We start from the raw sequence: 43,503 nt of genomic DNA on the forward strand, positions 1-43,503 counted from the left end.
CGGCGGCCTGGGCATCAAGGTCGGCAAGTACCAGGAGGAACGCGGCAACCTCGTCGGCGCCCTGATCGTCCACGAAGAGGATGAAGTCCTGGTGGTCATGGAAGGCGGCAAGGTGGTCCGCTCCCACGTCGCCGGCGTCCCCGCTAAGGGCCGCGACACGATGGGGGTCATCTTCGCCAAGCCGGACAAGGCCGACCGGATCATCGCCGTCGCCCGGAACACCGAGCGCACCCTCGGCGAGGACGAGCACGCCGAGCCGGTGGCCGGAACGGAGCTGGCCGCCGGATCCGCCCGGGACGGCGAGGATTCTGCACACCTGCCGGTGGATGAAGTACCGTTGACTTCAGCACCGCAGCAGCCGGCTGGGGAGCCGGCGCAGGCGCCGGATAACGGAGGTAACCAGTGAGCACACCCAACACGCCGCGATCGGGCACACGCCCGCAGCCGGCCGCGGCACCGCGCGCCGGGGTGCCCCGCACGGCAGCGGCCCCGGCCAAACCGGCCCAGCGCCCGACGGCCGGCAGCACATCCGGCGCCCGCACCGGCAACGGCCAGCGCCCGCCGGCGGCCCAGCGTCCGGCGGCCTCCCGCCCCAGCGGGAACGCCGGACTGGTCAGGCCCGCGCCGAAGGCCAAGGCCCGCCGCGCACGGCTGCTGGTCAGCAAGGTGGACCCCTGGTCCGTGCTGAAGATGGCCTTCCTGCTCTCCGTGGCCCTGGGGATCGTCACCGTGGTGGCCTCGATCGTGCTGTGGACCACGCTGGACATCACCGGCATCTTCAACCGGGTCAATGACCTGCTCTCCGAGATTGCCGGTTCCGAGGGCGCCGGCTTCGACCTGCGCAGCTACATGTCCCTGGGCCAGGTGGCTTCCTTCGCCACCATCATCTCCGTGGTCAACGTGGTGCTGCTGACGGCGCTGTCCATGCTCTCCGCCGTGCTGTACAACATCTCGGCCACCCTGGTCGGCGGCATCGGCGTGACCCTGACCGACGACTAAAAGCGCCCCGGCCGGCGCCGAGGGTTGATGGAAGGCCCCTCCTTCCGGGTGGAAGGAGGGGCCTTCCGCATCCGCTGCGGACCTGGCGCCGGCCCTTCCGGCAGGCCCGGGAGGCCCGATTTTGAAATGGGCGCCCGGGTGCTGTAGAGTCTTATCTCGGCCCGAACAGGGCAGAGGGCGTATAGCTCAGGCGGTTAGAGCGCTTCGCTGATAACGAAGAGGTCCCAGGTTCAAGTCCTGGTACGCCCACGGAATTCCTGCCGGACTTCCGCACCGTCCTAGGAGGACACCGTGAAGAAGCTGATCTTTCTGGCAGCTGCGATGGCCGGGGCGGCCATCGTCAAAAAGTGGCAGGAATCCGAAGCGGAGAAATCCGCCTGGAGCAAGGAGACCGACAAGGTCGACTAGCTCCGGCTATCCCCGGGGGCATGGCGCAATTGGTAGCGCACCTGCTTTGCAAGCAGGGGGTTAGGGGTTCGAGTCCCCTTGCCTCCACCGGAACAGAGGGTCCGGTCCAGACATGGACCGGACCGTCTGCTTTTAACCCGCCTAGCCTGGACGCAGGCCCTGCCTGCTGCCGCGTTCCGGTCCTCAGGCCGGCGGCAGCGGATAGAACCATTCCCGGTCCGTACCGTCCGGGTCGCGCCAAGTCACGGTTACGGTGGCATCCGTGGTGGAGCGCTCCGGGGCGGCGGTAAAGGACAGCGACTCCCCCGGCGCCACCGTGCGCGGCTTTGCCGGCGTGGTCCCCGGCAGGCTCGCCGGCAGCCGGATGAAGACGTCCTGCGCGGCCGCCGTGCCCGTGTTGGTCAGCTCGTAAGCGCCCGCCCGCGGGACCAGCTGCCAGGCCGCCGCCCCTGGCGGACGGAACAGTACTGCCTGCCGGGAGCCGGCGGCGCTGTCCGCGAGGCGTTCCAGGGCCGAAATGACGCGCTGGGCGTTGTAGTCGCTGACCCGGCCAGCGGCTTCGGCCCGCTGGGCGCTGGCCGCCGCGTTCCGGCCCTGCCGGCGGCTTTCGGCAATGCTCAGGACCGCGCTGACAATGATGCCGGCCGCCGCTACGTAGACGCCCAGGATCTCCGCCTCCATTCCGGACCCCCGTTCCGTTCCGCCCGTGACCGATGCTACCGCCGGGCAGGGACCGCGGCCACCGGGCCGTCCGGGGTCCCCGTTCCGGGCTGGCGGGGCGGGGAGCCGGCGAACGTTAGCTAGCGCCCAGCCGCCTCCCGCCCCTCGCTTCGCCCGCTGCGGGGCCCTCGGCGTCTAGGCTGGGTGGGTGATTGTCCTGCTCGCCACTGCCGGAGTGATCGGCATTTCCGCCTCCGGCCCGATCATGGCGGTCACCGCCGCCCCCGCCCTGGCCATTGCCTTCTGGCGCAATTTCCTCGGCGGCCTGGCCATGGGGGTGCCGGCGCTGGTCTCCCGGGGCGGCGAACTGCGCCGCCTGACGGCACCGGACCTGGCCTGGACCGCCGTGGCCGCCGCGGCGCTGGCCCTGCATTTCGCCTGCTTCATTACCGCGCTGCAGCTGACCTCCGTGGCCGCGGCGACCGCCCTGGTCTGCCTGCAGTCGGCCTGGATCGCGGTGGCGAACCGGCTGCGCGGGATCCGGACCGCTCGTGTCGTACTCGCAGGACTGGGCGTGGCCCTGGGCGGTGTGGTGCTGATCTCCGGCTTCGACCTGCAGCTCTCCCCCGCCGCCTTGGCCGGGGACATCCTGGCGCTGCTGGGCGGCGCCCTGGCAGCCCTGTACACCCTGGCCGGCGGGCGGGTACGCCGGAACCTGTCCACCCAGAGCTATACCGGCCTGTGCTACGGGATGTGTGCCCTCCTGCTGCTGGTGCTCTGCCTGGTCTTCGGACAGCCGCTGGCCGGCTTTCCCGGCGAAGCCTGGCTCGGCATCCTGGGGGTGACGCTGGCGGCCCAGCTCGTGGGGCATACCGCCTTCAACCACCTGCTGGCGGTCATCAGCCCGATGGTGGTCTCGATGATCATCCTGCTGGAAATCCCGGGGGCCGCGCTGCTGGCGGCCCTGTTCCTGGGCGAAAGCCTGCCGTGGGGAACATACCTGGGCCTGGCCCTGATCCTGGCCGGGCTCGCCGTCGTCATCCTGTTCCAGAACCGCCGCCGCAACGGCGGCCCGCCGGAAGCCGAGCTGGGCGCGGACTGACCGGCAGTCAGATGCCGCCGCGCCTGACCACCTGCCGGGTGCGCACCTGGTGCACCTTCCGCAGCACCTTGGCCGGATAGTAGACACCCATAAAGATCAGCATCGGCACGCGCAGCACGCGCCGGTGGATCTTGTGGTTCTTGTAGGTCCGCTCGAAGCGGGTGACGTAGTACCGGTAGTCCTTCGGCGAGTCCTCCAGCCGGCGCGCGGACATGCCGCTGATCATGCCGGGAATGTAGAGGATCTTCAGGCCATGGTCGGCCAGGTGCACGGAGACATCGATGTCCTCGTGCATCTCGTCCGCTTCGTCACGGCAGACCTCGGTGCGGATGGTTTCCCAGGCGTCCTTGCGGATGGCCATGTTGGAACCGAACAGGAAGTGGTACTGCTTCTTGGCCAGCTTCAGTACGAAACGGCGCATGCGGTCGTCGGCCCGCAGGCCGAAGCGGCGCAGGGGCATGTCATAGTAGAGCACCGGACCGGTGGCGGCCATGACCTCCGGATCCGCGAAGCCGCGCTGGACCTGCTCCACCCAGTCCGGCTCCAGCAGGGAATCGGCATCGATCCGGCCGAGCACGTCCCCGCTGGCGTGGTCCAGGCCGTGGTTGCGGGTGGGGATCAGGCCCTGTTCCTTGTCCTGGGAGAGCAGGATGAGCGGCACGTCCGGGTACTCTTCCTGCATGAGGCGGACCAGCTCGGCAGTCCGGTCCTTGGACATGTTGTCCACCACGATGATTTCCTTGGCCGGCACGGACTGGTACAGGGCGGCGAGGATGCACTGCCGGATGACCGGTTCTTCGTTGTAGGCAGGGATGACAATGGAGACGCTGGGCAAGGCTGGTGGCACGGCTTCAATCTAACAGCTGGGCCGGGCGGCGCCGTCAGCGGGGCAGGACGGTTAAGTTAACGGAGCGAGGGGCCCGCTTCCGCGGGCCCCTCGGCCGGATGCTGACAGACGCGCCCTGTCCTTAGCCTGCGTCGTCGGCCTTGCGCGAGTTCTTCCGGGTCGCTGGCTTCTCCGTCTCCGTATCTTCGACGGCGGGCCCGCCCACTGCCGCCTCGGTCCCGGCCGCGTCCGCCGTGGCCGAGGTCCCGGTGGTGTCCCCGGCCAGGTGCTTGCCCGTGCCGGTGCCGCCGGCCGCTTCGGGGACGGGGGTGGTAGTGGCGGCTTCAGCGGCTGCCACCCCAGCGGCCTCTGCCTCCGGGGTTGCCCCGACCACCGGAACAGCGCCCGTGGGCGCGGTGGTGGATTCCGGGGCCGCCGGCTGCTGGACCGGGGTCTTCCACGGGTCTTCGACCGGACGCGAGGCACGCCAGGCGGCCACCCCGGCGGCCACCGCGGCACCGACGACGCCGGCGATCAGCCAGCCCTTGCCCTTGCCGGACTTTTGGGCTTCCTGCTGCTGGGCCAGGGCCGCTTCGGCCACGGCCTTGCGGGCCTTGCGGCCGGCATGCTTGGAGGCTTCTGCCGCCTCGGCGGCTGCCTGCGCCGCAGCCTTGCGGGCCTTGCGGCCGGCATGCTTGGAGGCTTCTGCCGCCCCGGCGGCTGCCTGCGCGGCGGCTTCGGCAGCCGCGGCCCGCTCCAGGCTGCGGGAGACGTTCTCGGCAGTGGCACCCAGCTTGCTGGAGAAGGTCGGGATGTATTCGCCGACCAGCTTTTCCTTGGCGGTGTACAGGGCCGGCGTGGCGCGGTCCAGGGTGCCTTGGAGCCGCGGGGTGGCTTCGTCCACAAGATGGGCGATCTTCGGCGCCATCTTTTCCAGCTCCAGCTGGATCTTCGGGGTGACGGTGGAGACGCCCAGGGACAGTTCGTGGGCCGCCTTCCGGATGGCCTCCTGGATGCGCGGAGAGGCCGCGCCGACGCCCTTCTCGATCTTCGGAGCCGCCCAGTGCCGGGCCGCTTCCACCTTGGGTCCGGCCCAGTCCACCACAGAATCGACCTTCGGTACTGTCCAGCCCCTGCCAGTAGTCAGCGTGTCCTCCAGTTCGCGGGTCAGACGTTCGTTTTTCTTCACAACTACCTCCCGTGGATGGCAACAGTCCAGCCTTAGCCTACTTTGCAGGCTAGGCCGCTGCTACGGGGGCACAGGAATATCCGCGATTTTCACTGAGCGCGGAACCGCAGCCTGCTGGCGTTTTCGTCGCAGCTGCGTGGAACAATGGGTGCCATGACTGCAATTCCCACCGCCAAAGCAACCATCCACACCAACCAGGGCGACATCGTCGTCAACCTGTTCGGCAACCATGCCCCCAAGACCGTGAAGAACTTCGTGGGGCTGGCCACCGGCGAGATCACCTGGAAGCACCCCGGAACCGGCGAAGAGACCAACGCGCCGCTCTACAACGGCGTCATTTTCCACCGCATCATCAAGGACTTCATGATCCAGGGCGGCGATCCGCTCGGCCAGGGTACCGGCGGGCCGGGCTACCAGTTCGACGACGAGATCAACCCGGACCTGGATTTCAACGAGCCGTACAAGCTGGCCATGGCCAATGCCGGAACCCGCGGCGGACGCGGCACCAACGGCTCGCAGTTCTTCATCACCACGGTGCCCACCACCTGGCTGCAGGGCAAGCACACCATCTTCGGCGAGGTGGCCGACGAAGCCTCCCGCGCCGTCGTCGACAAGCTCAATTCCGTCGCCACGGACATGCGGGACAAGCCGCTCGAGGACGTGGTCATCCAGAGCATCAGCGTCGAGCAGCTCTAGCAACCATCCGAATCCCCGCCCGGATATCCGGGCGGGGATCTGTCTATCCACAGGAGGACCCGATGTCGTTCGGCGCGCCGGCAGAGCCCCCGCACACCGAGGTTCCCGTATGCCCGCGGCACCCGGACCGCGTCTCCTACGTCCGCTGCCAGCGCTGCGGCAGGCCGGCCTGCCCGGAATGCCAGCGCAGCGCCGCCGTCGGCATGCAGTGCGTGGACTGCGTCAACGAACTGGCCCGCAACGTGAAGGTGCCGCGGACGGTGTTCGGCGGCGTCGCCGTCGGCCAGCCCGTGGTGACCGTCGGCATCATCGTCGCCTGCGTGGTGGTGTACGTCCTGCAGTGGGTGGTTCCGGCCGTCGCTGACTACATGGTCTACGCCCCCGCGTTCACCGCGCAGCTGCCCGGGATCCCCTTCGAGCCGTGGCGGATGATCACCGCCGGCTTCCTGCATTCGCAGGGTTTCCTGCTGCACATCGTGTTCAACATGTACGCGCTGTGGATCTTCGGCCAGACGCTCGAGCCGCTGCTGGGCAGGGCACGGTTCATTGCCTTGTACCTGCTGGCCGTCTGGGGAGGATCGGTGGCCGTGCTGCTGCTGGGCCAGTGGAACCAGGGGGTGGTCGGCGCCTCCGGCGGGGTGTTCGGGCTGTTCGCGACCCTGTTCATCATCCAGCTGCAGCGCAAGCAGGACGTGCGCGGCATCCTGGTCCTGATCGCCATCAACGCGCTGATCAGCCTGATGCCCGGAGTGTCCTGGCAGGCCCATCTGGGCGGGCTCGTGGTGGGCGCGCTGGCGGCGGCGGCCATTGTCTATGCGCCGCGCGGCCGGTCCCAGCGGACGCTGCAGTGGGCGGGGCTGGGCGGCATCGCGGTGCTGCTGGCCGTGCTGACCTGGATCGGCGCCACGCTGGTGACCGTCACGGCCTAGCTTGCGCACGGCCGGTTGCGTCCAGGCCCGGGGCCGGCTGCAACGGCGCCGGAACCATCGCTGCCGGCCTGCCTCTCCCCAGCCAGCGTCCGCTTGCCCCGGGCGCTGTCCCCTGCCGGCCCCGCCGCGGAACGGTCCGCCGCAGGGCCGCGCCAAACCACGCATGTCGTTATTTAAGCGTTTCATCAAAGGCCCGACGGGCCTTTTTCACATTAAACCGGCCGTTGTCCACAGCCCTTATGCACAGTGTGGGTAACCTGCGAAGAAGTCACTTTCCCTGCTTCCGAGCCAGCCGTAGGGATTTCCGCTATTCTCCCCGGCCCGGGGCACACAGTTATCCACCCCTGTGGATAACTGTGTGCACAAATGTGGACCTGGGGATTTTCACAGTTTCCCTCCATGACGCTGCCCGTAGCCGCAATTTCCCCGCTGACCTGCGGTTCCTGTGCCTGTGCCGGGCTGCTTTTTCGCTGCTGCGGACCCTCTCCGGACTCCTGCGGACGGCAGGAACAGAAGATTTCCACAAGCGTTATGCACAGGGTGGATAACTTACAGCTGTGTAGTTCCGACGCCGCGGCCCGCCAGCGGCGGGATTCCGGGAGCTGGGGCGCTGGAAAGGTCAGGGTTGTGCACACCTGTGGATAACTCTGTGAACATCTGTGAATGGCGTGGATCCCTCCATCCCGGGAGCACAAGAGGGGCGAAATATTACCCTGCGGCCGGGACACATGCCTGCGGCGGCGTCGGCAGATCCGGTAATCTTGGGAATCCAGTGCCCGGCTCGACCAGCCGGGAACGTCAGACGGTCGCCAGCTGACCATGCGGCGGTCGAGCAGGCGCGACTCTGTGTATCAACCGCTCCCACAGCCGGGCAGTACAGATTGCAGACGGCCCGGACGGGGGCGAAAGCTCCGGACGGCCCTGCCCCGCGACCCATCTGTTCCCCCCGACCGCCGGACGTTGAAACGAGGAAATGCATTGACTGCAGAAGCTGCGAACTCCACCCGCATTGAGCTGACCGACGAGGAAATCTTCGCCGCCCATGAGGGCGGCAAGCTCGCCATCGGGCTGACCGCGCCGCTGGATGATAAGCGGGACCTGTCCATCGCCTATACCCCCGGGGTGGCCCAGGTCTCCCGGGCGATCAACACGGACCCGGAGCTGGCCCGCCAGTACACCTGGGCCTCGCGCCTGGTGGCCGTGGTCTCGGACGGCACCGCGGTGCTGGGGCTGGGCAACATCGGCGCGGCCGCGTCGCTGCCGGTGATGGAAGGCAAGGCGGCTTTGTTCAAGAAGTTCGGCGGCCTGGATTCGATTCCGCTGGTGCTGGAGACCACCGATGTGGACGAGATCATCGAGACGCTGGTGCGTCTGCGCTCCAGCTTCGGCGCGGTCAACCTCGAGGACATCTCCGCCCCGCGCTGCTTCGAGCTCGAGGCGCGCCTGATCGAGGCGCTGGACATGCCGGTGATGCACGATGACCAGCACGGCACCGCCGTGGTCGTCCTGGCCGCCCTCACCAACGCCGCCCGGGTCGTGGGCCGGGAGCTGGGTTCGCTGAAGGTGGTCATCTCCGGGGCGGGGGCGGCCGGCATCGCCGTGGCCGAGATCCTGCTGGCCGCCGGCGTGACCGATGTGATCCTGCTCGATTCCCGCGGCATCATCGACAGGAACCGGCCCGGCCTGACCGGGATCAAGTCCGCCTACGCCGCGCGCACCAATCCGCGCGGCGTCACCGGCGGTACCGCCCAGGCCCTGGACGGGGCGGATGTGTTCATCGGGGTCTCCTCCGGCACCATTCCGGAGCAGATGCTGGAGAAGATGTCCGAGGACGCGGTGATCTTCGCCCTGTCCAACCCGGATCCGGAAATCCACCCGGACATCGCCCACCGGTACGCCAAGGTGGTCGCCACCGGCCGGTCGGACTTCCCCAACCAGATCAACAACGTGCTGGCCTTCCCCGGCATCTTCCGCGGCGCCCTGGACGCCGGGGCCAAGCGGATCACCCCGGCCATGAAGGTCGCCGCGGCCGAGGCCATCGCCGCCATCGCCGCCGAGGACGGGCTGGCCCCGGACCACATCATCCCCAGCCCGCTGGACGGGCGCGTCGCCCCGGCCGTGGCCGCGGCCGTCATGGCCGCCGCCCGGTCCGACGCCAAGTAGCAGCACGAACCGGGCCGTTCCGCCGCGGCGGAACGGCCCGGTTCCCTGGCGGCCCGCCGACGGCACGACGGCGGTAGCCGTCCTTCGGTTGCCGGGGCCGGTTGTCGCCGCAGACCATCATCTACTGGACGCCTTCTGCCGGAGAACAGCATCTACTGACCAATGTGCGGAAGAGGGGCAGGGTGTTTTCGCTTCGGGATCTTACTGCTGCAGTCATCGGCGCGCCGATGGCCGGCGGACCGTCGACGCCGGCCCTGGCCGCCGCGGTCAGCAATGCCGGCGGACTCGGGTCGCTTGCCGCCGCCTACCGCCGCCCCGAGGATCTGGCCGCCGACATTGACCGCACCCGTGCCCTGACGGACCGGCCGTTCGCGGTCAACCTCTTTGTCCATGCCGCCGTCAACGCCGCCGCGCCGTCAGCGGCGGAGGGCCCCGGGCCTGAGGCCCGCATGGCCGACCGGGCGGCGGCCGTGGAGCGCTACCGCGCCGCGCTGGAACCCGAGGCCGCCCGTTACGGGATCCGGCTGCCGGCCACGGACCCGGCAGACACGGACGGCTGGGACGCCAAACTGGAGCTTGTGCTGGACCTGGGCGTGCCCGTGGTGTCCTTTATGTTCGGCATCCCGCCAGCCGACGTCGTCGCGGAACTGCACCGGCGCGGCACCGCCGTCGTCCTGACCGCCACCGACGAGGCCGAGGCGGCCGCCGCCCAGGCCCACGGGGCGGACCTGCTCTGTGTCCAGGGACCGCTGGCCGGCGGCCACCGCGGCACCCACGAGGTGGAGAAGGTCCCGGACATACGCAACCTGCCGGAACTGCTCACCGCGGTACGCCGGGTGGCGAACCTGCCGCTGATCGCCGCCGGCGGGATCACCGGGCCCGGTCAGGCGGCCGAGGCCTTTGCCGCCGGGGCCGCCGCCATCCAGGTTGGCACGGCCCTGCTGCGCACCCCCGAATCGGGCGCGGCCCCCGAGCACCAGGACAGCCTGGCCGACGGGCGCTACCCGGAAACGACGGTGACCCGCGCCTTCAGCGGCCGGCTGGCGCGCGGGCTGAGGAACGGCTTCATCGACCGGTACGACGCCCTGGCCCCGGCGGCCTTCCCGGAAGTGAACCAGCTGACCAAGCCGCTGCGGGCCCGTGCGGCCGCCGCGCACGACGCCGACGGGCTGGCCCTGTGGGCCGGGGCGAACTTTGCCGACGCCCGGCAGGAGCCGGCCGGCGACGTCGTCCGCCGGCTGGCCGCCGCCGTCACCAGTCCTTAGGAACGCCAGCGGGTGGTCATCAGGAAGCCGACGATGGCGATGCCGAACCCGATCATGATGTTCCAGGAGCCGGCGGCCGGCAGCGGCCAGAGACCCTGCGTGATGTAGAAAATGATGATCCACAGCAGCCCCACGATCATCAGGCCGAACATGACCGGCTTGAACCAGACCGGATTCGGCTTGTACTCCTTGGCTGCCGCCTCCTGCGGCCGGCGCTCGATCTTCTTGCGCGGCTTCGATTCGGGCACGGATCCTCCTTGCACGGGGACATTTCTCTCCCCGCCAGTCTATCCGCCGAGGGCCCCGCGCAGAGCCTGCGAGGTGCGGGGGCGGATGGACGCTACGGGAGGGACGTGTGTGTCTCCCTGCGCGCCTCCATTTGCCCGGACCGGCCGCGGCACCGATCATTGATTAAGGCACTGACTGCCGAGGCAGTCACAGCCCAGTCCGTCCCCTCCCCGATTGGTGCCACCGACAAGCCATGAGCGACTCCATCCGTATCCTCGTCGTCGACAACTATGACAGCTTCGTCTACACGCTGGTGGGCTACCTGCAGCAGCTGGGTGCCGAGACCACCGTGGTACGCAACGACGACGTCACGCTGGCCGAGGCGGTCGAGCTCGCGTCCGCCCGCGACGGCGTGCTCATCTCCCCCGGCCCGGGCAATCCGGGCGAGGCAGGCGTCTGCATCGAGCTGATCCGGTGGTGCGGCGAGCAGGACAAGCCGATGCTGGGGGTCTGCCTGGGCCACCAGGCCCTGGCCGAGGCGTACGGCGGCACCGTCACCCACGCCCCGGAGCTGATGCACGGCAAGACCTCCCAGGTGAGCCATCACGGGGAAAAGGTCTTCGCCGGCGTGCCGAACCCCTTCACCGCCACCCGCTACCACTCGCTGGCCGCGGTGCGCGAGTCCATCCCCTCGGAGCTGGAGATCACCGCCGAGACTGCTGGCGGCGTGATCATGGGTCTGCAGCACCGGTCGGCGCCGCTGTGGGGCGTGCAGTTCCACCCCGAGTCGGTGCTGACCGAGGGCGGCTACCTGATGCTGGGCAACTGGCTCGAGAGCCTTGGGATGGCCGGCGCTGCCGCGCGCGCCGCGCAGCTGAGCCCCCTGATCACCAGGTAACCTGCCCTCGGCGCCGGCTGTCCGCGGTCAGTCGTCGCCGTCGCGGCCGCGGCCCTCGCCGCCCTCGTCATCATTGCCATTGCCATTGCCGCCGCCGTTGCCGTTTCCGTTGTCCGAGGGCGGGTCGGAGGGTTCGGGCTCCTGCGGCTCGACCGAGACGGCGATGGTGATCAGGGTGCCCTGCTCCACGTCGCTGCCGGCGGGATGGCTCTGCGCGGTCACCGTGCCGGGCTCCACCACGGAGTTCTCCACCGGCTGGACCTGGTAGGGCAGGTCCACGGCCGGATCCTCCAGCAGCTTGATTGCCTCCTGCTCGGACTTCTCCAGCAGCTGCGGCACGGTGACCTGCCCGGTGGAAATCATCAGGTCGACCGTGGAACCGGCCCGCACCCGCTCGCCGGGGGCAGGGTCCAGGGACACGACGCCGCCGCGGGGCGTCTTCGCGCTGTTGGCCTCCTTGGATGAGCCGGGCACCAGGCCGAGTTCCCGCAGCCGGTCGCGCACTTCCCCCTCGGTCCGGCCGGTCAGGTCCTTGGGGATGGTGATGAATTCCCGGCCCTGGGAGATGTAGATGCGCACTTCGCTGTCCACGGGGGCCTGCTCGCCCGTGTCCGGGTCGGTGCGGATCGCCAGGCCGGCGTCGACGTCGTCGCTGTACTCCTGCAGGATCCTCGGCCGCAGGTCTGCATTGAAGATGACATTCGCGGCCTCGGTCTGGTCCATGCCGGCCACAGCCGGGACGGCCACCAGCTCCGGCCGGGCGTTTTCCTGGACCAGGTTGACCAGGAAGAAGGCGCCCGCGCCGAGGACCAGCAGCAGGGCGACCATCAGCGTCACGATCCAGGCGCGCCGCCGGGTGCGTCGGGCGGCGTCGGGGTCCTCGTCGTGGCGGAAGTCGGGATCCTCCTGCAGGTCCTCGGGGTCGAAGTCCTGGCCGTGGTCCGGGTCGTCCACTCCCCCGCCGGACTCGTCGTCGTAATCCTCGGCCGGATCCTGTTCCGGTGCGGAGCGGTACGGACGGGAAGCGGCCAGCACCGCCGGACCAGCGGCGGTGAGCTGGGAGGTGGCGGGCGACTGGGTGGGCAGCGCCTGGGTTGTGCCGGCGTCCTCGTCGGCGAGCGGAATCCCGGCGCCGGCGGCACGCAGCGCAGCGCTGAAGGAGGCCGCGTCCTGGAACCGGTCCGCCTTGTCCTTCTGCAGGGCACGCGCCAGCACCGAATCCAGGGCCGGGCTCACGTCGGGATTGTGCCGGCTGGGCGGTTCGGGCAGCTCGCGGACGTGCTGGTAGGCCACCGACACGGGGCTGTCGCCCACGAACGGGGGCCTGCCGGCCAGCATTTCATACAGCAGGCAGCCGGCCGAATAAAGGTCGCTGCGCGCGTCCACGGCCTCGCCGCGGGCCTGCTCCGGGGAAAGGTACTGGGCGGTGCCCAGAATCGCCTGGGTCTGGGTCATGGTCGCTGCCGAGTCGGCCAGCGCCCGGGCAATCCCGAAGTCCATAACCTTGACGTCCCCGCGGGGGGTGACCATGACATTGGCGGGCTTGATGTCGCGGTGGACAATGCCCGACCGGTGGCTGTACTCGAGCGCGGACAGCACCCCGAGTGCGTAGTCGACCGCCTGGTCGCAGGTAAGGTCCCCGGCCTTGATCAGCTCGCGCAGCGTGCGGCCGCTGACGTACTCCATGACAATGAAGGGCGCGCTGACGTGGTAGCCGCCGGGAACCTCATATTCGCCCGTATCGTAGACGGCCACGATCGCCGGGTGGTTCAGCCCCGCGACGGCCTGGGCTTCGCGCCGGAAGCGCGACTGGAACATCGGGTCCCGGGCCAGGTCGGGACGCAGCTGCTTGATCGCCACGGACCGGCCGAGCCGGATGTCGCGTCCGAGGTACACATCGGCCATGCCGCCGCGGCCAATGAGTTCACCTACTTCATAGCGCCCGTTGAGAATCTGCGGCGAGTTCACAGGCTGCATTCCTTCCACGCTGTCGGTGCCCGCTTAACCGTCGCGGGGCGGGTTCTGCCCGTTGTCTTCGGTGGGGTCATCGGTTGGTGTCCGGTCCGCCGGGGGTGTGGTTTCTTCCTCTTCGGGCCCCGAAGAGACAACGTAGCCCACCCTGGCTCCTGCCTCGACCTCAGCGCCTTCGGCCGGCTCCAGCCGGATGACGGTGCCCGCGGGGGCGGAGCTGGGTTCCTCGCCGAGCTTGCGCGGCTGCAGGCCGGCATTGAACAGGGCAGCCTGCACGCTGCCTTCGTCCTGGCCGACTAGGCCGCCCGGAACCGTCACGGTCTCCAGTCCCCCGGAGTAGGTGACGGTAATGGTCGCGCCTGGTTGCACCTCGCCCTGGGGGCTGATGTCCAGCACCAGTCCCGCGTCGGCCTGGTGCTGCACCCGGTCCCCCTCCACCCGGAAGCCCAGAGCCTCCAGTTCGGCCTTCACGTCCTCGAACGGACGGCCCTGGTAGCTGGCGGCGACCAGCTGGACAGTCCGGGGCGTGCGCTCTTCTTCAACGGTGGTTTCGGTTTCCCTCGGGGTGGAGCGGGTGGTGGGTTCGCGCTCCGGGCTGCGGCTGGTCGTGCTGCGCGGCGCGGCCGACCGGGTGGCAGTTTCTTCGCCCCCGCCCGTGGTGGGCGTGAGCGTGGGCAGCAGCCAGGCACCCAGGACCGCGAACAGGATCAGCAGGACGAGCCCAGCCAGCGGCCACGTCCAGGGGCTGCGCCCGCGCCGCCGGGGCGGGGCAGCCGGCGGCGGGGGAGTTGCCGCGTCCGGGTCGTCGAGGTCGGTATCGCTCCAGGGGCGTTCGGCGGCCAGCGCCCGCGTGCCGTCGTCGTCCGCCGGGGGGTGCACCATCGGCAGCTGAGACGTACCCGGGCCCATGGACTGCGTGGCCGTGGCCGGGGCCCCGAAGACCTGGGTACGGTCTTCGTGCCCGACCGGAACGGCCTCGGTCACGGCCGTCATCGAACCGGTGGCGGCCGCGCCTCCACCGAGCAGGAGCATGCCGGGCACGGCGGCTTCGGCTGCCCGGACATTGCCGGCCCGGATCGCGTCCGCGGCTTCGGCCAGCTTCTCCGCGGTTGCCGGACGGTCGGCCGGATCCTTCGAGAGCATGGACATCACCAGGGCGCGCACCGGGTGCGGCAGGGACTCCGGCAGCGGCGGCGGCGTGTCATTGACCTGGGCCAGCGCGATGGCGATCTGCGACTCGCCGGAGAACGGCCGCGAGCCGGTGAGGCATTCGTAGGCAATGACGCCCAGCGAGTAGATGTCGCTCTGCCCCGTGGCCGTCTGCCCGGTAGCCTGCTCGGGGGCCAGGTACTGGGCGGTGCCCATGACCTGCCCGGTGGCGGTCAGCGGCACCTGGTCGGCCAGCCGGGCAATGCCGAAGTCAGTGATCTTGACCCGGCCTTCGGGCGTGATCAGCAGGTTCCCGGGTTTGACGTCGCGGTGGACCAGCCCCTGCTCGTGGGCAATCTGCAGCGCCCGGGCGGTCTGCGAGATCAGCGACAGCGTGCGGTCCGGGGAGAGCACCCGCTCACGCTCGATGATCGCCGAGAGCGGCTGGCCCGGGACCAGTTCCATGACCAGGTAGGCCGAGCCGGCCTCCTCGCCGTAGTCGAAGACATTGGCAATGCCGTTGTGGTTCAGCAGCGCGGTGTGGCGGGCTTCGGCACGGAACCGTTGCAGGAAGCCCGGATCGCCGGTGTATTCCTCCTTGAGGATCTTGATGGCGATGATGCGGCCCAGCACCTGGTCGGTGGCCTTCCAGACCTCGCCCATGCCGCCGATGGCGATACGTTCGGTGAGCTGGTACCTGCCGCCAAATGTGATACCTGACGTAGGTCTCACTTGTTTAACACCGCCTCTAGGAGTTGCTTAGCGTTCGGACTGGTCAATTGGGAACCGGTTTGGAGTTCGACGTCCTGAATGACGATGGAAACCACGGCCTGCGGATCGTCCGCCGGCGCGAAGCCGGTGAACCACGAGTTGTTGCCGGCGCTGCCGGCCAGCAGCTCGGCGGTTCCGGTCTTGCCCGCAACCTGCACGCCCGGGATCGCCGCCCGGTTGGCAATGCCGCGGTCCACGGCATTGACCATCCACTCGGTAATCTGCCGGGCATGCTCGGCCGAGAGCGACTGCTCCAGCTCCTCCGGCTCCGGGCTCTGGAGTACGCGCAGGTCCGGGGCCCGGACGGTGCTGACCAGGTTCGGCTTCATCAGCTTGCCCTCGTTGGCGATGGCGCTGGTGAGCATGGCCACCTGCAGCGGGGTAACGCGCACGTCGTACTGGCCGATGGCGGCCTGGGCCAGCAGGTCGTCGCTCATGCCGCTGGGGAACTGGCTGGCGGTCACGTTGACCGGAATGCTGTACGACTGGCCGAAGCCGAACTTGCGGGCCTGCTCGGCGATCGCGTCCTCGCCCAGCTTCCAGGCAATCTGCGCGAAGGGAGTGTTGCAGGACTGCTCCAGGGCGAAGGAGAAATCGGCCTTGGTCCGGGCCGCGCAGCCGCCGTTGACGTAGTTTGGCAGCGTGACGTTGGTGCCCGGCAGTTCGATTTCGGCCGGGTTGTTCAGCACGCTGTCCGCGTCATACTCGCCGGACTCCAGGGCTGCGGCGGTCATCACCAGCTTGAAGACCGAGCCCGGTGCCAGCAGGGACTCGGTGGCCGGATTCAGGAACGGGGAGAGTCCGGGCACTTCCTCCAGTTCGGCCATATTGGCCACGACCTTCTCGGAGTTGTGCCCGGCCAGCTTGTTCGGGTCGAAGCTGGGCTTGGAGACCATGGCCAGGATGTTGCCGGTCCTGGGGTCCATCACCACGATCGAGCCCTTGACGCCCTCAGGCAGCAGGTCCCAGGCCAACTGCTGCAGCTCGGGGTCGATGGTCAGCTCCACGGAGGCGCCTTCGACCTGGGTGCCGGAGAAGAGCCTGAGGATCCGGTCGTAGAGCAGCTCGTTGCCGCTGCCGGACAGCTGGTCGTTCATTGCCGATTCGAGCTGGGTGGCGCCGTAGACCAGCGAGTAGAAACCGGTCAGCGGCGCGTACAGCTGGGGGTCGTTGTAGACGCGCTGGAACGCAAACCCGTCGTTGGACGGCACGGATTCGGCGATCGGGTCCCCGCCTGCCAGGATCGCGCCGCGGTTGATGTCGAAGTCCTTGAACAGCGTCCGGCTGTTCCAGTTGTTGGCATTGAGGTTGTCCGCTTCGAAGAACTGCACCACGGTCAGCGAGCCGAACAGCAGCGCGAACATGGCCACGGCCACCATCCAGGTATTGCGGATTGCCTGGTTCATCGTTGCTCCGCCTCTCCCGCTCCGGCCGTCATCCGCTCCTGCTCACTGTTCCTGCGCCGTCCCGGCCGTCCGGACGGGCGCGCGCCGGCCAGGCCCGCTGCGGGAGCCGGGCGGCGGGCCGCGTCGGATATGAGCAGCAGCAGCGCCACGATCAGCCAGTTGGCCAGCAGCGAGGATCCGCCGGCGGCCATGAACGGCGTCGTCAGGCCGGTGAGCGGAATCAGCCGGGTGACGCCGCCGATCACCACGAAGCACTGCAGCGCCAGGGTGAAGGACAGGCCGGTGGCCAGCAGCTTGCCGAAGGCGTCCCGGGTCCCCAGGGCGGTGCGGATGCCGCGGCTGATCAGCAGCAGGTAGAGCATGACGATGGCGGAGACTCCGATCAGGCCCAGCTCCTCGCCGAGCGCGGCGATGATCATGTCGCTGTTGGCGAAGGTGACCAGGTCCGGCCGGCCCTGTCCGAGGCCGGTGCCGGTGAGCCCGCCGCTGGCCAGGCCGAAGAGGCCCTGGACAATCTGGTGGCTGCCGCCGGGGGCGTTGTAGACCTCCGGGTCGAAGGCGTTCAGCCAGCCGTCGATCCGGGCGGTCACGTGCGGGAACAGCTGGAAGGCCACGAAGCCGCCAAAGGCGATCATCAGCAACCCGATCAGCACCCAGCTGATCCTGCTGGTGGCCACGTAGATCATGGCCATGAACAGCCCGAAGAAGAGGATGGCCGAGCCCAGGTCCCGCTGGAAAATCAGCACGCCGATGCTGACCAGCCAGGCCGCCAGCATCGGGCCCATGTCCTTCCAGCGCGGCAGCTGCAGCGGACCGATCTTTTTGCCCGCCAACAGGATCAGGTCGCGGTTGGTCGATAGATACCCGGCGAAGAATATAGCCAGGGTGATCTTGGCGATCTCGCCCGGCTGGAAGGTGGCAAAGCCGAGATTGACCCAGATCCGTGCCCCGTTCAGCTCCATGCCGACCCCCGGCAGCAGCGGCAGGACCAGCAGCAGGGCGCTGAGGATGAGCGAGATGTAGGTGAACCGGCGCAGGACACGGTGGTCTTTCAGCAGCATGATCAGGGCGATCGCGACGACGGCGGCAATCGCCGTCCACATCAGCTGGCGGGCGGCGGCGGTGGTGGGCGGGTCCATGGCCACGTCCAGGCGCTGGATCATGGCCAGCCCCAGACCGTTGAGCGCAATGACGATCGGAAGCATTACCGGGTCGGCATACTTGGCCCGGAGGCGCAGTGCCACGTGCACCGCCACGGCAATTACGGACAGCGTGATGGTCTGCACGTAGAAGTCCCCGCCCAGTCCCTGGTCCTGGTCCAGGCCGGCCAGGGCGTTGGCGCCGATGCCGACGGCAAGGGCCAGGACCAGCAGCAGCAATTCGGCGTTGCGGCGCGGCTTGGGGGTTGTCAGGACGTCACTCATTGGACCCACCTAGGCATTCGGGCGGAAGGGCAGGGTCGGGCTGTCCGGTGGCAGCGGGCACGCTGCCGGTGGCAGTGGCTGTCGGTGCGGCGCTGGTCGTGGGTGTGGCCGTGGGCTTGGCGGTGGGTGTGGCCGTCGGGGTTGCCGCCGCCGTGCCGCCGGCCGCGGCGGTGCCGCTGGCGGTCGCGGGTGTGCCGGGCACCGGGGCCGGCGGGCAGATTTGGCTGGAGATGCGCAGTTCCTCCACGATCTGTTCGGCGTGGCCCAGGTCGCGCGCGGCGACCCCGGACTGCAGGCGTTGTTGGGTGTAGGCGGGCAGGTTCTGCAGCGGGATGTTGTACACCGTGTCCACGTGGGAGAGCTGGATCGGCCCGAGGTTCTGGGAGACACCGTTGAAGATGGCAACCCGTCCGTCCACCTGGCTGACGTAGTACTGGGTCTGGGTCCACAGATAGCCGAACCACATCACCGCCGCCAGCAGCAGCGCGATCGTGGACAGGAACGCCGGAATGAGCCAGCGGCGGCGGCGCGGAGCCGCTTCCTGCTCCGCCGCTGTTTCATCCGGCTCCTGGTCCGGGGCCCGGTGGGTGAGCAGCGCGGCGGCGCGGCGCTCGTTGGAGCGCTTGGCCACGATAGGAATCTGGCCGGTTTCGGTGGCCAACGCTGCCGCGCCCACGAGCACGTGCGGCCGGAGGGCCAGGTCGCTGCGGATCGCGGCGGCGCGGAACTGGTCGCCGTCGCCGGAACCGGCAGGAACCGGATCGGAGGCCGGATCATCGACGGTGGACATGGTGGCGGCAGCCGGGGCGGATGCCGAGGCTGCCGCAGGGGCGGCCGCCAGCCCGACGGGGGCGGTGACCGGCTCGGTCCCGGATTCGGCCACCTCGACGGCGACCACCGTGACGTTGTCCGGGGCACCGCCGTCGAGGGTCAGTTGGACCAGCTTGTCCACGACGTCCTGCAGGCTGCCGGCGCTGCGCAGCACCTGGCCGATGACATGGTCCGGCACGACGGCGTCCAGGCCGTCCGAGCAGAGCAGCCAGCGTTCCCCCGCCTCGGCTGGATGCGTGGCCAGATCCAGTTCAGGACTGGCATCGACGTCGCCGAGCACCCGCATCAGCACGTTGCGGTGGGGGTGGACGGCAGCTTCTTCCGGACGCAGGCGGCCCTCGTCGATCAGCCGCTGCACGAACGTATGGTCCTTGCTGACCTGCTCGAAGACCCCGTTCTTCAGCCGGTAGGCCCGGGAGTCGCCGATATGCGCGAATTCCAGGACGTTGTCGTGCAGCAGCAGGGCCGTGACGGTGGTGCCCATACCGGCGAGCATGGGGCTGGTCTTGACCAGGTCCGAAAGGATGGAATTGGCCGCCTGGATCTCGTCGGCCAGGACATTGGCAGGATCCTCATGGCCCACCCGGTCCAGATGGACCAGATCCAGCACCGTGGAAGCGGATGCGACGTCGCCGCCGGCATGGCCCCCCATCCCGTCCGCGACCACGGCGAGGTACGTGCCCGCGTACGCCGAGTCATCGTTTTTGGAACGTGCCTTGCCGACATCCGACCGCGCCGCGTAGCGCAGGATCAATGCCATCCCTACGGCCTCAATTCAATGACCGTCTTGCCGATCCTGATGGGCACGCCGGGCTCCACCGGCAGGGCGCGGGTCAACTGGGTGTCCCCCAGGTAGGTTCCGTTGGTAGAGCCCAGGTCCTCGATGAACCAGCGGCTGCCCTGCGGAAACAGGCGGGCATGGCGGCCCGAGGCATAGTCGTCCTCGAGCACAAGCGTGGCCTCCTGGGCCCGGCCCAGCAGGATCGGGCTGGCCGCGAGGTCCAGGCTGGTGCCGGCCAGCGGACCTTCGAGCACCACCAGCTTGCGGGCGTGCACCCGCGGCGCCGGCGCCTGCTCGGCCGCCAGTTCCGGATGCTTGCGCACCTGCCGGGCGCTCGGGGCTCCCGTCTTGCTCCGGGCGCCGATCACCAGATCCCGCCGCATGGCGGTGACAACGCCCAGGATCATGATCCACAGCAGGATCAGGAAGCCGAAGCGCAGGGCGGTGACTACCAGGTCGCTCATCCGTGTCCGCCGTTCCCCGAGGGCATGAGGCGGAACGTGATCCGGGTGCGTCCCATCGTGATCACCGAACCATCCTGGAGTTCTTCCTGTCCTTCGACCCGTTGCCCGTTGACGTAGCTGCCGTTCGTGGAGCCGAGGTCCACCGCGGTGGTGACGCCGTCGGCGGTGCGGATTTCCAGGTGCCGGCGGGAGACGCCCGGGTCCTCGATCAGGATGTCCGCCTCGGAGGAGCGGCCCAGAATGATCGACGGGGCGTTGAGCGAATAGCGCTGGCCCTCGATTTCGAGCACCGGGGTCAGTTGGACCGGCTGGCGGCCCGGTGCCGCCGGGTGCTGGGGCCGCGGGGCCGGCGCGCCGGACTTCTCCACGGCGGAATCCATCTCGAATTCGCCAGCCTTCAGTTCCCGTTCCCGCACAAAGGACACGCGCACGGGCCCCTGGAGGGTGTATTTCTGGCTGTTGACGTGCCGGATCGCCACGTCGCAGAGTTCCTCGGCCAGGGTGGGCCCCCACTGCTCGGCCAGGGCATAGTCGGACTCGCTCAGCCGGACCGTGAAGACATTGGGGGCCAAGGTGCGTCCCTGGTCCAAGGTGATGGACCGGGTGTCCAATTCGCGCCGCAGGCGGCTGGCGATCTCGACCGGCTGCACCTGCCCCTTGCCGCCGGCGGAGAAGGCGCTGCGGACCATTTTCTCAATACCGCGCTCAACGTTATCCAACAGGCCCACCGGCTGCCTCCTCTCCTCGGCCCTTGCATCACGGTACGTGCATAGACACGCGTCCCTGGGACTTAAGTCTTTATCGATACTACTTGGGGGACCTCCCAAAGGCCCTAATCGAAAACGCATCCGATGAGGGGAAAGTTGCCGACCGCACCCTCGAGTGGCGAAGGTCACAGTTGCCCATCTCCCGGCAAAGGGCCCGGGTGGCCGCGTCAGGGCCTGTAAATCCGCGGAAATCCGGGGGCTTTTGGCCAGTTTGGGGTCCGTTTAGGTTTTTTGGGCACTTTCAGGCTAGTATTGATTTCGCTGTTCGAGAGGAACGCGGATCAGGGTTTGGGCCCGATGGTCCGGGAACCGATGGAACGGATGCGCGCGAGTGGCGGAACGGCAGACGCGCTGGCTTCAGGTGCCAGTGTCCGAAAGGGCGTGGGGGTTCAAATCCCCCCTCGCGCACGCAGCAGAACCCCGGAAAATCAAGGATTTTCCGGGGTTCTTTCTATGTGCCCCCGCGCGAGGTCGGGATTTGCAGGCTGTCCGAGATGTCCGGCGCCGGCCTGGGCCGGCACCGCATATGGTGTGAGTTCCGTGGCCCGCCCTGCGGGCCCACCCGTGCCGCAGCCGGCTGAAGCGCACGTGCCTACTCGAAACGCACGACGTCCCACTCGAGGATCCGCGGCTCTGCGAGTCCCTCGGTGATGAACGGATCGCCGGCGATGAAACGTTCGGCGTCCTGGCGTGAAGTGAAGATTCCCATCGATGCGGCGGCCGGATCGGGGGTCTGGAACGGGCCGAGAGCCACGAGCCCGCCGCCGTCGGCGCGAAACGCTTCGTAGTAGGCCTGGTGGCGGTGGTATGTCTCCAGAACGCGCGAGCGCTCGACGCCCTCATGCAGGCTGTACAGCACGACGAATTCCATGGACGCGATCCTACCGGCCGCTGTTGGAAGCGCGGGAGATCTGTCTCGAACATGGTGCTGGAAGCGCCCTGACCGGGCTCCTTCAGCGAGTTCGAGCTATCCAGGGGCCATAGGGAGCCTTTCGGCCACCACGGCCGCTCAGGGCGTGCCGAAGCGGTAATAACGGTGCCGTAACGGTTATCCCTTACTGTTCCGTCATATCGTGATCAATGAAAACTGATCCCTGCAGCGTCCATGGCGATTCTTTCGTGTCCGGTTGTACGCCGAAACGATGGGCGCTTCCGTTAGGAAATTTCAACGGCCGCCCCTCAACCGGCACCTGGCCGGCGCAGGTTCGGCGATCCGGGCGGCCAAGGACCCGGAGGAGGCATGAGATGCCTGGGCAGCACGAGCACGGCGGCGGGCACGGTGGCCATGGCGGGCACGGCACGATGGGCGTCCACGGCATGCTGCTGTTTGGCGAGGATGCCCTTTACCTATCGCACCTGCCGATGTTCCAAAGTCCCCACAACTTTCAGGTGATCCTTGAGGTGGGTTTCGACGGCGCCGCGGCCGAGGTGCTGCAGGCCGACCGTGAAACCAACGGCCACGGCCTGTACACGTTCAAGCCGGAAAGGTTTCCCATCACCGAGCTCGACCCGGGCGGAGGCGGCCCGGCACGATCCTCGGTCAAGGGCGAAATCTTCCAGGGCCATTTCGAGCGCGGGGGGCAAACGATTGCCCGCGCGGTCGCCGAGGTCCGCAACGTCGTGTGCTTCCAGGAGCTCGACCTCACGGCAAGCCACGCGCCGGACCAGGACCTGACCTACCTCTGTTTCGGGCGCGCCGGACAGCTCCACCTCGCCCACCGGATTACGGCCAGCCCCGACTTCGACCAGGTTCTCACTGCACGACTGATCCCCGGTACGGTGACGGATCCGGCCGGCCGGCCCGTGGGAGAGGACGTGACCGGGGACTTCGACCAGGCCGTGCCGGTGGCATTCGAGGGGCGCAGCGACACACCGCAGGCCCGGCTGGCACCCCAGGAGACCGTGGAGGGCTTCTTCTTCGCGACCGCCGGGCCGACCGGCTCCCACGGGTTCCGCGTCCAGGTGGAGACCGGCCGGGAACTGTACGTCGAACTAGGCGAGCTTGGCTCCGGCTGACCCTGCACAGGTGCACGGACTGCTGCTCATCGATGCCTCAGGGTCCCGCGCCAGCGGCCGGATCGCAGCCGGTTCCGGTTGCGGGCATGCGGGATCGCTTCAGGTTTTCTTCAGCCCGGTCAGCACCTTCTCGACGTCCGGCTGCGCCACCCCGGTCACCTGCGCGATTTCTGCGGCTGTTTTGCCTTCGGAGTCGAGGGTTGCCACCGTTTCCAGGAAGTCCCGGGCCAGCCGGTTGGCAGTGGTCCACTCGGTCACGGTCATCCCGGCTTCCCGGGCCCGCGCCCGTGCACCCGGGAGTGTCCAGCCCGGGTCGGCGGCCCCGACAGGGCTCGTGGCGGCGATGGCCGCGGCTGCCTCCACCTCGGCCTGGCTGTAGCCCTCGGACCGGGCAGCCAGCCCGGGACCGGGGTCCCCGCCGCCGTCGGCCTGGTCCATTCCCTGCTCGGCCCAGTACCCGTGCTGTGCCGCCTCCGCCAGGATCACAAGCTCCCGTTCCCGGCCCGGGTCCTCATCCTCGTGGTCGAGGTCCCCCGGCCCGTCCTCCGGGTGTCCGTAGTAGACCATGTAGTCGCCGTCGAGGAGTGCGAAGCCGTACTCCTCCCAGTAGCCCTGCAGCGCCGTCTTCGCCGGGGAGCCGGCCGGCGGCTCCTCCCGGCCGCTGCCGGGCAGGGGAGAGGCGCGCAGGATGATCAGCGGACAGTTGCGCCCGACCGTGGCGTGGATAGACTCCAGGACCGCATGCCCGAGCTTTTGGCCGCGGAACCCGGGCTTGATCTCTAGGGTCGAGAGGATCATCAGGTCCCCGCCGAAGAAGCCCAGCCCGGACTCCTCCAGCACCTGCGGGTGCAGCTCGAGCACCTCCGCGAAGCCTGCCGCTTCCTGGTCGACCGCATCCAGGGTCTCGAGCAGGTCGATGTCCCCGGCCGCCGGGATGACGTGCACGACCGCGCGGCCAATCTCCATCTCCTGGCCGTCGGAGTCATCGTCCTCGAACACGTCCGCCGAGACGTCCACCTCCCAGGTCATCGGGTAGTCCTCCGGGAAATTCACCGCGTCCGGCTTCCGGCGGTATGTCATCCGATAGGAGAGGTAGAGGTACTCGGGCTCGACTTCGATCATGCTCAGGCTGCTTCCTGCTGTGCCGGGGGTACGCGGCCCAAAGTACCTTCCGGAGCCCGGTTTGTCTGCTCCCGGCAAGGGAAAGTCCGAAGGGCGGTGCAAACCTGGTCCGCCCGCACATCATCATCTGGCCCCGCCGTCAGGCGTCTGCATCGTAGATGACGGCCAGATTGTAAAAGTTGGTGCTGTCCGGCACGGGGTCGGTGCCGTCGTCGGTGAAAGCGTTCATGACATCGCTGCCGTCCTTCCGGTGGACCAGGCCCAGGGCGTGGCCCAGTTCATGGACAACGGTCGCCAAGGCACCGTTGTCACTGGTCTCGTCCAGCAGCCGGGTGTACAGCGTGATCCTCCCGCCCTCGCGGACGCCGCCGCTGTCCCAGCCGGTGAACTCGCCGTCAGTGTTCCGGCCGCCGCCGGAGTATTCCTCTTCCACTGCCACGCAATTGCCCTCTGCCGGGCATGCGGGCACGGCGACCGCATTCAGGCAGGGGCTCCCGGACCAGATCCCGGCCGCTTCTTCCACCATCCGGGCATAACGTTCGGACAGGCCGGACGTCTCGAAATAGACCAACAGTTCCTCGCCGTCGGGCTTTGGCCAGGGCGTTTCGGGGCTGTCACCGTGGTCCACGTCCAGCGTCCTGGCTCCCGCGGGGGTCTCGCAGGTTGCCGGCGCTTCGGCGCTCTCCGGACCCGAGCAGGCGGGCAGCAACAGAGACGACAGCAGCGCGGCCGTGGCCAGGCGGGCAGATCTGCCGCGGCTGCCGGCCCGGCCCTGTGCCGTTCCAGGCGTCTGCTTCCCCCGGACCTGCTCCCGGAACTCTCCACGGGCCGTCGCGCGCATCTGCTCCATGGCGCCAGTATGCCGTCCGGAAAGGGCACCGGCCAGGCCGGCGTCATGAGGGGCAGTATTTCCGGTTTTTGGGACGGCGCTGACAGGCAGGGGCGAAGCGTCACCGTCAACGGAAGCAGGGCGCATGCCGGAAACAGGGGCGGGGGAGCGGCGGCGGTTCCGGCTGGTGTTCGTCCCCCTGCTCACGGGCCTGTTCGACTTAGCCCGGGGCGCCGCAGGAAGCCTCGCCGCGGTGGCCGTGGAAGAAGCCAGCCGCCTGAAGGGTGGCGGTTGCTAGGCTGTCACCTTGTTCATCAGCTCGTTTTTCTCCGGCGTGACCTCCACCGGCAGGTTGGGCCTGACATTGTCGTTGAACCAGGCGTCGTGCTGATCGGTCTCCCGGATTTCGACAACGTTCACCCCGCCATCGCTCTCCTGGGCGTAGTGGGCCGGGACCGGAGCCTCAGCGGTGCGCCAGGTGGTCGACGGCCATCAGGTAGCCGCGGGGTCCGGCGCCGGCGATCACCACTTCCGCGACCGGGGAAACGTACGAGTGGTGGCGGAAGGCCTCGCGCCGGTGAATGTTGGTGATGTGCACTTCCACGGCCGGGACTTCCACGGCCGCCAGCGCATCGTGCAGGGCCACGGAGGTGTGGGTGAAGGCACCGGGGTTGATGATGATGCCGATGTCCCGGCCCCGTGCCTCGTGGATGGCGTCGATCAGTACCCCCTCATGGTTGCTCTGGACGCAGCTGACGCTGATGCCGTGGGCGGCGGCCGCTTCGGTCACCAGGCGCTCGACGTCGGCCAGGGTGGTCGACCCGTACAGGTGCGGCTCGCGGGTGCCCAGCAGGTTGAGGTTGGGGCCGTTGACCAGCAGGATGCTGCGGGAATCGTGTGCGGAGGCCATGGTGTCCTTTCCAAACGGCAGTTGGTCTCCCGCATATTCTCGCAGCGCGGACGCGTCAGCCCTCCACCGACGTTTCGCCGTGCGGCGCGCCCACCGGCTTGGACTCGGGCGAGCCGCGCTGGCGCAGGTAGACGGAGAGGATCACCATGGACAGCACGGCCAGGAACTCGGACTGCCAGTTCTGCAGGGTCCGGTTCCAAAATTCGGCCGAGCCCAGGTATTCGCCCCAGGTACCCGGATCCTGCAGGTTGGTCAGCTGGTCGGCCGCATAGGCGGAGAAGCCGGTCACCGACTGGGCGAGCCAGGACAGGACGAAAACCGTCCCCATGACCAGGCCCAGAGAGTTCGAATACAGGGCGGTCTTCAGGCCGCCGGCCCTGGCCCACGCCGGTGATTCCGGTTTCGCGTGCCGGCCGATCAGCTGGTCCTCGTCCGATTCGGCGCCGCGCCTTTCGATTTCCTTGGATTCGGGGGAACCTCGCTGGACCAGCCAGACGGTCAGCACGATGAAGAGCAGGAACTGCAGGTACTCGGACTGCCAGTTCTCGGTCACGTCCACGGCGAACGTCGAGGAGGTCACATACTGCAGGAAGCTGATCTCCTCCAGGTTGGCGCTGACCTGCTGTTCGTTGAAGTAGGCCAGACCGGAGAAAGCCTGTCCGATGAGCGAGGCCAGGAAGAGCAGGCCGAAGGCGATGCTCAGGCCGTTGGTGACCAGCGGATTGTGCTTCATCGCGCCAGCACCCCGATCACGAGCGTGTAGGCCAGGCCCACGGCGAGGGTCCCCAGGCACAGCCAGAATGCCCAGCGCATCGTCAGTGCCCCTTTACTTCGCAGTCGTACGGCCGCTCGCCGCGGCTGGCGCAGCCGGCGGCCGTGACCACCCACCGGTCCCCGGAGCGGGTCAGGAAGACGGTGTCGCCGTCCAGCTTCACCTGCGCCTCGCGCCCATAGGCCCGGCCCTCCAGAACCTTCGAGGCCGTGGCGAGGCCCAGGCCGGAGAGCTTGCCGGCGCAGCTGCCCGGATCGCCGCTCTCAAGCTCCTCGATGGTCCCCGGGGCCAGCAGTTCGCATGCGGCGGCACTGTCGCCGGAGGCAAGCAGCTGGTGGAACCGGCCGGCCATGGCGGCCGCTTCGTCGCTGCCAGGATTCAGCGCGGAGCAGCCAGGGGCCAGCAGCAGCACGCTGCCGGCGGCAGCCAGCCGGACAGCTGCCGCCCGTCTGGAACCCAGCTTCCAGAAAGTCATGGTGCGCCTCCTCTGGCCCGCGGACGGGACATCCGCATTCCGGGGTCCCGGAGCGTCCCGCGTGCAGGCTTCAGGAGGCATATACCCCGACCGGCAAGGCTTTATGCGCGGAACCCAATGGCCTTGTGCGTACCGTCGCAGTAGGGCTTGATCGAGGATGCGCCGCAGCGGCACAGGGCCACGGTCTTGCGGTTCCGCGGCACCGGGTCGCCGTCGGGGGTGAGGATTTCGACGTCGCCGCGCAGCAGCAGCGGCCCGTTCGGGCAGGCGATGATGGCGTTGTCCGCGGACTTGCGGTCGGGTTCCATGTCAGGCTCCTTGTCGTGGTTCCGCCGGCTGCCGGGGCCGGACAGGCGGGGCCGGTGGTTCCGGCGAGGCGAAGCGGCGCCGCAGCCGCGCCGGGGACGTGCCGGCACGCGGCATCCGGCTGCCGGCGTAGCGGACTCCGCCGGTGAGCCGCAACGCCACCGCCAGCCAGCTGCAGACGGCCCGTTCCAGCAGCCAGGCCGGCGCCCACAGCGGTGCCGTCGGCGGGAAGACGGCGGCACCGCCGCACCGCCGCCGGCCGAGTTCGGCCAGCAGGCAGGCTGCGCCCGCGAGGGGAAGCCAGCGGGCAGGGCGGCGCAGCGACCAGCCGATGAGCGGCAGCAGGGCCAGTTCCGCCAGCAACCGGCCCGGCTGGGCCAAGGAGTCGTAGGCCTGCCGGACGCGCTGGCCCCTGAAGTGCGCGGCGGCCGGGGGAATCCGGGCGACGAACAGGTCGTCGGCGCGCACTTCCCGTCCGCCGGCTGCCGTCATTGTGCGGATCAGTTCCAGGTTCTCGAACAATACGTCCCCGTCGTAGCCGCCAGCCGCGAGCAGCGCCGCGCGCCGCACGGCCAAGGTGCCCGGGAAGTCCGAGCCGAAGGCACGGTTGAGCAGGGTGCGGGCGGTGTCCCAGCGGGCATGCCACGGCAGCGGCGTGAAGTAGTTCTGCGGCCTGACGATCTCGGCCCCGGCCAGCAGGCCGACGGCGCGCCGCAGGGCCGGCAGGGTGTACCGGACGTCGTCGTCGGCCAGCACCAGGTACGGGGCGCGCGCCTGCATGACGCCGGTCATGACGCCGGCCACCTTGCCGTTGCGTCCCGGCCAAGGCGCCGGGGCGCAGTGCTCGGCGATGCCCTGCCAGGCGGCGGAGTGCCGGGCGAAGAGCTCCGGCGGGGAGCCGTCCACCACCCGCACGCGGATCCACCGGCTGAGCGTGCGCAGGTAACCGGTCAGTTCCTCCAGCCCGGCGTCCGAGCTCCAGCGCAGCGGCAGGATGTACTCCGCATCGGCGAGCTCCGGCAGGCCGCCGGCGTGGCCGCTCATATCGTGGCGGATCCCACCGGTTCGGGCAGGGGCAGCCGCAGCGAGCTGGTCCCGTTCTGCCACGCCGCCAGCTGATGCCCGCCCACCATCGCGTCCATGGCTAGGCAGGCAGCGGTTCCGAAGAGAATGTCCGGGACCAGCTCCGGGCTGGCCTCGGCCAGTCCACCGGCCATGTCCCGGGCAGCAATCTGCTCGTGCACGGCGTCGGCTTCCACGTGCTCGTCGAAGTACAGGGCCACGTCGTCGCCGTAACCGAGGCGGCGTACGCCGCGGGCATAGAAGCGGTTGGGGATGGAGGAGGTCATCTCGAAGGCGGCCAGATGTCCGACGATGGCACCGCGCAGGCGGCGGTTGAGGCCGAACAGGGACATCATGTTCAGCGCCGCCAGCGTAACGGCCGGAATGTGGTCGATGTAGGCTCCGTAGGAGTCCTCCAGCCCCACGCCGCGCAGCGTGCCGGCGAACAGGGTCGAGTGCATGCGGTGCGCCCGGCCGCCGCCGTACTCGTCCGCCTGGATTTCCACCAGCGCAGCCTTGGCCCGGCCGGTGAGCCGGGGAATGGCCCAGCTGTGCGGGTCGGCCTCCTTAAGCTGGTAGATCGAGCGGTGGACGAGGAACTCCTGCAGCTGCTCCCGGGTCGCCGACGCGGCGACGAACCTCGACACGCTGGGCCCGTCGTCGTTCCCGGTGAGGGTGAAGAGCGCATCGGCCACCGCTGCGGATGTTGCCTGGGGCGGCTCCGGAAGCCGAACCAGCCGGCGCAGGGCCGCCTCGTAGGCCTGCTCGAGCCGCACCCGGACGGCGAGCAGGCCAGGATGCCATTCCCAGCCCGCGTCCACGCCGTCCAGGCCGGTGTAATGCAGTTCGTAGAGGCAGAAGAGGGCCAGCTGCACATCCTCGTCGCGGAAGATGTCTGCGGTCTGCTCCAAGGCGGTGCCGGCAGCCTCCGCCAGGGCCGGCAGCCCGGGCGCTGCGGCGGGTGCGGAACCGAGCGCGTCAAGCAGGGCGGAGCTCAGCGGACCGCGCGGATCAGGCGTTTTCACCAAGACTCCTATCGTCAGCATGCTTGGGATTGTGAACTTTAGCATCTGGAGGGCCGGCTCCCTAGGAGGGCCAGCCACAGCACCGGCCCGAGGACCGGGGCCAGGAGGACGACGGCGGCCCAGGCCGCCTTGGCGGCGCGGTCGTGGGATTCGCTGCGGAGCACGCTCACGAGTGTCCCGGCGGCCAGCAGTACGGTGAACAGGCCGCCGGAGACGGCGGCCGGCAGCCAGAAAAGGTCGTCCCAAGACATCGCGTTCCCCCGTCGCGTCCTGTGGTTGCGGGCCAATGCTTCCGGTTACCGACTTTACGCAGTCGGCAGCGGCCGGCGCGTCAAGCCGGGGGAGGATATTTTGCGCCGCCTGCACCGGCGGGGCGGTACTGTTCAGTGCATGCGTATCAAAATGTGCAGCATCCACGTCCAGGATCCGGCCGAGGCGTTCAAGTTCTACACCGGGACGCTCGGGTTCGGTGAGCTGGTGGCGATGCCTGAGTACAACCTGTTCATTGTGAAGTCACGGGAGGAAGGGCAGGACACCGGCCTGCTGCTCGAACCCAGCGACAATCCCATCGGCGAGGCTTACCGGAAAGGCGTATACGACGCCGGCCTGCCCGCCATTGTCTTCGGCGTGGAGGATGTGCAGGCCGAGTACGAGCGCCTGTCCGCCGCGGGCGTGAAGTTCACCAGCGAACCGGCCCCGGATCCTGCCGGCGCGATGGCGGCGGTGTTCGACGACGGCTGCGGCAACCTCGTCCAGCTGCACCAGGACTGACCCGTCCGCACTTTTTCCTGGCCCCTGAAAACGCCAGGAAATCCAGAAAACCCCGAAATGGGAATCTGCTCCCGGTTCAAACCGGGAGCAGATTCCCATTTCGGGGGAGGTGCAGGGGAGGGACGGGGGAACGGGGGGGCGCGCTTCCGGGGCACGGACTGCCGGACCGGGAGCGGCGAAGCGGACCTACCGCTCCTTCTGCGCTGCCTTTTCCTGTTCCTTCTCCTTCTCCTTCACCCGCTGCGCCTCAGCGCGGACGGCCGCCTGGGTGGCGCGCTCGGCGACCAGCCAGGCCGGGGGATTCTGCAGCAGTTCGGTGATCTCCGCCGTCGTCAGGGGCTCGGTGATGCCCCCGCGGGCCAAGCCGCTGATCGAAACATTGAGCTTGCGCGCCACTTCGGGCCGCGGATGCGGGCCGTTGCGCCGCAGTTCGGACAGCCAGGCCGGCGGGTTGGACTGCAGCTCATTGAACTCGGCACGCGAGATCGGCTTGTCCTGGAACTCCTGCGGGGCGGCAGGCAGGTAGATGCCCAGTTTCTTGGCGGCCGTGGCCGGCTTCATGGTCTGGGACGGTTTCTCGCTGGTCATGGAACCAGCCTATCCGGTGAGGGTCCCGGCGCGAGCTTGCGAGCGGTGGGAACCGGATAGGCGCTACCGCCGAGGGTCCCGCTCCGAGCGAAGCGAGGAGGGGGAGGCGGATAGGTGCCGGCCGCCGAATGCCCGGGCAGCTGCGTTAGTGTGGTCAAGTGCAGATGGACCAGGAACAGCCCGCCTTACGGTCCCTGACGGTTGGCTTCGTCCCCGGCGTCACCCCCGGAAAATGGACCAGGCGCTGGCAGGAGCGGCTGCCGGACATCCCGCTGACCGTCTTCGAGTGCAGCGAGGTCGAGCAGCTGCAGATCCTGCGCGACGGCCGCGCGGACATGAGCTTTGTCCGCCTGCCGGTGGACCGCGAGGGCCTGGACCTGATCCCGCTGTACAAGGAGCTGCCGGTGGTGGTTGCGCCCCGGGAACACGACGTGGCGCTGTACGACGACGAGGTCCCGCTGGCCGAGCTGGCCGGGGAGAACTTCCTGGATCCCGAGGAAATGGGCGGGGCCAGGACGGGCATCGAAGTGGTGGCCTCCGGTGCCGGCGTGATGATCCTGCCGATGTCGGTGGCCAGGCTCTACAACCGCAAGGACGTGGTCTACAAGCCGCTGGCCGGGGCCGAGCCGACGCAGATTGGCCTGGCCTGGCTGAGCGGGCGCACCGACGAGACCATCGAGGAATTTATCGGCATTGTCCGTGGCCGGACCGCGCACAGTTCCCGGCAGCCTTCCGTGCAGCAGGAACAGCAGCGCCGGAAGGGCGGCAAGCGGGCCGGGAACGACGGCGCGGGCCAGGGGGCGGGTGCGAAGGCCGGCAAGGGCCAGGCCGGCGGCCCCAGGGGCGGCAGCGGCAAGGGCAGGCCGGGCGGTTCCGCCGGGCGGAAGGGCGGCGGCCGGGGCCCGCACCGCGGCCGGCGCTGATCCGGCCCGCCGCACGCCAAGTCGCCGCGTGGCTCCGGCAGCTTAATCCTGGTGGGTAAGCCGGACGGCTTCGGCCACCGCTGCCTCGACGCTGCCTGAGCCGCGGGCGGTCCGGCGCTGCTGTTCGGCTCCTGTTCCACGGGAAACCAGTTCGGTCAGCAGGTCCTCAACGCGTTCTTCATCCCCGTGGCGGCGCAGCGCGTCGCGTACGTGGTCCAGCAGCGTGGCGAGCGCCTTGGCGGCAGGAACAGGTTCGTTCGCTACCGGGCACAGCAGATTGGCCTCCAGGCCGCTCCGGCTGGCCTGCCACATGGCCAGCCGCAGGGTTGCCGTGGGCGTCGGGGCGGGCGGGATACCGGCGCGCCACTGCGCCGCGGCGGTCTCGACCAGCGCCCTGGCGAGGGCGGCGATCAGGACGGCGTCACCGGCCCGGAGGCAGACGTCACTGACACGGATTTCCACCGTCGGGTGGCTTCGGGACAGCCGGGCATCGAAGTACAGCATGGCTTCGTCGAGCGGAACGCCGGTCCGCAGAAGCTGGCCCACCAGGGCGCGGTAGGCCTCGGGGGAGCCGAGCAAATCCAGCGGGCCCGTGGAGGGCCAGCGGCCCCACAGCTGGGTCCGGTAGCCGGCATAGCCGGTGTCGACCCCGCGCCAGAACGGCGAGTTGGCGCCCAGTGCGGCCAGCACGGGCAGCCAGTTCCGGATCCGGTCGAGCACGGCCACACCCTCTGCCGGCGAGTCGACCCCCACATGGATGTGGTATCCGCAGGTGAGCTGTTCGACGGCGGTGAGGGCGAAGCGCTCCTGCAGGGCTTCGCAGCGGGCCGCAGGCACGGTCCGGGACTCGGTGGCCAGCGGCGCCGCGCCCAGGGCAGCCACGCGCACGCCGGCTTCCCGGGCCAGGGTGTCGGCCTGCGCCCTGCCTTCTCTGATCGCCCGGGCCAGGCCGGCCAGCTCGGTATGGACGCCGGTGACGGCCTCGATCTGCTCCTGCTTGAATTCATGGACGAGCCGTACCGCGGCCTCTGCGGAACCGGTTGCGTCCATCCGGCTGAGCAGCTCGCCGACGACCGGCGCCGCCATGCCGGTGGCGGGGTCGACCAGCAGGAACTCCTCTTCGATCCCGAACGTCCTCATGCGGCGCTCCTTTGACGGTTACAACTGGCGGCGGACGGCGTCTGCGTCCGCCGCACCCGGTGCACGGGCAGCCGCGGACCCCGCCGCCGGTTCCGGCAGGCGGAAATGTGAACCATCGTAGGCAGGCGGAGGGGAGGTGTCGAGGCGGTTGCTGGCAAATAGCTAAGCAAACTTATTAAATTTGCTGGAGGTCCTTCCCTTGCCCACAACCAGTGGGTAGCGTCGGAGAACCGGGTCCGGCCGCCGGCCAGCCCAGACAGGCGGGCAGGCCACCAGCGGCACCGGGCCCCTCCAACCGAGGGGAACTTTTCCGTGTTTTTCCACAAGCAGGAACTTCAGTACAACGCCACGCCGGACAAGCCCGACGCGGTCTTTGCCCGGAAACTCCAGGAAGTGATCGGCGGCCAGTACGGGGAAATCACCGTGGCCATGCAGTACAGCTTCCAGGCCTGGAACGCGCATATGCCCGGCAAGTACCGCGACATGCTGTTCGGCATCGGGGCCGAGGAATTCGGCCATGTCGAAATGCTGGCCACCATGGTGGCCCAGTTGCTGGAAAAGGCGCCCCTGGGCATTACCGACGACGCGGTCCAGTCCGATCCCACGGTCGCCGCGGTCATCGGCGGGACCGACGTGCAGGCGGCCATCGTGGCCGGTGCCGGGGTGCGGCCGGTGGACAGCAACGGTAATCCGTGGCAGGGCAGCTATGTCACCGCCAGCGGGAACTTGCTGGCGGACTTCACTGCCAACGCCAACGCCGAGATGCAGGGCCGGCTCCAGGTGGCCCGGCTCTACCACATGACCGACGACCACGGGGTCCGGGACATGCTTTCCTTCCTGCTGGCCCGGGACACCATGCACCAGAACCAGTGGATCGCCGCCGCCCAGGAACTGCGGGAGGAGGGCGCCGAAGACCTGCCGGTGCCCAGCAATTTCCCGCTGAACAAGGAAAAGCGCGAGGTCGCCTACCAGTACCTGAACTTCTCGGACGGGGCGGCGGCCGCCGAAGGCTCCTGGGCCGGGGGCCCCACCCCGGACGGCAAGGGTGAATTCAGCTACGCGGACGGCCCGACCACATCGGCGCCCATGCCGCCGCCCACCCACCCGGACGCCCGCTTCTTCGGCACCACCGAGCTGCCGAACCTGGTGGAAAAGACAGCGGGCGCCGTCCAGGACAAGCTGCACAAGGAGTAGCCGGGGCCGGACGGTCCAGAGCAGCCCGGCATGGCAGGGGGAAGCAATGCTTTACGAAAACGTCGCAGCGGGAATCCACCTGTTCGAACAGGCCAACGTGAACTGCTACATCGTCGAGGACGGCGACAGGTTCATGCTGGTCGACGCCGGGCTGCCCGCCATGTGGAGGCCCATGGGTGCGGCGCTGAGGAAGCTTGGCCATGAGCCTGGCGCCGTCGCCGCGCTGGTGCTCACGCATGCACACTTCGATCACGTGGGCTTCGCGGCCAGGCTGCAGCAGGAATTCGGGGTGACCATCTACGTCCATCCCGGTGACGCATATATTGCCGCGCATCCATACCGCTACCGGCATGAACGGAACCGGCTCCTCTACCCGGTGCGGTACCCGGCCTGCATCCCGTTGCTGGGCCGGATGGCCCTGGCCGGGGCGCTGAACGTCAGGGGCGTGCACAATGTCGCGGTGCTGCGGGCCGGGGAAGCTGCCGACCTGCCGGGCCGGCCCGTCGTCATCCACACTCCCGGGCATACGGACGGGCACTGCGCGCTGCACTTTCCCGACCGCGGCGCCGTCATCACCGGGGACGCCCTGGTCACCCTGGATCCCTACACCGGGTTCACCGGCCCGCACATTGTTTCGGCCGCGGCGACGGCCGACACCCGCACGGCCCTGGCCTCACTGTCGGCTTTGGCCGCCACCGGCGCCCGGACCCTGCTGCCCGGCCACGGACAGCCCGACGGCGGCGGGATTGCCGCCGCCGTCGACCAGGCCCTGGCGCGCGGCGCCAGCTAAGAAACCAACCGCCACGATCAACGGAGGAAAACCAATGTCCAGCAACCTTTTCGCCCGCTCGATCCATGACCTCACCGCCGCCGCCTGGTTCGGCGGATCGCTGATGGGCGCCATCGGGCTCAACGGCGCCGCTGCCCAGGCCAAGGATCCGGTGGAGCGGGCCTCGCTGTCCACCATCGGCTGGATGCGGTGGGCGCCGGTCCAGGCTGCCGCCCTGGGGCTGCATGTGATGGCCGGACTGGCCCTGAAAATGGGCAACAAGGAGCGGGAGCTCGCCCAGCACGGGGTCGCCCGGGATTCGCTGATCAAGGCCGCGGTCACGCTGGCCGGGGCCGGCGTGACCTTCTACGCCGGCCTGTTGGGAAAGAAGGTGGGCAAACTGGCCGAGGAAGGCGCCGAGGGTGCCACCGAGCCGTCACCGACGGCCTCGGACGAACTGAAGGCGGCGCAGATGCAGCTGAAGTGCCTGCAGTGGGCCATCCCGGTCTTCGCCGGCACCACGATTGTGCTCGGGGCCAAGCACGGCGAGATGCAGCGTCCGGAAAACGTGCTCACCGGAATCCGGCGGCGCCTGTCCTGGTCCTAGGCACCTGGCCGGGAACGCAAAGAGGGGAGCAGCTGAAAAACCGGTGAACAAGGACGGCGGGGGCAGCCGGAACGTGCTGGCCCTCATCGAGGAGCTCACGCTGGAGACCTGGCAGCCTTCCGGGGCCGACGTGCGGCCGCGGGTGGCCTACCGGGGCCTGGGCTCCGAGAACCACGGCCTCGACACCGGGCTGTTCCGGCTGCGCGGCGACTCGAGCGCCGACATCGAGCCGCATATCCTGCGGAACCTGCGCAAGTACGCGCACCGGGACGCCTCCCCGGGCGATTCGGACTGGAACTGGCTCAGCGTGGCCCAGCATCACGGGCTGCCCACCCGCCTGCTGGACTGGACGCACTCGCCCTATGTCGCCCTGCACTTCGCCACTGCGGACCTGGCGCTCTATGACGAACCCGGGGTGGTGTGGTGCGTGGACTACGCTGCCGCCCACCGGCTGCTGCCGGAGGTGCTGCGGGACGAAACCGAGGCCAGCGGCTCCGGGCTCTTCACCGTCGAGATGCTCTCCCGCGCCGCAGCCACCCTGGAAGAGTTCGACACCTTGCACGATGCCGAAGGCAACAGCGTTCCGGTTTTCTTCGAGCCTCCGTCACTGGATGCACGCATCGCCAACCAGGCGGCAGTGTTCTCCGTCATGACCGACCCGCGGGCCAGCCTGGGCGACTGGCTGGCCCGCCACCCGGAGCTGTTCCGGAAGGTTGTGGTTCCGGCGGAGCTCAAGTGGCGGGTCCGCGACCACCTGGACCAGGCCAACGTGACCGAACGCGTGCTCTTTCCGGGCCTGGACGGCCTGTGCCGGTGGCTGGCCCGCTACTACGGGGAACGGCCGCCGGACCGGCAGTGAAGCGCGCGGCTCAGCGCGGCTGGGCGGGGTTGGTGGGATCCCCGTGCGAGGGGGGATTCATCGGGGGGCCGGACGTGGCCGGCGAGACCTTGGAACCGGCATGGCCCTGGCTGACCTCGGGCGTATCCTGTTGCACGCTGCCACTGGGGGTGGCTCCCTGGCGCAGAGCGTCCAGCCGCTCCTGGAGCACCTGCACCACCGGCAGCCGGTTGCCATGCTGGGTTTCGTACTCGAGCAGTGCCGCCACGCCTTGCTCGTCCAGGCCGCTGATCCGCGACGGCAGGGTGCCCAGCGGCAAATGGTCATAGTCCGGCAGCGGCAGTTCGTTGTGGTTCGGGGCACTGCTCATGTTGTTCTCCTCGGGGTTGAACGGAACCATGCGTGCACGCCCTTAAATCCTAAGCCAGCTGACTATTTCCGCAATGGACTCAGGCCGGTTCCGCGGGCTTGAGGATGTAGCCGGCGCCGCGCACGGTGTGGATCATCGGCTCCCGGCCGGCGTCGATCTTCTTGCGCAGGTAGGAGATGTACAGCTCCACAATGTTGGACTGGCCGCCGAAATCGTAGGCCCAGACCCGGTCCAGGATCTGGGCCTTGCTCAGCACGCGGCGCGGATTCTCCATCAGGAACCGGAGCAGTTCGAACTGCGTGGCGGTGACCTGGATCTGCTCGCCGCCACGGCTGGCTTCATGCGTGTCCAGGTTCAGCACCAGGTCGCCGACCACCAGCACCGAGCTGTCGGCCGCTGCACCGGAGCGCTGGACCAGCCGGTGCAGCCTCAGCAGCACTTCCTCCAGGCTGAACGGCTTGGTGACATAGTCATCGGCCCCGGCCGTCAGGCCGGCGATGCGGTCCGAGACCGCGTCCTTGGCCGTGAGGAAAAGCGCCGGCACGTTCGGCGCGAACGAGCGGATCCTGGCCAGCACTTCGACGCCGTCGAGCAGGGGCATCATGATGTCGAGGACCAGCACGTCGGGGTGGAACTCGCGGGCCCGCTGGACCGCCGCGGCGCCGTCTCCGGCCGTGGCCACTTCCCAGCCGGCCAGCCGCAGGCCCAGGCTGACCAGTTCAGTCAGCCGCGGTTCGTCGTCCACGACCAGGGCGCGCACCGGGGTGCCGTCCGGACGGCGCAGCCGGGGCAGATGGTCGGTCAGGGCCTGGGCCGGAGGCTCGGTCATGCGCTTTCCTTCCGCTGTCGCGGTGCCGTTGCGGGCACAAGGTACGGGCATACTGCTCACAGCGTATCCGGGACGGGGTCCGGTTGGCAGGCAGGACCGGCCGCCGGGAGGCGGACGGTGAATTCCGTCCTGCCCGGCCTGCTGCTGACGCCGATGCGGCCGCCGTGGGCGGCCACGATCGCGTCGGCGATGGACAGGCCCAGGCCGTGGCTGCCGCTGTCCGACCGGGCCGGATCGCCCTGGGTGAAGCGGGAAAAAATCCTGTCCATCAGGTCCGGGGCAATGCCGGGGCCATCGTCGGTCACCGTGACGACGGCGCCGGCCCCGGCTTCCCGGCGCAGGGCGGCCACCACGGTGGTGCCGGGACCGGTGTGCCGGTGCGCGTTGGCCAGCAGGTTGATCAGCACCTGCCGCAGCTGGCGTTCGTCCCCGCGCACGGTCACCGGTTCGTCCGGCAGCTGGACCCGCCAGGTATGCGCCGGTGCTGCGGCCTGGGCGTCGCTGACGGATTCGACCACCAGCTGGGTCAGGTCCACGTCCTCCTCCTGCGGCGGATGTCCTTCATCCAGCCGGGCCAGCAGCAGCAGGTCCTCGACCAGGGCGGTCATCCGCAGCGACTCGGACTCGACCCGTTCCAGGTACAGCCGCCCGTCCGGAGCCAGCGGCTGGGTGAACCGGATCAGCTCCGCGTAGCCGCGGATCGTCGCCAGCGGCGTCCGGAGCTCGTGGCTGGCATCGGCGACAAAGCGGCGGAGCTGGGTTTCGATGCGCCGGCGTGCACCCAGGGCGCCAGCGACATTGTCCAGCATGAGGTTGAAGGCATGGCCCAGGCGGCCGACTTCGGTGACCGGCTGCGCGGCGGCCGGGGGAACCCGCACGGACAGGGCCACGTCGCCCTGGTCCAGCGGAAGCTTCGAGACCCGGGTGGCCACAGCGGACAGGTCCTCCAGCGGACGCAGCGTCCGGCGGATGATGACCAGGCCCAGCAGCCCGGTGGCGGCCAGCCCCGCCAGCGACACGGCCGCCGTCGTCGTGGTCAGCGACGCCAGCGTCCTGTCCTTCCCCGCCAGGGGAAGTCCGGTGATGATGACGCTTTCGTCCTCCTCATCGGCACGCGCAATCAGGCGGTAGCTGCCCACCGACAAGGTGCGGTCGACCGGCGGCGCCCCCACCGCCAGGCTGCCCAGCTGCTGTACGTCCTCCTCGGGCAGATCCTGCCGGTGCCCGGCAGGTGTCAGCAGCCCGGCCCGCCAGAACTCGCCGTCGCTGATGCGGGCATTGAGGGTGCCGGCACCTTGGGCCGGGGCCGCGAGCGGGTCCGGGGGAGTTTCGTCCGCCCCGTGGAAAAGCAGGCCGAAGTGGATGGCCCGGTTGGAGGCTTCTTCCAGCTGCTGGTCCAGCTGTCCGGACAGATAGACGTTCATGGCCCCGTAGCCGATCAGGCCGACGGTGGCGGACATGGCAGCCAGCAGGGCCAAGGTGGCCAGCAGCAGCTTGGTGCGCAGGGGCCAGGCGGAGAAACTGCTCCGGCGCGCGTAGCCGGGCTGGCGCGGCGGCCGGGGCTGCACGTTGACATTCTGCATCGAATGCCTCGTTTCCACGGGTCGGGGCTGGAATCGGGTGCACCCGGCCCGGCGCCGCCGCACCGGGTGCATGCTGGCTTGATCCTACCCGCCGCCGTCCCTAGACCGCGCCGAGGAGCCGCTCAAGCATGGGCTCGATGTGCGTGAACCATACGCCGGCGGCACCAGCGGCGACCACCACCACGATGGCGGTAGCCAGGACAAACCAGGGAAACTGCGCGGACTGCCGGAAGCGGGGGTTTGGTATGGGTATTCATGTGGACCTCTGCTTTCAGTTGGATGCCGCCCGCTGGGGCCTTGCGGGCGGCACACAGCCAGTTTCGGGGCTGAACGTGGGCAGAGGGTGTGGGTTATCTAAGAATTGGCTAAGTCCGGCGCGAGCAGGGCCGCCGGAGGGAAGGCCGCCCCCGGACAGCTACTGGCCGACGGCCTCCGGCTCCTCCGCCACCGGCCAGGCCGTATAGCCTTCCGCCTTCTCGAACAGGGTCCGCAGGTGGGGTCCATGGCTGGCCAGCCACAGCGCGTTCGCAGCCTTGGTGACAGTGTCCACGCGTCCGGTACGGACGATCCGGCCGTCTTTTTTGATCTGGACCTGCCGCCCGGTGAGAACCTTCCAGTCTTCGACGCAGAGAGCGTCCATATAAATGCTGCCTTTCGTGGTGCTTCCGTGATGACTGCCGGCCCGGGGCCTTCCTCATTGAACGCTAGCGGGGAGCCGGCGGCGGCGGTATGTGCTCGGCCACGGTTCGGACCGGGCGGTTCTGTACGGATGACCAGTCGCCGGGTCCCTCGCCGGATAGCGCTTCGTGCCCTCCCAAACCTCGCTGCGCTCGATTCGGGCCCTCCCAAACCTCGCTGCGCTCGATTCGGGCCCCTCGGGCACTACGCTGGTGTCCATGATCACCGCCGTATCCCCGGACGGAACCGCTCCGGACTCCCTCGACGACACCGCCCTGGCTGCCTGGCTGGTCCGCTCCGCCGGCGCACTGGCGGCCCGCATGCGGACCGGCGTCACCACCTTCGAGGAGAAGACCAGCATCTCGGACGTCGTCACGGCCGCCGACCACGCCGCCGAGCAGCTGGTGGTGGACACCTTGCGCCGGCTGCGGCCGGAGGACTCCATCCTCGGCGAGGAAGGTTCCAGCCACGAGGGCAGCTCGGGCCGGACCTGGGTGATCGATCCGGTGGACGGCACCTACAACTTCTTCACCGGCGGCAGCTACTGGTGCTCGGCGCTGGCCCTGAAGGACGACGGCGGCGTGCGGCTGGGCGCCATTTACCACCCGGCCGAGGATGCGCTCTGGCTCGGCGGCCAGAACCTGCCCACCACGCGGAACGGCGTGCCGGCGGGCCAGGCGGTGTCGGCCCCGCTGGCACAAAGCTGCGCCTCCGTCTATCTGCACCACACCTATCTGCGCGACGACGCAGCGGCGCAGCCCTACTTGGCGGCGGTGCTCGGGGCGGCCACCTACCGCAGCTGGGGCTCGGCCTCCTGCGAGCTGGCGGCGACCTCAGCCGGGATCTTCGGGGTTTGGTTCCAGCAGGGACTGCCGGAATGGGACTGGTTGCCCGGCCTGGCCCTGGTCGAGGCGGCAGGCGGGGACAGCGCCGTCGTCGACGTCAACGGCTACCGCTGGCACGTGGCCGGCGGGCGGCAGCAGGTGGCGGACGCCGTCGCCCTGCTGAGTACTGCCCCTGCCGTGGCATGATGGGAGGGATTTGGGACCGATCCAGGAGGGGAACCACCGTGGAGAAGAGCTACGAGACCATCACCCTTGAATGCCTGGGCGAGCTGGCCACGGTGGTCATCAACCGCCCGGACGCCCTCAATGCCCTGAATGCGCAGGTGATCGCGGACCTGCGCCAGTTCGTGGCCGACGTGCGTTCGGAGGAGGGCGCCGAGGTGCGCAGCATCCTGATCACCGGCGCCGGGGAGAAGGCCTTTGCCGCCGGTGCCGATATCCGCGAACTGGCGGAGATGACTCCGGCGGAGGCCGAGGCCCACAGCGCCGCCATGCAGGATTTCACCCGGATGCTGGAGACGCTGGGCCTGCCGGTTATCGCCTGCGTGAACGGCTACGCCCTCGGCGGCGGGCTGGAGCTGGCGATGGCCTGCGACTTCATCTACGCCACCGAGAATGCCAGGTTCGGGCTGCCCGAGGTGGGGCTGGGGCTGATTCCCGGCTTCGGCGGCACCGTCCGGCTTCCCCAGCTGGTGGGTCCGGCCATGGCCAAGGAACTGATCTACACCGGACGGAACATCCCCGCGCAGGAAGCGCACCGGATCGGCCTGGTGAATGCGGTGTTCGCGAGCAAGGACGACATGCTCGACGCCGCCGCGGCGACCTGCCGGGAAATTGCGGCCAAGTCTGCTGCCGCCGTCGCCAATGCCAAGCGCACCGTGGATGCCGCCGCCGGGCTGCCGACGGCGGAAGGCCTGCTGGTTGAGCGGGCCGCCTTCGGCCGGGCCGCGGGCACGGAGGACTCGCGCATCGGGACCAAGGCGTTCGTAGCCAAGCAGAAGCCGGAGTTCGTCGGCCGCTGAGCATTCAGCGGCTGCCCAACCTACGGGCGCTCAGGACCGAGCCCGGGCCGCTCTCCTGCGGGTCCCTCGTGGCCCACTCAGCGTGGAGGGTCCCAGCTCTCGGCGTCGCCGAGCCGGCGGGCGACCGCGGGACCGCCGACCTCCTCCAGCAACTGCCGCGGGCCGGCAACCACCAGCAGGCTGCGGGCCCGGGACAGCCCGGCGTACAGGATTTCGCGGGCCCGGGCCAGATCCCCGAAGCCGTTGACCGCCAGGACCACCACCGGGCGTTCCAGGCCCTTGAAGCCAAGCACGTTGCCGTAGAACACCGAATCCGCTGCGAGGAACGAATCCCAGTACCCGTCCCAGCCGTACCGGTCGATGATCTGCTGCTGTTCCGGGTGATTGCGCTTGGTGGTCAGCAGAGCCACCTGCCCAGGCGCCCAGCCTTCGACGCTGGTCAGGTGCGCAACGGCGTCGTCGGCCCGGCCGGTGGACTCCGCCACCGGCGCCTCGACCAGGCGGACCTTGGCGCCGGAGAGTCCGCGGGGCCGGGTCAGCTCCCCGGACAGGGATCCGCACAAGGCGGCGATCTGTTTGGTGTTGCGGACGTTTTCACCGAGTACGAACGGGTCCGAGGACACCGGCGGGTTGCCCTTGCGGTTGAAGATCCGCTGGCTGTCATCGGAGAAGACGAACAGGCCGCCCTCCGCCGGATCCTTCAAGCAGAGCAGGATTGCCTCCCACCAGACGGATTCGAAGTCCTGGCCCTCGTCCACCACGATCGCGTCGAACAGCTCCGACTTGTCCTGCCGCCGGGCCCGGCGCATCAGCGTCCGCGGCAGCTGGCGGTTGTAGTAGTCGTCGGTGAGCATCCGCGGATCCAGCGGGTGGTGCGCTCCCCAGCGCAGCGGCAGGTCATGGAACATCCCCACATGCGCGGGGCGTTCGTGCGGTTTCCAGTTGCCGGTTACGCGGGCGAAGTAGCGGGACAGGCCCCGGCCGTAACACAGCAGCGCCACACGCTTGCCCGCCTTGGCCAGGCGGCGCGTCTGCTCCAAGGCCAGCCAGGTCTTGCCGCTGCCGGCCCCGCCGATGATCTTCGCGCGTTTCTGATAGCGGAGCAGATTCAGGGTCCGGCCCTGGTCCCGGGTCAGCTGGTCCGCGATGGCTTCATGCTCCGCGGCCGGCTGCGGCAGGCCGGCTGCGGCCGGCAGTGCCCGCAGGATTTCGGCGGTCATCCGCTCCAGCGATTCCTGGCTGATGTCACCGTCACCGTCGCCGGAGGCGTTAAGCGCGCCGCGGACCGCTTCCGCCGCGCGGTCCAGATCTTCCCGGGCAATGACCATGGACCGGCTGCAGCCGGGGATTTCCCAGTCCCGCGGGACGGAGGTGCAGGGCAAGGCGAGCAGGTGGGCGAAGCGGGCCTCGTTGCGCAGCCCGAGATGGGCGCCGAGATAGCGCTGGAGCATATGGCGCGCGTCCTGGACTTGGGTGACCGGGTCCTGCAGCGGATATTTGTTGCTGTTTCCCTGCTGGTACCAGCGCCCGGCCTCGTAGCTGACCCGGCCGCCCTTGACCTCGATGGCAGCGATCCCCACGTGTGGCCACAGCACCAGCAGGTCGATTTCCCGTTCCCGCCCGTTTTCGTTCACACCCACCGAGTGCATCAGGATGGCGTCCGGCGGAAGCTGGCGTTCCAATGCCTCCCAGACGTCCCGTTCGGCGTGCCTGTCCGGCCCGAACCCGGGCCGCTCCGGAATACATCGCGGCATGCTGTCCCCTCCGAACAGTTGGCAAGGTACGCCTAAAACCTACCCCAACCCCCATCGGTGGACAGCGGCTCCGCCCGGCGGCCTCCGGGTAGCAGGACGGGCAAATCCCGGGCTGCTGCCGCCGTGTGCCGGGCGTCGGGCGGGCCGT

At 69.0% G+C, this 43,503-nt stretch carries 47 protein-coding genes and 3 tRNA genes (1 of these 50 only partly in view); 21 read left to right on the top strand and 29 right to left on the bottom strand.

Features of this window, described 5'->3' with window-relative positions; translation table 11 throughout:
* The 5 genes from gyrA to HGG74_RS13085 form a co-directional block, all read left to right on the top strand.
* Positions 1-406, top strand: the 3' portion of a protein-coding gene (gene gyrA, locus HGG74_RS13070; RefSeq protein WP_168486981.1) for a DNA gyrase subunit A. Its footprint begins 2,270 nt before the window's first position; 406 of the gene's 2,676 nt are visible here — the last part of the coding sequence; its start codon lies off the left edge, out of view; it ends in the stop codon at positions 404-406.
* Positions 403-999, top strand: a complete 597-nt coding sequence (locus tag HGG74_RS13075; RefSeq protein WP_168486983.1) for a DUF3566 domain-containing protein — start codon at positions 403-405, stop codon at positions 997-999. The genes gyrA and HGG74_RS13075 overlap by 4 nt, the downstream gene beginning before the upstream one ends.
* Before the next feature lie 175 nt (positions 1,000-1,174).
* A tRNA-Ile gene (locus HGG74_RS13080) sits at positions 1,175-1,248 on the top strand.
* A gap of 42 nt (positions 1,249-1,290) precedes the next feature.
* The gene (locus HGG74_RS21290; RefSeq protein WP_312856840.1) at positions 1,291-1,407 is read left to right on the top strand and encodes a DLW-39 family protein; all 117 of its coding nucleotides are present in this window, start codon (positions 1,291-1,293) and stop codon (positions 1,405-1,407) included.
* Positions 1,408-1,421: 14 nt separating this feature from the next.
* A tRNA-Ala gene (locus HGG74_RS13085) sits at positions 1,422-1,494 on the top strand.
* Between the two features lie 96 nt (positions 1,495-1,590).
* Here the strand turns inward: HGG74_RS13085 and HGG74_RS13090 are convergent.
* Positions 1,591-2,088, bottom strand: coding sequence for a hypothetical protein (locus tag HGG74_RS13090; protein ID WP_168486985.1), 498 nt, complete (start codon positions 2,086-2,088; stop codon positions 1,591-1,593).
* 187 nt (positions 2,089-2,275) lie between these two features.
* Here HGG74_RS13090 and HGG74_RS13095 point away from each other — a divergent pair, with 187 nt between their 5' ends.
* Positions 2,276-3,169: a DMT family transporter gene (locus HGG74_RS13095; RefSeq protein ID WP_168486986.1), complete on the top strand. Its 894-nt coding sequence runs from the start codon at positions 2,276-2,278 to the stop codon at positions 3,167-3,169.
* A 7-nt stretch (positions 3,170-3,176) separates the two neighbouring features.
* On the opposite strand, the gene HGG74_RS13100 is transcribed toward HGG74_RS13095, so the two are convergent.
* A complete protein-coding gene (locus HGG74_RS13100) occupies positions 3,177-4,016 on the bottom strand; it encodes a glycosyltransferase family 2 protein (RefSeq protein ID WP_168486987.1) in 840 nt (279 codons plus the stop codon).
* 121 nt (positions 4,017-4,137) lie between these two features.
* Positions 4,138-5,184, bottom strand: a complete 1,047-nt coding sequence (locus tag HGG74_RS13105) for a hypothetical protein (RefSeq protein WP_168486989.1) — start codon at positions 5,182-5,184, stop codon at positions 4,138-4,140.
* Positions 5,185-5,337: 153 nt separating this feature from the next.
* Between HGG74_RS13105 and HGG74_RS13110 the strand changes: the two genes are divergently transcribed.
* The 4 genes from HGG74_RS13110 (at position 5,338) to HGG74_RS13125 (ending at position 10,237) form a co-directional block, all read left to right on the top strand.
* Positions 5,338-5,880 (top strand): peptidylprolyl isomerase, encoded by a 543-nt coding sequence (locus HGG74_RS13110; protein ID WP_168486991.1) that lies wholly within the window; start codon positions 5,338-5,340, stop codon positions 5,878-5,880.
* 62 nt (positions 5,881-5,942) lie between these two features.
* The gene (locus tag HGG74_RS13115; protein ID WP_168486993.1) at positions 5,943-6,809 is read left to right on the top strand and encodes a rhomboid family intramembrane serine protease; all 867 of its coding nucleotides are present in this window, start codon (positions 5,943-5,945) and stop codon (positions 6,807-6,809) included.
* Between the two features lie 978 nt (positions 6,810-7,787).
* On the top strand, positions 7,788-8,972 hold the full coding sequence (locus tag HGG74_RS13120) for an NAD(P)-dependent malic enzyme (RefSeq protein WP_205761855.1): 1,185 nt from the start codon (positions 7,788-7,790) through the stop codon (positions 8,970-8,972).
* 182 nt (positions 8,973-9,154) lie between these two features.
* Positions 9,155-10,237 (top strand): nitronate monooxygenase, encoded by a 1,083-nt coding sequence (locus HGG74_RS13125; protein ID WP_168486996.1) that lies wholly within the window; start codon positions 9,155-9,157, stop codon positions 10,235-10,237.
* Here HGG74_RS13125 and HGG74_RS13130 read toward each other — a convergent pair.
* Positions 10,234-10,485 (bottom strand): cell division protein CrgA, encoded by a 252-nt coding sequence (locus tag HGG74_RS13130; RefSeq protein ID WP_168486998.1) that lies wholly within the window; start codon positions 10,483-10,485, stop codon positions 10,234-10,236. The genes HGG74_RS13125 and HGG74_RS13130 overlap by 4 nt on opposite strands.
* A gap of 233 nt (positions 10,486-10,718) precedes the next feature.
* On the opposite strand from HGG74_RS13130, the gene HGG74_RS13135 reads away from it, so the two are divergent.
* The gene (locus HGG74_RS13135; protein ID WP_168487000.1) at positions 10,719-11,363 is read left to right on the top strand and encodes an aminodeoxychorismate/anthranilate synthase component II; all 645 of its coding nucleotides are present in this window, start codon (positions 10,719-10,721) and stop codon (positions 11,361-11,363) included.
* Positions 11,364-11,390: 27 nt separating this feature from the next.
* On the opposite strand, the gene pknB is transcribed toward HGG74_RS13135, so the two are convergent.
* The 7 genes from pknB to HGG74_RS13170 are packed head-to-tail and all read right to left on the bottom strand — an operon-like array spanning position 11,391 to position 20,888.
* On the bottom strand, positions 11,391-13,340 hold the full coding sequence (gene pknB / locus HGG74_RS13140) for a Stk1 family PASTA domain-containing Ser/Thr kinase (RefSeq protein WP_205761856.1): 1,950 nt from the start codon (positions 13,338-13,340) through the stop codon (positions 11,391-11,393).
* A gap of 24 nt (positions 13,341-13,364) precedes the next feature.
* Positions 13,365-15,215 (bottom strand): protein kinase domain-containing protein, encoded by a 1,851-nt coding sequence (locus HGG74_RS13145; protein WP_168487004.1) that lies wholly within the window; start codon positions 15,213-15,215, stop codon positions 13,365-13,367.
* Positions 15,212-16,660 (bottom strand): peptidoglycan D,D-transpeptidase FtsI family protein, encoded by a 1,449-nt coding sequence (locus tag HGG74_RS13150; RefSeq protein ID WP_168487006.1) that lies wholly within the window; start codon positions 16,658-16,660, stop codon positions 15,212-15,214. The genes HGG74_RS13145 and HGG74_RS13150 overlap by 4 nt, the downstream gene beginning before the upstream one ends.
* Entirely contained in the window at positions 16,657-18,084 is a 1,428-nt protein-coding gene (locus HGG74_RS13155; protein WP_168487008.1) for an FtsW/RodA/SpoVE family cell cycle protein, read from the bottom strand. The genes HGG74_RS13150 and HGG74_RS13155 overlap by 4 nt, the downstream gene beginning before the upstream one ends.
* Positions 18,077-19,675, bottom strand: coding sequence for a PP2C family protein-serine/threonine phosphatase (locus HGG74_RS13160; RefSeq protein WP_168487010.1), 1,599 nt, complete (start codon positions 19,673-19,675; stop codon positions 18,077-18,079). Before HGG74_RS13160 ends, HGG74_RS13155 begins: the two co-directional genes overlap by 8 nt.
* Before the next feature lie 2 nt (positions 19,676-19,677).
* Positions 19,678-20,160, bottom strand: a complete 483-nt coding sequence (locus tag HGG74_RS13165) for an FHA domain-containing protein FhaB/FipA (protein ID WP_168487012.1) — start codon at positions 20,158-20,160, stop codon at positions 19,678-19,680.
* Positions 20,157-20,888 carry an FHA domain-containing protein gene (locus HGG74_RS13170; protein ID WP_168487014.1) on the bottom strand — a complete coding sequence of 244 codons (732 nt, stop codon included), beginning with the start codon at positions 20,886-20,888 and terminating at the stop codon, positions 20,157-20,159. The genes HGG74_RS13165 and HGG74_RS13170 overlap by 4 nt, the downstream gene beginning before the upstream one ends.
* Positions 20,889-21,252: 364 nt before the next feature.
* Here HGG74_RS13170 and HGG74_RS13175 point away from each other — a divergent pair.
* Positions 21,253-21,335 (top strand) — tRNA-Leu (locus HGG74_RS13175).
* Positions 21,336-21,519: 184 nt separating this feature from the next.
* Here HGG74_RS13175 and HGG74_RS13180 read toward each other — a convergent pair.
* Positions 21,520-21,798: a YciI family protein gene (locus tag HGG74_RS13180; RefSeq protein WP_168487016.1), complete on the bottom strand. Its 279-nt coding sequence runs from the start codon at positions 21,796-21,798 to the stop codon at positions 21,520-21,522.
* A 374-nt stretch (positions 21,799-22,172) separates the two neighbouring features.
* Here HGG74_RS13180 and HGG74_RS13185 point away from each other — a divergent pair, with 374 nt between their 5' ends.
* Complete coding sequence (locus tag HGG74_RS13185; RefSeq protein ID WP_168487018.1) at positions 22,173-22,943, top strand: hypothetical protein; 771 nt, start codon at positions 22,173-22,175, stop codon at positions 22,941-22,943.
* A gap of 99 nt (positions 22,944-23,042) precedes the next feature.
* Here the strand turns inward: HGG74_RS13185 and HGG74_RS13190 are convergent, their stop codons facing one another.
* The 10 genes from HGG74_RS13190 to HGG74_RS13230 all read right to left on the bottom strand — a co-directional run bounded on the left by HGG74_RS13190 (position 23,043) and on the right by HGG74_RS13230 (position 29,695).
* Positions 23,043-24,065 (bottom strand): hypothetical protein, encoded by a 1,023-nt coding sequence (locus tag HGG74_RS13190; protein ID WP_168487019.1) that lies wholly within the window; start codon positions 24,063-24,065, stop codon positions 23,043-23,045.
* Positions 24,066-24,204: 139 nt separating this feature from the next.
* Complete coding sequence (locus HGG74_RS13195; RefSeq protein ID WP_168487021.1) at positions 24,205-24,915, bottom strand: zinc metalloprotease; 711 nt, start codon at positions 24,913-24,915, stop codon at positions 24,205-24,207.
* 273 nt (positions 24,916-25,188) lie between these two features.
* On the bottom strand, positions 25,189-25,314 hold the full coding sequence (locus HGG74_RS21945; RefSeq protein WP_281356130.1) for a hypothetical protein: 126 nt from the start codon (positions 25,312-25,314) through the stop codon (positions 25,189-25,191).
* A gap of 43 nt (positions 25,315-25,357) precedes the next feature.
* Positions 25,358-25,804 carry a type II 3-dehydroquinate dehydratase gene (gene aroQ / locus HGG74_RS13200; protein WP_168487023.1) on the bottom strand — a complete coding sequence of 149 codons (447 nt, stop codon included), beginning with the start codon at positions 25,802-25,804 and terminating at the stop codon, positions 25,358-25,360.
* 55 nt (positions 25,805-25,859) lie between these two features.
* Positions 25,860-26,537, bottom strand: coding sequence for a DUF6766 family protein (locus tag HGG74_RS13205; protein WP_168487025.1), 678 nt, complete (start codon positions 26,535-26,537; stop codon positions 25,860-25,862).
* A gap of 82 nt (positions 26,538-26,619) precedes the next feature.
* Positions 26,620-27,051, bottom strand: a complete 432-nt coding sequence (locus tag HGG74_RS13210) for a hypothetical protein (protein WP_168487027.1) — start codon at positions 27,049-27,051, stop codon at positions 26,620-26,622.
* A gap of 101 nt (positions 27,052-27,152) precedes the next feature.
* The gene (locus HGG74_RS13215; protein WP_168487029.1) at positions 27,153-27,359 is read right to left on the bottom strand and encodes a CDGSH iron-sulfur domain-containing protein; all 207 of its coding nucleotides are present in this window, start codon (positions 27,357-27,359) and stop codon (positions 27,153-27,155) included.
* A 1-nt stretch (position 27,360) separates the two neighbouring features.
* Complete coding sequence (locus HGG74_RS13220; protein ID WP_246262882.1) at positions 27,361-28,401, bottom strand: glycosyltransferase family 2 protein; 1,041 nt, start codon at positions 28,399-28,401, stop codon at positions 27,361-27,363.
* The gene (locus HGG74_RS13225) at positions 28,398-29,444 is read right to left on the bottom strand and encodes an iron-containing redox enzyme family protein (protein WP_312856841.1); all 1,047 of its coding nucleotides are present in this window, start codon (positions 29,442-29,444) and stop codon (positions 28,398-28,400) included. Before HGG74_RS13225 ends, HGG74_RS13220 begins: the two co-directional genes overlap by 4 nt.
* A 38-nt stretch (positions 29,445-29,482) precedes the next feature.
* The gene (locus HGG74_RS13230) at positions 29,483-29,695 is read right to left on the bottom strand and encodes a PLDc N-terminal domain-containing protein (protein ID WP_168487033.1); all 213 of its coding nucleotides are present in this window, start codon (positions 29,693-29,695) and stop codon (positions 29,483-29,485) included.
* 139 nt (positions 29,696-29,834) lie between these two features.
* Between HGG74_RS13230 and HGG74_RS13235 the strand changes: the two genes are divergently transcribed.
* Positions 29,835-30,215, top strand: a complete 381-nt coding sequence (locus HGG74_RS13235) for a VOC family protein (protein WP_168487035.1) — start codon at positions 29,835-29,837, stop codon at positions 30,213-30,215.
* Between the two features lie 186 nt (positions 30,216-30,401).
* On the opposite strand, the gene HGG74_RS13240 is transcribed toward HGG74_RS13235, so the two are convergent.
* The gene (locus HGG74_RS13240; protein WP_168487037.1) at positions 30,402-30,803 is read right to left on the bottom strand and encodes a DUF5997 family protein; all 402 of its coding nucleotides are present in this window, start codon (positions 30,801-30,803) and stop codon (positions 30,402-30,404) included.
* Positions 30,804-30,967: 164 nt separating this feature from the next.
* Between HGG74_RS13240 and HGG74_RS13245 the strand changes: the two genes are divergently transcribed.
* Complete coding sequence (locus HGG74_RS13245) at positions 30,968-31,726, top strand: LysR family substrate-binding domain-containing protein (protein ID WP_205761883.1); 759 nt, start codon at positions 30,968-30,970, stop codon at positions 31,724-31,726.
* A 42-nt stretch (positions 31,727-31,768) separates the two neighbouring features.
* Here the strand turns inward: HGG74_RS13245 and HGG74_RS13250 are convergent, their stop codons facing one another.
* Positions 31,769-32,866, bottom strand: a complete 1,098-nt coding sequence (locus HGG74_RS13250; RefSeq protein ID WP_168487039.1) for a carboxylate-amine ligase — start codon at positions 32,864-32,866, stop codon at positions 31,769-31,771.
* 312 nt (positions 32,867-33,178) lie between these two features.
* On the opposite strand from HGG74_RS13250, the gene HGG74_RS13255 reads away from it, so the two are divergent.
* The 4 genes from HGG74_RS13255 to HGG74_RS13270 are packed head-to-tail and all read left to right on the top strand — an operon-like array spanning position 33,179 to position 36,295.
* Positions 33,179-34,060 (top strand): manganese catalase, encoded by an 882-nt coding sequence (locus HGG74_RS13255; protein ID WP_168487041.1) that lies wholly within the window; start codon positions 33,179-33,181, stop codon positions 34,058-34,060.
* A gap of 46 nt (positions 34,061-34,106) precedes the next feature.
* Entirely contained in the window at positions 34,107-34,850 is a 744-nt protein-coding gene (locus HGG74_RS13260) for an MBL fold metallo-hydrolase (protein ID WP_168487043.1), read from the top strand.
* A 34-nt stretch (positions 34,851-34,884) separates the two neighbouring features.
* Positions 34,885-35,436 carry a hypothetical protein gene (locus HGG74_RS13265; protein ID WP_168487045.1) on the top strand — a complete coding sequence of 184 codons (552 nt, stop codon included), beginning with the start codon at positions 34,885-34,887 and terminating at the stop codon, positions 35,434-35,436.
* 43 nt (positions 35,437-35,479) lie between these two features.
* Positions 35,480-36,295 carry an FRG domain-containing protein gene (locus HGG74_RS13270; RefSeq protein ID WP_168487047.1) on the top strand — a complete coding sequence of 272 codons (816 nt, stop codon included), beginning with the start codon at positions 35,480-35,482 and terminating at the stop codon, positions 36,293-36,295.
* Between the two features lie 10 nt (positions 36,296-36,305).
* Here the strand turns inward: HGG74_RS13270 and HGG74_RS13275 are convergent, their stop codons facing one another.
* From HGG74_RS13275 to HGG74_RS13290, 4 genes are all read right to left on the bottom strand, one after another.
* The gene (locus HGG74_RS13275; protein ID WP_168487049.1) at positions 36,306-36,644 is read right to left on the bottom strand and encodes a DUF8129 domain-containing protein; all 339 of its coding nucleotides are present in this window, start codon (positions 36,642-36,644) and stop codon (positions 36,306-36,308) included.
* Between the two features lie 79 nt (positions 36,645-36,723).
* On the bottom strand, positions 36,724-37,473 hold the full coding sequence (locus HGG74_RS13280; protein WP_168487051.1) for a response regulator transcription factor: 750 nt from the start codon (positions 37,471-37,473) through the stop codon (positions 36,724-36,726).
* Positions 37,474-37,529: 56 nt separating this feature from the next.
* Entirely contained in the window at positions 37,530-39,056 is a 1,527-nt protein-coding gene (locus tag HGG74_RS13285; RefSeq protein WP_168487053.1) for a sensor histidine kinase, read from the bottom strand.
* 415 nt (positions 39,057-39,471) lie between these two features.
* Entirely contained in the window at positions 39,472-39,696 is a 225-nt protein-coding gene (locus tag HGG74_RS13290) for a hypothetical protein (protein ID WP_168487055.1), read from the bottom strand.
* Positions 39,697-39,952: 256 nt separating this feature from the next.
* Here HGG74_RS13290 and HGG74_RS13295 point away from each other — a divergent pair, with 256 nt between their 5' ends.
* Positions 39,953-40,765 (top strand): inositol monophosphatase family protein, encoded by an 813-nt coding sequence (locus HGG74_RS13295; protein ID WP_168487057.1) that lies wholly within the window; start codon positions 39,953-39,955, stop codon positions 40,763-40,765.
* A gap of 38 nt (positions 40,766-40,803) precedes the next feature.
* Positions 40,804-41,601: an enoyl-CoA hydratase/isomerase family protein gene (locus HGG74_RS13300; protein ID WP_312856842.1), complete on the top strand. Its 798-nt coding sequence runs from the start codon at positions 40,804-40,806 to the stop codon at positions 41,599-41,601.
* A gap of 77 nt (positions 41,602-41,678) precedes the next feature.
* Here the strand turns inward: HGG74_RS13300 and HGG74_RS13305 are convergent, their stop codons facing one another.
* Positions 41,679-43,355 carry an NERD domain-containing protein gene (locus HGG74_RS13305; RefSeq protein ID WP_168487059.1) on the bottom strand — a complete coding sequence of 559 codons (1,677 nt, stop codon included), beginning with the start codon at positions 43,353-43,355 and terminating at the stop codon, positions 41,679-41,681.
* Positions 43,356-43,503: the final 148 nt, after the last annotated feature.

This window comes from Arthrobacter mobilis, from assembly GCF_012395835.1.
GTDB classification, from domain to species: domain Bacteria; phylum Actinomycetota; class Actinomycetes; order Actinomycetales; family Micrococcaceae; genus Crystallibacter; species Crystallibacter mobilis.

Excerpts from the sequence above, each read along its gene's own strand:
- HGG74_RS13245 (WP_205761883.1), top strand. The coding sequence starts at position 30,968 with ATGGACCAGGAACAGCCCGCCTTACGGTCCCTGACGGTTGGCTTCGTC.
- HGG74_RS13290 (WP_168487055.1), bottom strand. The coding sequence starts at position 39,696 with ATGGACGCTCTCTGCGTCGAAGACTGGAAGGTTCTCACCGGGCGGCAG.
- HGG74_RS13115 (WP_168486993.1), top strand. The coding sequence starts at position 5,943 with ATGTCGTTCGGCGCGCCGGCAGAGCCCCCGCACACCGAGGTTCCCGTA.
- HGG74_RS13275 (WP_168487049.1), bottom strand. The coding sequence starts at position 36,644 with ATGAGCAGTGCCCCGAACCACAACGAACTGCCGCTGCCGGACTATGAC.
- HGG74_RS13110 (WP_168486991.1), top strand. The coding sequence starts at position 5,338 with ATGACTGCAATTCCCACCGCCAAAGCAACCATCCACACCAACCAGGGC.
- HGG74_RS13135 (WP_168487000.1), top strand. The coding sequence starts at position 10,719 with ATGAGCGACTCCATCCGTATCCTCGTCGTCGACAACTATGACAGCTTC.
- HGG74_RS13215 (WP_168487029.1), bottom strand. The coding sequence starts at position 27,359 with ATGGAACCCGACCGCAAGTCCGCGGACAACGCCATCATCGCCTGCCCG.
- HGG74_RS13220 (WP_246262882.1), bottom strand. The coding sequence starts at position 28,401 with ATGAGCGGCCACGCCGGCGGCCTGCCGGAGCTCGCCGATGCGGAGTAC.
- HGG74_RS13295 (WP_168487057.1), top strand. The coding sequence starts at position 39,953 with ATGATCACCGCCGTATCCCCGGACGGAACCGCTCCGGACTCCCTCGAC.
- HGG74_RS13265 (WP_168487045.1), top strand. The coding sequence starts at position 34,885 with ATGTCCAGCAACCTTTTCGCCCGCTCGATCCATGACCTCACCGCCGCC.
- HGG74_RS13160 (WP_168487010.1), bottom strand. The coding sequence starts at position 19,675 with ATGGCATTGATCCTGCGCTACGCGGCGCGGTCGGATGTCGGCAAGGCA.
- HGG74_RS13185 (WP_168487018.1), top strand. The coding sequence starts at position 22,173 with ATGCCTGGGCAGCACGAGCACGGCGGCGGGCACGGTGGCCATGGCGGG.
- HGG74_RS13210 (WP_168487027.1), bottom strand. The coding sequence starts at position 27,051 with ATGACTTTCTGGAAGCTGGGTTCCAGACGGGCGGCAGCTGTCCGGCTG.
- HGG74_RS13155 (WP_168487008.1), bottom strand. The coding sequence starts at position 18,084 with ATGAGTGACGTCCTGACAACCCCCAAGCCGCGCCGCAACGCCGAATTG.
- HGG74_RS13150 (WP_168487006.1), bottom strand. The coding sequence starts at position 16,660 with ATGAACCAGGCAATCCGCAATACCTGGATGGTGGCCGTGGCCATGTTC.
- HGG74_RS13280 (WP_168487051.1), bottom strand. The coding sequence starts at position 37,473 with ATGACCGAGCCTCCGGCCCAGGCCCTGACCGACCATCTGCCCCGGCTG.
- HGG74_RS13195 (WP_168487021.1), bottom strand. The coding sequence starts at position 24,915 with ATGGAGCAGATGCGCGCGACGGCCCGTGGAGAGTTCCGGGAGCAGGTC.
- HGG74_RS13180 (WP_168487016.1), bottom strand. The coding sequence starts at position 21,798 with ATGGAATTCGTCGTGCTGTACAGCCTGCATGAGGGCGTCGAGCGCTCG.
- HGG74_RS13190 (WP_168487019.1), bottom strand. The coding sequence starts at position 24,065 with ATGATCGAAGTCGAGCCCGAGTACCTCTACCTCTCCTATCGGATGACA.
- HGG74_RS13305 (WP_168487059.1), bottom strand. The coding sequence starts at position 43,355 with ATGCCGCGATGTATTCCGGAGCGGCCCGGGTTCGGGCCGGACAGGCAC.
- HGG74_RS13235 (WP_168487035.1), top strand. The coding sequence starts at position 29,835 with ATGCGTATCAAAATGTGCAGCATCCACGTCCAGGATCCGGCCGAGGCG.
- HGG74_RS13230 (WP_168487033.1), bottom strand. The coding sequence starts at position 29,695 with ATGTCTTGGGACGACCTTTTCTGGCTGCCGGCCGCCGTCTCCGGCGGC.
- aroQ (WP_168487023.1), bottom strand. The coding sequence starts at position 25,804 with ATGGCCTCCGCACACGATTCCCGCAGCATCCTGCTGGTCAACGGCCCC.
- HGG74_RS13090 (WP_168486985.1), bottom strand. The coding sequence starts at position 2,088 with ATGGAGGCGGAGATCCTGGGCGTCTACGTAGCGGCGGCCGGCATCATT.
- HGG74_RS13260 (WP_168487043.1), top strand. The coding sequence starts at position 34,107 with ATGCTTTACGAAAACGTCGCAGCGGGAATCCACCTGTTCGAACAGGCC.
- HGG74_RS13240 (WP_168487037.1), bottom strand. The coding sequence starts at position 30,803 with ATGACCAGCGAGAAACCGTCCCAGACCATGAAGCCGGCCACGGCCGCC.
- pknB (WP_205761856.1), bottom strand. The coding sequence starts at position 13,340 with ATGCAGCCTGTGAACTCGCCGCAGATTCTCAACGGGCGCTATGAAGTA.
- HGG74_RS13205 (WP_168487025.1), bottom strand. The coding sequence starts at position 26,537 with ATGAAGCACAATCCGCTGGTCACCAACGGCCTGAGCATCGCCTTCGGC.
- HGG74_RS13250 (WP_168487039.1), bottom strand. The coding sequence starts at position 32,866 with ATGAGGACGTTCGGGATCGAAGAGGAGTTCCTGCTGGTCGACCCCGCC.
- HGG74_RS13165 (WP_168487012.1), bottom strand. The coding sequence starts at position 20,160 with ATGAGCGACCTGGTAGTCACCGCCCTGCGCTTCGGCTTCCTGATCCTG.
- HGG74_RS13285 (WP_168487053.1), bottom strand. The coding sequence starts at position 39,056 with ATGCAGAATGTCAACGTGCAGCCCCGGCCGCCGCGCCAGCCCGGCTAC.